This window comes from Rickettsia argasii T170-B, assembly GCF_000965185.1.
Taxonomy (GTDB): domain Bacteria; phylum Pseudomonadota; class Alphaproteobacteria; order Rickettsiales; family Rickettsiaceae; genus Rickettsia; species Rickettsia rickettsii.
The window spans coordinates 56,323-113,993 of record NZ_LAOQ01000002.1 but is presented as its reverse complement, the minus strand read 5'-3'; the positions used below and the strand labels follow the sequence as shown (position 1 = coordinate 113,993).

Below are 57,671 nucleotides of genomic sequence, written 5' to 3'. Positions count from 1 at the left end.
TATAGATATTTGCTTCTTCGGCCAAATTAATAATATTTTCAAGAATTTTATTAATCTCTGTTTTGTCCATCAATAAAATATTCTGCTCGACAAATTTATTTGCGGTTTTTAAAATCGGTAGCTCATATATTTTATCTATAACACCTTGCGTAAGCAAAGGCACTTTGGCATCATTATTCTTATAAACAAAAGATGTAGTACGCTGTAATAAATTACCTATTTTGTTTGACAACTCGCTATTAATACGGGTAATTAAATTACTACGAGCAAAATTGCCGTCCGCACCAAAAGTTACTTCACGCATCAGAAAATACCTAACTTGATCAACACCGAATTCATCAATTAACTTAATCGGATCAATGGTATTACCAAGAGATTTAGAGATTTTCTGCCCCTCATTCGTCCACCAGCCATGAGCCATAATTGTTTTCGGCAGTGGAACTTCTGAAGCCATTAAGAAAGCAGGCCAATAGACGGCATGAAAACGCAAGATATCTTTACCGACTACATGTAAATCAGCCGGCCAAAACTTACCGTAATTACTTTGTTCATCAAGATAACCGAGTGCTGAAATATAATTAGTCAGTGCATCAAGCCAAACATAAATTACATGTTTTTCATTATTTGGCACTTTTATTCCCCAATTAAAAGTAGTACGCGATACCGATAAATCTTTTAAACCCGATTTAACAAAGCTAATTACTTCGTTACGCCTTGATATAGGTCTGATAAAATCAGGGTTTGCTTCATAAAACTCAAGCAATTTATCCTGCCATTTTGAAAGATTAAAGAAATAGCTAGGCTCTTTAACCCATTCAACTGGAGCACCCGTCGGTGCTAAACCGTCCCTCGTAAGTTCCGACTCATCAAAAAAAGCCTCATCTCGCACTGCATACCACCCTTCATAAAAACCTTCATAAATAGTGCCGTTATCTAGTAATTTCTGCCAAAAAACAGCTACAACTTCTTTATGCCTGTGTTCCGTTGTTCTGATAAAATCATCATTGGAAATATGCATAGCAGTCATCAGATGACGAAAACTCTCTGATGTTTGATCGGTAAATTTTTGTGGGTCAATATTTTTATTAATAGCTGCTTTTTCTACTTTCTGCCCATGTTCGTCAGTACCTGTTAAAAACATTACATCGAAACCTCGAAGTCGCATGAAACGAGCGATTACGTCACTTGCAACGCTAGTATAAGCATGACCGATATGGGGAATATCGTTAACGTAATATATAGGGGTAGTAATGTAGTAAGTATTGTTCATAAATGCTTTTTTATTAACTCATGTATTTCAAGTGGACTTAAATCTGAAGCTTTAATTGTTTTTATTCTCTCAGGAAATCTATTACTTAATTCTTTAAAGCAATAATAGATTTTTTTATAAAAATCTATACCTCTTATGTCAAATTTATTGTTCATATTCCGTGAATTGACTCTCTTAATAGCAGTATCCGGCTCTACGTCAATAAAAAACGTAATATCCGGCATAAGAGAAGGCATTAAAGTTTTGTGCAGATTATAAACTAAATCTATGCCGTTTTCTAGCTCTAATCCTTGATAACATGCAGTTGAGTCAATAAACCTATCACATATTACAATATGTCCCTCTTGTAGAGCTGGTATAATTTTCCGTGCCATATGATCATAACGTGCTGCCATAGCTTGTAATAGCTCGGACATGGGTAGTAATTCTTCATGTACTAGAATTTCACGCATTGTTTCGGCTACAATAGTACCACCGACTTCACGAGTTAAAATAACGGGAGTATTTTGAGATTGTAAATATTCATAGAGCATTTGAGATTGAGTAGATTTGCCTATCCCTTCCCCTCCCTCAAATGTAATAAACTTTCCTTGTTTCAAATTATTCATTCATTACAATTACTTTAAGCTATAACTTTATAATCATATCTCTTAAAAAAATATTTACAAGGAAGATTACATACTTATATACTCCTACAAAACGAAGAGCTGTTATACGAAGATCAACTTGGGAAAGAGTAATCGGTCTGTAAGCCGAGGAGCGGAGCGTATATTAAACGTTCAGCATCCAAGGACTTACAAAGACATTGTCACCAATGTTCCAAATTCATCGAGTATAATCCATTATAAATTTTAAATTATTAATATATGAATAATTCATTAAGTAAAAGGGATTTTTCGATCCTAATCGGTAATGCGATGGATCATTTCGATACTGCACTTTATGGGTTTCTTGCTCCGCTACTTGCTGGTATTTTTTTTCCGAATCATGATAAAGGCATTGCTTTAATATTTACCTATAGTGTTCTTGCTGCGTCTTTATTTACACGTCCCATAGGCTCTTATTTTTTTGGTGTAATTGCTAAAAAATACGGCGGTGTTTTTGCTTTATCTTACTCTTTAATCGGCGTTGCTTTAACAACTAGCCTAATCGGTTTAATACCTTCACATGCTCAAATAGGCTGGCTTGCACCGCTATTATTAGTGTTGCTTAGAACAGTGCAAGGAGTATATTCCGAGGGTGAATGTGCCATTGCTAAATTATTTATTTTAGAGAATAAAGAAGAAAAAAAAGCGTTTAAAGCTTCTTACCTTTATCAAACATCTACTATGGTCGGTATTATTCTTGCTTCATTTATCAGTACTATAGTTTTAAATGTAGAGTATAATACATATTGGCGTTTATGTTTCATATTTGGCGGGCTTACAACACTGATAGGTTATTTTTTAAGAAAGCGCGAGGATATTGTAGTCAAGCCCTCATTGTCATCCCGCGGCTTGACCACGGGATCCAATAAAAAAGATAAAATTACTTTACGTAATTTTTGGATATTGTGGTCAAGCCACGGTATGACACCTGGGTCCTCTCCTCGCAATGACATAGTATCATCACTATTACAAGACTTAACTACAATTTGGAACTGTAAACTAAGTATCTTACGCATTAGTTTTGCCATAGGTTTCTCATATATGACTTATATAGTGCCTTTCGTCTTTATGAATAGTTTTATTCCGCTTATCACTGATATATCACTCGAAATAATGATGAAATTTAATACTGAATTTCTGATTTTTGATATGATTATGATTCCGATAATAGGGCATCTAACAAAAAAGCTACATTACCTTAAAATACTAAACGGTACTCTTATTTTAATGAGTTTAAGCATAATTCCTTTATGGCTCTGCTTGAATAATGCATCTATATGGTATGTTAATTTTGTACGTATTTGGATTATAATACTCGGTGTCGGGTTCTTGGCACCTTTGAACTGCTGGCTAAATGATTTATTTAAAACTGCCGATAAATATATGCTAGTCGGTATCGGCAGTAGTATAGGTGCTTCATTAATCGGACGTCTTACTCCGTCAATCTGCCTAATGCTATGGTATGTAACCGGTAACTCTTTATCAATTGCGGTTTATATAACCGCAATATCGATGGTCACTTTATGGGCTGTTAGAGGAGTTGTTGCACGGATCAATGTCATTCCTGCAAAAGCAAGAATCCAGTAAAACATATAAAAATTAAATTCTTATATGTTTTTTACTAGAAATGTAATACTTACAGCAATATTAATGTTATTTTATGGATTCCTGCTTTCGCAGGAATGACATCAAGAACATTATCTAATTCCTAATAGGAAAAGAATTTAATAAAACACCATACTCAAAACTAATCCGATATAATTATTAGCTCTGAATCTTGTCATACAATTGGCAGGATTTTCAATATCAAGAGTTGCTACTTGCAATATCAGTAAAATTAAAGCAGCTAAAATAGGTAAATAGTCGATATTATGATTAGCCATTTTTGTTGCTAGAATAAATAACAATATAAAACCTATATAACATATATAAAGCCAAAGCTTAGAATGCTTGTTCTCTAAATATATACTTAACGATTTCACTCCTATTTTCTTATCATCTTTTATATCCATATATCCGTAAATCGTATCATAACCGATGGCCCAAAAACAGCATGCTAAATACATAATAATCGCTGCTATATCAAGTGTATCCTGAACTGCCGCATAAGCTATTAAGGCCCCTAGCTTAAAGGTAAATCCCAAAAAGATTTGCGGGAAATACGTAATACGTTTCATTAACGGGTATAGGCTAATCATTATTACCGCAAAAAAACCTGTATATATGGCTGTTTTGTTTAAAAGTAGCAAAATACAAAGTGAGATAACGCTAAGCATAAAGAGTATCAAAATGGCATAAGAAACAGATAAAGCCTTGCTAGCTAAAGGTCGCTCTTTAGTCCTTGCAACATGTTTATCAAATTTTCTATCAAATATATCGTTAATAATACACCCGCTACTTCTAGCTGTTATACTACCTAAAATAAATAATGGTAATAAATGTATTAACTCCGTTCTTGAGGGGTTGGCAAGCAGTAACCCAAATAAAGCAGGAAAAAAAACCAGAAAATAAGCTACCAGCTTATCTGCACGCATTAATTTTAAAGTAAGCAAAAGTTTGTTCATGATGAGCATATTAAACTTTAAATTTAAATAAATATGGATATTATAGATAATTTAAGATAAAATACACCACGAAATAAAGCTACTAGATTTTTATGGTTAAAAAATTAAAACATGATTCATTAGTAAAAATAATAATGAACGACCCGGTAGCAGCACAAGAATTTTTGGAATATTATTTACTCAATGATTTTAAGAATTTAGTAGATTTATCAAAAATAACGGTAGAACAAGAAAGCTATATTGAGGAATCTTTAAATAAGAAATATAGTAATATAACATATAAAATTAGCACCAATAATAAAGAAGAAGCATTTGTTTATGTATTAGTAGAAGCCCAATCAACAATTGATTATTGGACGGCTTTGCGGTTATGGAAATATACACTATTATTATGTGAAAGACATAAGCAAGGAAAGGATAAATTACTGCTAGTTTATAATTTAGTTATTTACAACGGTAAAGAAATTTATAATGCTCCAAGAAATCTGTGGAGTTTATTTACTGATAGTGTGATGGCAGAGAAATGAATGGCGGGAGATTATCAATTAGTAGATTTGCAAGCTATGACAGATGATGAAATCGTCAAGAAAAAACATTTAGGTATGCTAGAATATATGATGCAGCATATCCATATGCAGGATATGATAAAACTATGGGAGAAGTTTTTAACAGAGTTTAAGCATATTATAATATTGGATAAAGAAAAAGGTTATATTTACCTAAGATCGTTCTTATGGTATACTAACACAAAATTATCAAAACAAAAACAACCGGAATTAGTAGAAGTATTGGATTACCGCAAGATAAGGATACTATTATGAAAACTATCGCTGATACATATAGAGATGCAGAAAAGGTGCAGGGTATTGAGATAGGCAAAGCTGAGGGCGAACATAATAAGGCAGTAATTATAGCGAAGGAAATGTTCAGTCAGGGCTTTAAAATTCCTGTTATTGCCAAAATTACAGGTCTTCAAGAAACTTTTGTTCGCTCAATTGTAAATAAGTCATTAATCATGCAAGCACCACTTGCACAAATTCTAAATATCCATATCCTCCCAAAGAAAAGCATCTATTGTCATAATCACATATAACCTTTATAATAATATTCTTGAATCAACTACAAAATCTATGAAAGAATTTCCAAAAAATTATAACTTTACCGAAAATGAAAAAAAGTGGCAGCAAATTTGGCAAGAGAAACAAATTTATGCTTATAATCCAAACGTTGCAAAAGAAGAAACCTATGTAATCGATACTCCGCCTCCGACAGTTTCAGGGCAGTTACATATCGGTCATGTTTATAGCTATACGCAAACCGACTTTATTGTACGTTTTCAGCGTATGATGGGTAAAAATATCTTTTATCCTATGGGTTTTGACGATAACGGGCTACCGACCGAGAGACTTGTTGAAAAGCAGAAACAGATCAAAGCTTATAATATGGATCGATCTGAATTTATAAAAATTTGCGAAGAGGTAGTAGAAAATGAAGAAGAAAAGTTTAGAAGTCTATTTAACCAAATAGCTTTATCGGTTGATTGGAGTTTAGAGTACCAAACTATTAGTCCGTTATCACGAAAAATATCACAAATGTCTTTTCTTGATTTAGTACAAAAAGAGGAAATTTATCGTGCTAATCAACCGATTTTATGGGATCCGGTAGATGGTACAGCTCTTGCCCAAGCCGATATTGAGGATAAGGAAAAAACCTCTTTCATGAATTATATTACGTTTAAAACCGAGCAAGAAGACCCGCTTACTATAGCTACTACCAGACCTGAGTTATTACCGGCTTGCGTAGCTGTATTTTATCACCCTGACGATGGACGTTATAAGCATCTAGCAGGTAAATCAGCTATAACCCCACTTTTTAATGAGCAAGTTCCACTGCTTGCTGACCCTTTAGTACAACAAGATAAAGGTACGGGACTGGTAATGTGCTGTACGTTTGGTGATCAAACGGATATTACTTGGTGGAAGACGCATAATCTACCTTTAAAAACTATTATCACTAAAAAAGGTACAATAGACTTCCAACATAAAACTTCTATAGATGGGTTGAAAATTAAAGAAGCTCGAACAAAAATAATAGATATTTTAAAAGAACAAGAGTTGCTTATTAAACAAGAAGACATCACTCATACCGTTAAATGTGCCGAAAGGTCAGGTGCTCCTCTTGAGATACTAACTGTACCGCAATGGTTCGTTAAAACTATATCACATAAAGAAGAATTGCTTAAAAGAGCGAATGAGTTAAATTGGCATCCTAAAAATATGAAGATTCGTTTAGAGAATTGGATTAATGCCATTAGTTGGGATTGGTGTATAAGTAGGCAGCGTTATTTTGGTGTGCCTTTCCCTGTTTGGTACTCTAAAAGAGTAGGTGAGGAAGGAAAAATCTTATATGCCGATGTTACGCAGCTGCCTATCGATCCGTTAAAAGATTTACCTATGGGTTATAGTAAAGAGGAAGTAGAACCTGATTATGACGTAATGGATACTTGGGCAACAAGTTCCGTTTCGCCTCAACTTTCTACTCATGGGATTTCTGACGATTTCGCTGTTAATAAAGATAGGCACAATAAATTATTTCCGATGGATTTAAGACCTCAAGCACATGAAATTATCAGAACTTGGGCGTTCTATACTATTTTAAAAGCTCACTTACACCAAAATACTTTGCCGTGGGAAAACATCATGATAAGCGGTTGGTGTTTAGCTGAAGATCGAAGTAAAATGTCAAAATCTAAGGGCAATGTTTTAGTTCCTGAAAAACTGCTAGAACAATATGGTTCCGACGTGATACGTTATTGGTCGGCAAATTCAAAGCTAGGTGCTGATACCGCCTATTCTGAAGACGTTATGAAAAATGGCAAAAGGCTTGTTAACAAGCTATGGAATGCCGCTAAATTTGTTTTTATACATTTTGATAAACTGAAAGGTGAAGATAAAAAAGCGAGTTTACTCGATATTAAAGAAAAAATCACTAACGAGTTTGATAAATGGATGGTTAATAAACTAGTGGAATTAGTTAAGCTAGCTACAAATGAGTTACAAAACTACGAATATGCAAATGCTATGCATCTGACGGAAAAATTCTTTTGGGTGGTATTTTGTGATAATTATTTAGAAATAAGCAAAACAAGAAGCTATGATGAGGAACACAAAAATCCACAAGGACAATATAGTAGCATATTAACTTTATATCATGTTATGCAAACGTTACTGAAACTATTTGCACCTTTCATGCCGCATATTACCGAAGAATTATACCAAATATTATATAGTGAAAATTCTATTCATGTTAAAGGTAGCTGGGTTAATTATAGTGACTTAAATTATGAAATCAATGCAAAAGGAGCAGAAGGGCTGCTTGAAATATTAGATATCGTCAGAAAATTCAAAGCTGAGAAGCATCTATCTATAAAAGCTCCAATAAAATTGCTTGAAGTTAGCGGTATAGTATTATCTGCAGAATTAGCAGAAGATTTAAAAAACGTCACATCGGCAGAAGAAATACAATTTGAGATGAAAGATGATAAAATTAAAGTCAATATTATCCTTTAAAAATATTATAGGTTTAATATTAATTATATTTGCCGGTATATTTTTTTATGCTTATATATTAGAACATGACTGGCGGTATGTAACCTTAAGTGATGAACAAGTGAAAAAATACAGGATTAGCAAGAAAAAAGCTATTGCCCTTTATCAGTTAATGAAAGACACTCATGAGCTACTTGGTAAGAATAATATTAATTATTGGATAGAAGGCGGCACTCTGCTTGGAGCCGTTAGACATCAAGGCATAATTCCTTTTGACGATGATTTAGATATCGGCATTATGCATGAAGACGAAATACGTTTGCAACAAATATTACCGCAATTTGAGCAACTCGGTTATACTGCTTCCTATGAGAGAGCTTATAATATATGCAAAAAAGCTTGTTTAGATATTTTCGTATTTCATAAAGAAAATGATAAATTTGTTCTTTTTAATCAAAGTATGCGTAATAAATATCCAAATGATTTTTTTTATGATTATGAGCTATATCCTTTAAAAAAATATAAATTTGGTAGTATAGAAGTATATGGGCCATTTGAATATAAAGAGAATTTGAATAGACAATATCTAGAATGGGATAAATATGCAATAATATACAGCCCTCATAGCTTACATTTACCTTTGTTATCGAATATCGAGAAAAAAACTAAATTTATATTAACTCCGGAATTGTTAAAACCTGCTCAGCCACTCGGACCACTAGAAGATAAAGTGAATATAGTCAATTCAGCTACATTTAGTGGTATGTGCGAGGATACAGCTTATAATTAAATGTCGAATTGGTAATGACTATTTCGATATAAGCAACGAAATAGTCATATGATTTACATTTGCCTAGATTACCTTTTTTGCAAAAATTCATATCAAACAAGTTGAGATAAGATAAGTAATAGCCGGTACTATCCATAAATCCGGTTTATCAAAGCAAGAGCCTGAAATAGCTTGTTTATTTTGAATTACTTGAAAACTAAACTCAGGGTTAAGTAATTCATGAAAATATTTTAAGCTTGAAGAAACGGTTGAGTCACTTACTTTTGCTTCCACTAAAATCCACGGTTGGTTATCTTTTGTTATTACTAAATCGACTTCACGTTTTTATTTATCACGCAGACAGTATAAACCAAAATCACCAAGCCCTGTTTCGTTCCAAAAATATACGGCTTTTAAAAGGTGAGAAGCTACAAGATTTTCAAATCTCGTTCCTATATCTTTTATTTGCGACCAATCCCAAAGGTAAATTTGTGGCTCTTTTATCAAACTTTTTACAACATTTTTAGACCAAGGTTTGATAGCAAAACAATAATAATGCTTTTCTAGCAAAGAGAGCCATCTTCTTATTGTTTGGTCTGAAACTCTAACTTTGTTAGCAAGGTTTGTATAGCTTATTAATGAGCCTGCTTGCTCATTTATAATGCTAGTAAGTAATGATAACGCATAAATATTGTTGATATCTTCAGTATTTCTTACATCTTCTCTAAATAATTGCTTGAATCTTTGATTACTCCATATTCTATGAAATTTAGCAGTTGCTTTTAAATAACTTTCTGCAAATCATCCAAAATTTATTAAAGCTTCAAATTCATCTATAGTGATATTTTGGGGGCTTTTTATATAATCAATGTCATTATCAATTAGCTATTTCAGATACCGGTAACGGATGCACGGTTAAACTTATATAACGTCCCATTAGGCTATCACCGCCTTTTTTATATATATTTAATTTGGCACTACCTGTTATAATAAATTCAATATTTTCTCCGAATTTATCATAAAATCCTTTTACAAGATTTTGCCAATCTTTATATTTATGAATTTCATCTAATATTAAGCACGGTTTCTTATCGGATATAGTAGAAAGTAGATTTTTAAAAAGTTCGGTGTGTTTGTTTAAGATTTTATTTCTATCTTCTAGATAATCCCAATTTAGGTAAATTGAATTAGGATTAGGTTTAATTACTTGTTTTGATATTGTAGTTTTCCCTACTTGCCTTGCTCCGCTTATAAATACAAGCTTACCGTAATTTGTTAGATATTCTTCAACTTGCTTTTTATATAACCTATCCATTATAATATTTCTATAAGTTTATAAAAATATTATAGGCTAATATCGAAATAGTCTTACTTGTAGTATTGAAATTGAGCATTGCCTAGAAAAAGTTTTTTTATAGTTTAGCCTTCCGATGTCATTCCCACGAAAGCGAGAATGCTTTGTTGCGTGGACCAGTTTCCTAATTGTCATCCCGCGACTTGATCGCGGGATCCAGTTTAAAACATTAAAATTTTAGTATTTTAAGTTGTGTTTTTGGATATCGTGGTCAAGCCACGGCATAACACCGAACGGGTTTTTCAGTCCACACAACAAGACCTGCACAGACATGACATAAAACGAGCCATGCAACAACACCTGCAGTAACTCGCAATGACTATATCAACCTTTTCTAGGCAATGCCAAAACAATTAGTGCAAATTATGCGGTACTTTAGTATTATTTAACATTAAACTTTGCTTCATTCTATGCCTTATTTATTACCAACTATTATAACTACGCTACTTATTTTATTAGCGCTAATAATTTGGTTTTATTTAAAAACTCAAACCTTAAGGACACAGCTACAATTTTTATCAGAGCAGAATCTAGAAATTAGCAATAATAACCAATTATTAAATCAAGAAAAGATAGGATATTTACAGAAAATTGAGCAATTGAAGTGTAAAATAGAATATCAAGCACAGACTATTAAGGATTCAGAAAAAATAAGAGAAGAGTCATTTTCATCGGCTAAAGCTGCGTTATTTGATTTAGGTCAAGATTTGTCTAAGCAATTAATAGCGATACATAAAATGGAAAACACGGCAGCAAGAGAGCTAGCCGAGAAAAATATCGCTACTGCTTCAGGAAAATTTAATAGTGAGTTTGAACGGTTAATTACAATGGTGGGAGCATTAAATAAAGATATAGAGCAATCAAAAGGTACGGTTGATTTGATAAAACAGTCTCTGCTTTCTCCGATCGGGGCTGGGCTACTTGCTGAGATTACCCTTGAGAATATCTTAAAATCTTCGGGCTTACGTCCTAATTTAGATTTCATTATGCAATACGGTCTAACTACCTCAGATAGCGGAAAGCTAAGACCTGATGCGCTCATTTTTCTTCCTTCCGGTAATTTAATGGTTATTGATTCTAAAGCTTCAAAGTTTCTTGTAGACGAGCAAGATAATAACATGAATCTTAATAAAACTATGAATTACCATTTAAAATCTTTGGCAAATAAAGACTATGCCGCAAATATTTTAACTAATCTAAACAAAAAGGATCAGAGCTTTAACAATGTTATTACTTTAATGTTTTTGCCGACTGAACAAGCGGTTGAGAAAGTTATTGCAGCCGACCCTGAATTTTTACAAAAAGCTTGGGGCTGTAATATCTTTCCGGTAGGACCTAGCGGACTTATGAATATGCTATCATTTGCAAAATTTCAAATTACCGATCATCGCCGTTCAGAAAATTATAAGGTAATCATTGAAGAAGTGAGAAAGCTATTAAGCTCCATAGGTACTATAGCAGATTATTCTCAAAAGATCGGTAATAACCTGCATAATATGGTTACTAATTACGATAAATTTGCTGCCTCGTTTAATCGTAATTTTATGTCAAGAGTAAAGAATATTCAAAAACTCGGTATTGATTCAGGGAATAAAGCCATGCCGGCTACCTTAGAGCGTTATCAAATCGTTTCCTCTAAATCTGAGATTATTGAAGTGGAAGCAGAAAATCCACCACAAATAGCAGAAAAATTATAAATAAATTTTTCTCGTAATAGGTAATTTAAATGTTAAAAAAAACTTTCCATAATTTGTATAGCCATATTATTACTATGTGTAAGCATATAAGATTAAAGCTCCTAAAACAGAAAACAAACATGCTATAAGAGTGAGCTTTATTAATATGTGGCTGGGCTTTACAATAGACGAGCTACCGATGATAAAAGAAATCATTGAAGCAAACGGACGAACAATTGTTATAGATCATAACAATTATGACCTTATTATTGATAGTGTTTTTGGTCAAAGAACTATTAGTAATAAAGATAGTATAAAGATATTTTTTACCGGTGAATCCGTTAGACCAAAGCTAGAAAATTATGATATATCTATAGGTTTTGATTATATAGATCATCCAAATTATATAAGAATACCTTTATATATGTATTGTACTAATGACGTCAGTACTGAATATAAACGCTCAAAATATAATCCGAATAAAACGTATTTTGCTTGTTTCTTAGTCTCTAACGGTATAGAAGATCCTGAGAACGACGGCTGCATAGCAAGAAATCGATTTTTTCATAAATTGTCGCTGTATAAAAAAGTAGTAAGCGACAGTAAATATTTAAATACTGAATCTACAATTATACCAAAAGAAAAAACTCGTGAATGATTATCTAAATGTAAATTTGTTATTGCTTTTGAAAATAAAACATATGAGAGGTATGTTACTGAAAAACCTTTTCAAGCTTATTTAGCAGGAGCAGTACCTATTTTATATATTATGCAGATAAAAGTTATATAAAAGATGTAAACCCTAATGCAGTAATATTTGCTAAAGATTATTCAGAAGAAGATTTATATAATTATATTATTTCTGTTGATAAAGATGATGAAAACTATTATAAGATATATAATAATAAGATTGTACCGACTTCAGAAAATAATTACATCGCAGTAAAAGAAAAATTAAGAAAAAAATTACCCTCATTAAATACAAATTAAAAACTATTTTTATAATATCAATTATAATTATTTGTTTATCATTGCTTTTTATATTTTTAAAAACTTATCAAATAGGTTCTACTCCACTTGAAGTAAAAGATATTAAAATTTTTATAGTAAACCTACGCAGCACTGATAGATATAACAATATTAGTAAACAATTCGACAATAATAATTTATTCTATGAAAGGTTTAGTGCAGTAGACGGTTATAATTTATCTATAACAGATGCAGGGGGAAAAAGATTTACCGGCTTAGATGTAAAAAATAAGCCTGCTCTTTTATCCCTTGATAACGGTTATACTGTACTTTGTTCTTCGGAAAATATAAATTATTATTCCGATAGCAAAATATTAAATCATACTTTAACGGCAAGTGAACTCGGTTGTTATTGTAGCCATAGAGAAATTTGGCTTAAAATGGTTAAAAACAATATACCTGATGCCCTAATAATAGAAGATGATGCTATACTAAATGATGATTTCCGTAATAAATTTTTAACAATGCTTAAGCATTTACCTACCGACTGAGATTTAATTTATTTGTCCTTGTCACATTCTAAAAACAAAATATTTTATAATATTTACAATAATCCGTATTTAAAGAAGATAGGTCATGGTGGTTACTTTAATACAACTACAGGTTATTTGATACACTTAAAAGCTGCTCAAAAACTTCTTGAATATAGCAAAAACTTTACTTTAGAGATTGATAATGTACCACGCTTTTATGCATAGCGAAGTGCAGTCCTATGTCACATCGCCTTTTTTAATACATGCAACACTTAATTCTGAAGATTCAATTATATTTGAAATGGAAAGAGCACATTAAATAACGTAAATTTTACAACCTTAATCGAGGTTTTGTGGACATTTCTAAAAAGATTTAATTTTGGCTATTTTTTGCTGCAAAATAGCAAATCAATTAGCAGTGTCCACAAAACCTCTAAGCATGGTACTTCTTCTGTAGGATCAATATCAATCACTGTATCATCGTTTGTGCCTGAGGTAACCTTATTAGCCAAATAAGGGTAGTAGCGGTTGTCTCGGCAATATTCTTGCCTGCACTACTAATTGCCTTGCCGACATTGAAATCCGATATAGCAGTTGTTAAAATATCTATTAAAGTTGCAAGACTTAAGAATTTTAAATCTTTAATAGACTCAAACATTATTAAAGGTACTATCGCTACGGTCAATCTTGCCGCATCATTATAGTAACACTTTTGCAAAAACACATCATTAGTTAATTTTTTGCTGGTGATATTTTCTATAACTTTATTGCCGTAATATGTTGATACTAATAAAGAAGCAAGACGCAACAGATATAATCCAAAATCAGTGTGGCTATTGCCGCACATATAGTAGTACTCTTCCATCCATGATAGATACTAATGTCTGATTCAATATTGTTAAAATCTATATCTTGATTGGTAAGTTTATTATATATTGCCTGAAGTTTTATTTGCGTATTCTTATCTGTTTTGGAATGTTTATATAGTAACTGAAAATATGGTTTAATTTCTTCAGCTGTAAATTTCTTATGCTCAATTAAAGCCGGTACAATTTTATCATGCAAAAATTTAATTAATTTATTTTGCATAAAATTTGTAACTTTACTTTGTTCTTCTAATACTCCTGCAACTGTATACCATCGTAAAGCCTGTAATACAATTATACGATTAATAGTATCATTATTTAATAAATCAATAGGCTACAACCCTACATTAGCAGCATATCTAAAACAAATCGCAGTTGTATTTACGGCATCATTAGCAAAACTTGGAGTGTGATCAAATAAAAATTTAACATCTTCAGCATTGTCATTGTTATTTTCTAATGCTTGAAACATATTATTATTCATCTCTTTAGTTTGTCTATTTGATAAGACCGTACACCGGGAAAGATAATAAAATTTGTAGCATCGCAAGTCTAGTGGTCGGTAAAGCACATAATTCATACCAAGGATCCTTTTCATCAATTACATATGAACGTAAAGCAATTACACCCACTATACGAGAAACATAAGTAATTGCTATTTTACCTGAATGATGATTACTAACTAAAGCTGATTTTTCGGTTAACCAAGAAGCAATTTTGTGATCTTCATTATACTTATCACTAGCTTTTTCTATTCTAGTAAGACTTTGCTCTAATGAATTAAGATAATTTGCAAAATTTAAATGAGCTTTTTTTACTATATTAAACTCGTTTTTATAAGAGGAAGGTGCATTTAAAGTATTTGTAAGTAATATTGCTTTAGTTATATAGCGATATAAAAAATATTCTCTCGTCAGAAGATATGCCATAGCATCGATTTCTTTGGCTGCTTTAATCAAGTGTTCAGATTGATCTAAATTATTTTTTAAAAACACTTGGATTTAGTAACTAGGGTACTAAACTCTAATGAATTTATACCCCCTATATCATCTAGCATAGCATCAATGATATTCTTGTTTTCTACTCCTATTAACTTCTATAGCTTTATACATTTCTGTAGCTTTATACATAAAAAATGATCTCGATTATTTAACTCTTCAAAACAACGGCTCCATTGAGAATGATCAATATTATTATCTTGATACTTTCCGGTAGCAGCTACTTTACTTAACATTGTTTCTAAATATTGAGTATAAATCAAACTTTGATCTAGTGTCGGTAGATCTTTAAAATTTTTATCACAGAACCATATTTTCCATACCTCACCTAAATTAAAACTAGCAAATGCTGTAGTAGTTTTCCATAATCTTACGCCTAAATTTGATATATCATTATAATATTGTATTATTACTTCTAGTTTATTACTCATAATTTCAATTAAATAAATATTAAAAATATGAACATCTCTTAATATTTATTCAAATCTTTTATATATAATCATTTATAATCTTTAATTATTTTATTATGAGATAACATTAAAGTCACACACGAGCAACCCCAGTTTATGATAAGAGAGAAGAGGATTGGGTTATAAAAGTTTTTAACCAAAAAAACAATAGTTGTGGACATAACATATCCTTTTTTATCTTCTATTGGCAACAGGATCTGATTAATGATATAAAAGTCAGTACCTGAATCGTTTATATTATAATGAGAATACTAGTAACAGGAGCTAACGGCTTTATTGGATCATATATTACAGCTGAATTATTAAAGAATAATTATAAAGTAATATGCTGTGTTCGAGATGTTGAATCGACCAGGAAAAATTCCCTACTGCAGAAGTGATATACTGTGATTTTAATATAGACCTAACACCACAAAGCTGGATAAATAGATTAAATAACATAGATATAGTTATTAATGTGTCAGGTGTGTTAACGTCTAGTCATGCAATAATATTGACAATGTTCATGTCAATGGTCCAAAGGCTCTATTTAAGGCTTGCACCCTTACTAACGTACAAAGAATTATTCATAATAGACTGGGTAATTTTACAACCGTCTCTTGTTTACGCAAGCGGTTGTTATGGTGGTACCTCGCTATTTAGGGCTCTTGCAACATTACCGTATTTTATTCCTTTAATAGGTGATTGTTTACAATAATTTCAACCTATTCATATTGATGATTTAACGAAAGTAATTATTCACTGTATAGAAAGGGAAGGAAAAATCCACACATTATTAAAAATAGTTGGACCAGACATAGTGACCATGAAGGATATCTTGCTTGGATTCAGAAGATGGCTTGGAGTCAATCCTGGAAGACTAATAAAAATTCCTTTAATATTCATTAAAATAGCGGCTAAATTAGGGGATTGTCTAAAAATAGGACCATTAATTCTACTGCGTATAATATGTTACTTCAACCTAATATTGCTGATAAAAAAGATTTTATCGATTTTACTTCTATAATCCCTAGAAACTTGCAACAAGGTTTTGCAACCAAACCTTTAACCGTACAATCCATATGGCACACTAGGCTTTATTTTTTAAAACCTATAATAAAAATTGTCTTAGGACTATTTTGGATAATGACAGGAATTATTGCAAGCATTTTTGTTTATGATGCTAGTATGCAAATTATAATATCACTAGGATTTGATAAACAAATAGCACCTTACATATTATATGGAAGCTGCTTTACAGATATTATTTTTGGCATTCTACTAATTATCAAAAATACAACAAATAGGATATGTAGTTTATAAATTTTATTAATACTAGCTTATACTCTACTATTAACATATCTTAAGCCAATATTGTGGCTAGATCCGTCCCCCTTGGTCCGATATTTAAAAATATTCCAGTAATATTACTTACTTTAGTATTCATGGCAATAGAACGAGATAAATAATGGATTATCTTTTTATAAAAACTATGCATATTATTAGCTCTACCATTTTATTTGGTACTGGAATTGGTACTGCTTTTTTTATGTGGTGGGCAAATAAAACCGGTGATTTGAATGCAACAGCATATGCAGCTCGCACTACAGTTATAGCTGATCTTCTTTTTACTACTCCAACTGTGATAATTCAACCGGTTAGCGGCATAATATTAGTAAATATGCTTGGCTATAATTATTCTGATTTATGGCTTACCTTAACTTATATCAGATACATAATCGCCGGTAGTTGTTGACCTCTGGTGGTATGGATTCAAATTCCACTACGAAATATGGCACTTGAAGCATTAAAACCGCAAATTCCCCTACCGGAAAAATATTATAAATTATTTAAATTATGATTCTACCTAGGCTGGCCGGCATTTATCAGTTTGAGTATTATTTTTTTCTTAATGGTATTTAAACCGCTATAATACTAGCTTAGGATAAATTTTATACTAAATTAGTATTGTCCCGTGGTCAAGCCGGCGTTGTTGTGTGGATACCCACCCATCATTGCGAACAGTCGTAGGTCTTGTTGCAGGCTTGTCTATGTCATTCCCGCGTAGGCGGGAATGACATAGACAAGAAATAATATTTACGCCGGTATATCTGCAATAATCGGTTGTTTTTTGTTTGATTTTGTAGAAATGAGAGAGGTCATTATCGGTTCGACTAAGCCGTTAACTACCTCTTTTGTAATAGTAACACGCTGTTTTTTTAGCTCGGCAACTTTATACATACTCTCAAGCAAAAGATGCTCAAGTATTGAACGAAGTCCTCTTGCTCCCGTCTTTTTAGCTAGAGCTTTTTCGGCAATAGCTTCTAAGGCTGAATCATCAATTACAAGCTCAGCATCATCAAGCTCAAATTGTTTCTGATATTGCTTTACTATGGCATTCTTAGGTTTAGTTAAAATTGTAATTAAAGCTTCTGTGTCTAACTCATCTAAAGTAGTAACGATGGGTAATCTACCGATAAATTCAGGAATTAAACCGAATTTAGTTAAATCCTCAATCTCTAGGGATTTAAGAATCTCACTATTATTTTTCTCTTTATCTATATTTACGTTAGCTGCAAAGCCTATAGAACTATTATTAGTTCTTGAGGTTATAATGCTATCAATCCCCATAAAAGCACCACCGCAAATAAATAAGATATTTGAAGTATCTAACTGTACGAAATCTTGTTGTGGGTGTTTCCTACCGCCTTGAGGAGGCACGGAAGCAACTGTTCCTTCCATAATTTTAAGTAATGCCTGCTGTACTCCTTCACCCGATACATCCCGTGTAATAGAAGGATTCTCCGATTTACGGGCAATTTTATCAACCTCGTCAATATAAATTATACCTTTTTGTGCTTTTGCTATATTAAACTCAGCTGCTATCAATAAACGTAGTAATATATTCTCAACATCTTCACCGACATACCCGGCTTCCGTTAAAGAAGTAGCATCCGCCATAGTAAAAGGTACGTCTAAAATTTTAGCAAGCGTTTGAGCAAGTAAAGTTTTTCCTGAACCAGTAGGACCGATCAGTAAGATATTCGACTTATTAAGCTCAACGTCATTATTGCCGGATTGTACATATTCAAGCCTCTTATAATGGTTATAAACCGCTACTGCTAAAATCTTTTTCGCTTGATCTTGCCCAACTACATAATCATTTAGAATTCCACATATTTTTTGCGGCGTTGGAATTGAAGAAGTAATTTGCTTTAAAGCAACTTTATTTTCTTCTTTCATAATATCTGTACATAAATCTATACATTCATCACAAATAAATACTGCAGGACCTGCTATCAGTTTTTTTACTTCATGTTGTTTTTTACTACAAAACGAACAAATCAATGCTTTTTTATCAGCTTCTACTACCATTAACTTTCTTTTTTATGTTTATTTTAACAATTCTTACTATAGTACTCTTGCGTACATATAATAATCTTTATGCTCATTTGCAACTATTTCATATTTTTTAAGAATTCCCTCCCTAGCAAAACCGCATCTCTCAAGAAGATTAATTGAACGAAAATTATCAGTAATTACTGTTGCTTGTACTCTTATAATACCAATATAATCAGCAAATTTTAAAATATTCTTTATAGATTTTAACATCATACCTTGACCCCAAAAATTAGGATCTAGATCATAACTTATTTCTGCTCTATGATGCTCTAGATTGATTATATTAAAACCGGCAGTACCTATTAATTTATTATCGTCTTTAATGGCAATTCCCCAATAAAAACTTCTATGATTTTTATATAAACTAGACCAATAACGTATTTCCTCTCCGGCTTCTTCTACGTCTTTAGGCCTATTGCTATCAGTTATATAAATGGCCATTTCCGGCTTACTCATATAATTAAAATAATCTTGTGCATCCTCCACGGCTAACTCTCGTAAAACTATATCGTTTAAATCAAGCACAGGAAAAGGGGCATATAAATGTCCTCTATTTATCATATATACTAACTATTTTTCTGTATAATATAAATATTGCATATTCATATTATACAGAAGATTTTTAAATAATGAGTATACAAGGTGAAAACGGTTTCCACCTTGTATACAAATTTACTTCATATTATTTTATTATTAATTATTTATGAGTATATATCTATAATTATACATACTTAATCGGGTCTTGTACATTATTCTTTTTAAAAGCATCAAGTCGTGCAATGCATGATAGACATTGACCACAAGATAAACCTTCTTCTGTTGGATCATAACATGATATTGTTTTACTATAATCTACTCCAAGCTCAAGCCCTTTTTGAATTATTTGCTCTTTGGTCATATTTATTAAAGGAGCATGGATAGTAATTTTTTCTCCATTTACTCCTACCCTAGTTGCTAAATTTGCCATTGCTTCAAAAGATTTTATATATTCAGGACGACAATCAGGATAGTTAGTATAATCATTAGTGTGTACCCCAATAAAAATATCTCTAGCTCCTACAACCTCAGCAACGCCTAGTGCGTAGCTTAAAAATATTGTATTACGTGCCGGTACATAAGTAACCGGTATGTCACTTGGTAATTGATCTGTGTTTTTAAATTTTGGTACATCTATATTATCATCAGTCAATGCAGAACCGATAAATGACTGCAAATCAATATTAATAACCCTATGTTGTTTTACATTATAATCTTTAATTAATCCTTGGATTTTTTGGACTTCCGGACTATTGCGTCTATGATAATTAAAACTTAGAGCATAAATTTCATAATCCATTTTGCTAACTATCTCAAGAACCGTAGTAGAATCAGGTCCACCGCTTAATAAAATAACTGATTTTTTTTTCATTGTTTTACCGATAAAGTTAATTTTTGAGATACTAAAGCATCTAAACTAATTTTTGCTCTAAGTGCTTCAAGTACTAAAGCTCGATGCACACGTTTATCTACTCTAACATTAAACTGTCCGCTATACTCTTTCCTAGACGGAGCTAAGGGGATAGATTGATTATGACTTATATAACTTTCTTTCATTAAAGTCCAAGCTTGTTGTAATTCTTGCAGTGCTTTTTCAGGCGAATGGCCAAAAGCTGATACATTCGGTAGCTCTTCAAACCTTGCTAGCCAATCTCCATCCGTATCTTTAAAAAGTTCTATAGTAAACCCATCAAATGTATCATTTGTTTTCATCTTCATTTCCTTTTGCAAAGTTTAAAAATGGTCGAACTTGATATTCTTTTGCCATATTCCCAAAAGTGTGAATAGATAACCTATTTCCTTTGGGCAAGTACCAAATCTGATGGCTACCTTTTTGCCTATCTTTAACCCAACCGCACTTAGTCATTAAAGTATGAATCAGAGAAACTTAATCCTTTAGGATTTTGTTTAGCTTTATTTATAAGTTTTATATACTGATTCATGTTGTAACTATATAGTTATAATATATAAGTCTAATAATATATGTTATATGTTAATACAATAAATATTCTTGACTAACTCCTTCTGATAATCTAAATTTATGGTGTTAATTTATGGCGGGTGTAGCTCAGTTGGTTAGAGCATCAGGTTGTGGTTCTGAGGGTCGCGGGTTCGAATCCCGTCACTCGCCCCATATTTTGGAATTGTTGTGTGGTTACCAAATCATCATTACGAAGAAAATTACAAAGTAATTGACGAAGTAATCCAGTAAAAAAATGCTAAAATTAGTACTTTTTTATTATTTTTCTGGATTGCCACGTCGCTTCGCTCCTTGCAATGACGATTTTTGACATCCATGAAACAACGCCTACAGTCGCTCGCAATGACATTTTTTTCTTATGGATATCAAACTTCTATATAGACTAGCTAAATATCTAAGGTTCTATAAAAAAGATTTGATCATCGTTATGATCTCTTTACTTAGCGTATCAGCTTCATTATTACTAATCGGTAGTGTTTTTAGAAATTTAGTTGATAAAGGCTTGAGCAAAGACCATATTTTATCGGTTGATAAATCTATATTATATATTTGTTTATTAATTATCATCTTAAGTATTGCCAGTTTTTTTCGTTCATATTTTATCAATAATGTTGCTGAAAAGGCAGTTACTCAAATAAGAAAAGAAGCTTATAGTAATTTAATTAATTATGAAATTGAAGAGTTTGAAGAACTAAAAATCGGCGATATAATTTCACGCCTAACAAATGATATAGATCAAATATCTACTCTCATTGTTAATTTCTTATCTTTTTTTATTCGCAATTCGGTGATGCTAATTGGCGGCATTACATTAATGTTTTTTGAAAGCTTTAAACTCGCTTCTATAGTAATTATTACCATTCCTATCTTATTAATTCCTTTAATTAAATTCGGCAAGCATGTTAAGGTTTTATCTAAAAAAGCTCTAGAATCTAAGTCACTTTTAGCATCGGATATTGATGAAACTTTTAATAATATTAGAGCTATTTATGCTTTTAACCATCAAATAAACAAAATTGCCGATTTTGACACTAAATTACAACACTATTTAATATACTGCAAAACCCGTTTAAAAATTCGTGCTTTATTCTTTGCGATTTCAATAGCCGTTATATTTCTTGCGATTACTTTAGTCGTTTGGATCGGAGCTTCAGATATAGTGAAAGGCCATTTATCTGCGGGACAAATTATCTCGTTTATTTATTATGCGATTATCGCCGGAGTTAGCTGTGGCGGTATTTTTGAGCTACTAAGCGAAATGCATTTACCTGTTACAGCCCTTGAGAGAATAATTACAATTATAGATAAGACACCTATAGCACATAATAATTATTTAGAATTAAATAATTCCGATCCAATCTCGATAGAATTCAAAAATGTTGATTTTACCTATCATTCAAGACCTAATTTAAGGATTATTAATAATATGTCTTTGAAGATAAATGCCAATAAGTTTCTTGGTATTGTAGGTAGATCAGGTGCAGGAAAAAGTACTGTACTACAGTTACTGCTGCGTTTTTACCGGCAAGAAAACGGCACTATCCTTATTAACAATCAAGATATAACTCTTTTGAATCCTGCTGAAATTCGTAAATTAATTGCCTATGTTCCTCAAGAGGCTAGCATTTTTTCCGGCACTATAAAATCAAATATTATATTCGGTAATAATGAAGCAAGCGACGACGAAATAAATGAGATAATAAAAATTACAGGAATAGAAGAATTTGCTGCTAAACTTCATGACGGTATAAATGCTAAAATCGGTGAAAGAGGGGTTAGATTATCAGGAGGACAGAAACAAAGAATAGCTATTGCTAGAGCATTACTACGCATGCCGCAAATTTTGCTTCTTGATGAGGCAATGAGTGCTTTAGATACGATGAGCGAACAGAAATTACTAGAGTCTATAAAAAAAATAATGAAAGGGAACATTATTATATCAATTGCCCATCGAATTAGTAGCATAGAATCAGCTGATTATATTTTAGTAATAGATAAAGGAGGAGTAGTCGCTGAAGGATCACATAATGATTTATCTAAAAACTCAGAAACTTATCGAAATATTTGTAGAGAGCAGTTAACAATATAAAGGGGTATGTCATTCCTGCGAAAGCAGGAATCCAGTCAACCTTAATGTCATACCACGACTTGAGCGTGGTATCTTAGGGCATAATCTGTGAAACAAGATCCTGTGGTCAAGCCACGGTATGATACTGAACGCTTTTTACTGGATTCCCGCTTTCGCGGGAATGACAATAAAGTATATAATTGATATATTTGTTACAATAAAAGTTCCTTAGTATAAAAATTTAAATGTTTAATATAATTTAGCTTGAAAGCTGCCGTGGCTTTGTTATAATCGCAACTACAAAACAAAAAAGGTTTACAAAATGAAAAATTTATTAAAAATTTTATTAATTCTAGCTTTCGCGAACTCAGTATTTGCTTCATCAATGCAAATGCCTGCCCCAGCTTCAGTGACAACAACCCAAATACAAGCTATGAGTACTGACGATCAACAAGCTTGGGTTGCTAGTTTAACAGCAGATCAGTATAATATGTTAAGTCCTGATGTCCAAAAGTGGGTAATGGAGAATACTACCGATACTCAAAAACAAGCTTTAGGAATTAATCAGTAATATTTTAATTAATTTTTAAAATTGATATGGGACTGTTAACAAAATAATTTTAATTGATAATTAAAAAGAATTTTTAGCAAAAATTAATAAGAGTTTTGAAGGAATAGTTAATCCTATTTCAAAAAAGCCTTATAATTTGCAGTAAAAATAAATTTAATTAGCTTTAAAATTTATGTTGTTAATAGTCCCACATGTTGGAAATTATTATTCTTAACATATATTACTAAAAGTTTCTGCTTGCACTTCCTTTCAGTCTTCCTGTTATCGTGTCATGTATATACTCCTGATAAATAAAAATTTCTAGACGAGCATAAATATTCATTTATTCTTTCTTTAGTAAAACAATACACTCATTATTGTAAGCTATAAGAATATAGAAAGCTAATTTGTTGTGTGGCTTTGCTGCCATTCCTGCGTCCTTATTTATGTCATTCCCGCAAAAATGTTGTTGCGTGGAATGAAGCAATCTTGGGAAGAATTCCTGAGATTACCATGCTCACTAACGTTCGCTCGCATCGGTTTTTCCATCATTGCGAGAAAATTTACAATAGTAAATTAATGACGACCTGGTATCTATGCAACAATGCATCGCAGGGATAACATCGCGTAGGCTTTCGTCTTCAATAATACTTTGCTAAAATAACCTAAAAATAACAATTACTTATGAAATTAATTATTACCGTAATCATCATGGAAATACTCGCTGGAGCGGAAATAGATTTATTCGTTCCAAGTTTTCCTGAAATACAAAATACATTCAACCTTTCAACTTTTATGACAGAGTTACTACTTGGTGTTAATCTAACTGCTTATTGTATTACTTCGCTTATAGTCGGTAATTTAGGAGATAGGTACGGACGCAGACCAATTATTATACTCGGTTTACTAATTTTTAATCTTGGTAGTTTATTTTGTGTATTTGCAAATAATTATGCAGCTATATTATTTGGAAGATTTTTGCAAGGATGCGGGATATCATCGGTTGCAGTGCTAGTATATGTTGTTCTTGCCGATATTTATTCGGTACAAGAACAGCAAAGATTCATGGGCATTTTAAACGGCACTATTGCCCTTGCTATGGCAATAGCACCGGTTATAGGTAGCTACGTCAATTTATTTTGGGGCTGGCGTGGCAATTTTGCTTTGTTGCTTATAGTAGGTTTGATCAGTCTAATTCTTGGTATATTATTTATTCCAAAAAGAGAAGTTAATAGAAAAATACGTATTTCTTTAAAAGAATATATACCTATCTTCAAATCGCCAAAAGCTATATATTATATACTTACAATGATATTTCTTGCACAAGGATATTGGATATTTATTGGGATTGCTCCTATTTTATATATGCAAGATTTAGGTGTAACTTTAGAATATTTCGGACTTTATCAAGGAGCAATGGCAGCTCTATTCTCAATTATGAGCTTTTCAAGCGGTTATTGCTTTAAAAAATTCGGTATTAAAAATTGCTTCTATTTTGGAGTTATATTTATAATACTATTTCTACTAGGAAATAGCATATTAGTTGTATATAATATTAATAATCCTTTAACCATAACAATAGTTACTTTATTATTATCTCTTGGCGTGGTATATCCGATTAACATATTATGGCCATTGCTTTTAGAAGCTATTCCGGACGGTAAAGCTCGTATGACGGCTATTTTCACTGTGGCTAGATTGATTTTAACGGCATTTGGGCTGCAATTAGTAGGATTTTTATATAACGGTACTTTTACTCCTCTTGGCATTACTATATCCAGTGTTACGCTATTTGGGTTAGTAACATTACCTAAATTATTTAAGTACGATAAAGTCTTTGAGATTTCTAGTAACGTGTAGATGTCTTTGTGTCATCAATTGTGTCGTCATTGCGAGGAAAAACTGTAAGTTTTGACGAAGCAATCTCAGAAATTTGTTATTATTTCATAAGATTGCCACGCAGCCTACGGCTGCTCACAATGACAAAAAGCTGATTCACACAGGAATAACCTAGAAACTGATGTAAGAAAAAATAAACAAATGATCAATAACAATTTTATCTTCAAGATAGCTTTCAGATATTTTAGAGCTAAGAAAAATGAAAAGTTTGTTTCTATTATTTCTGCCTTTTCTTTAGTGGGCGTAATGATCGGCGTTGCAGCATTGATAGTAGTCATGTCCGTTATGAACGGTTTTCATATAGAGCTTACTAAAAATATTATCGGCTTAAATGGGGATATAGTGATAAATCGGCAAGGTGGTAGTATTGATAACTATGAAGAGATTAAAGCCAAACTCCTAAAACAAGATTATGTAAAGCATGTAACATTCATTGCTCACGGTCAAGCTTTGGCTCTTGGTAAAAGTAATAATAGCGGTGTGCTTGTTAAAGGTATGAAATTAAAGGATCTAAGTGTAAGAAATGAAATTTTTAAAAATGTAAATTTTGGTAGTTTTGATAATTTTCATGGCAAAAACGTAATAGCACTCGGAGAACAATTAGCAAGCAATTTAGGCGTAACCGTTGGGGATAAGATTAGATTAATTTCACCGAATTCAGTTTCTACAACCTTTGGCAGTATGCCAAGATCAAAAGAATTTAAAGTTATAGCAATTTTCAATAGCGGTATGTATGATTATGATTTGACAACGATATTAATGCCGCTTACCGCAGCACAAAATTTCTTATCTCTCGGCAACGATATTAATTTAATCGAAATTAATAGTCTAGATCCCGATAAAGCTCTCACATATTCATATAAAATACAATCACTATTAGGTCCAACCCTATATGTATTTAATTGGCAAACCTTAAATTCACAATTTTTAAGTGCTCTTGCTGTTGAGCGTACGGCTATGTTTACTATTCTATCTTTAATTATTACGGTTGCCGCATTTAATATTATTTCAAGCTTATTTATGCTTGTTAAAGATAAAACTTCAGATATTGCAATTCTTAGAACTATGGGAGCAAGCATAAGCAAATAATGCTTATTTTTATCTATAACGGAATGTTTATAGGATTACTTGGCACAACACTAGGTGTAATCCTTGGTGCTACCTTTTCTTACAATATTCAAACTATCAAGAATTATTTGGAGCGTATAACCGGTACTAAAATTTTCGAGGCAGCTATTTATTTTCTTTATAGTTTACCTTCAAAAGTAAGAGCTGAGGATATTATTTTAATTACCTCTTTATCTATAATATTGTGTTTTCTTGCAACAATTTATCCTTCTTATAGAGCCTCAAAATTAAATCCCGTGGATGCCCTAAGATATGAATAATACAGTCCTCATTTTAAAAAATATCTCAAAACATTACAGCCAAGGCAAAACTATTGTTAGAGTACTAGATGATCTTAATCTAACGGTTAATGAAGGTGAATTAATCTCTATAATAGGTTCTTCAGGTAGCGGCAAATCAACTTTACTACATATTGCCGGCTTGCTTGATAAACCTACAAACGGTCAAGTCATCATACCAAATAGCAAGTATCAAAAATATCATCTCATTCGTCTGCATTATTTAGGTTTTATCTATCAACAACATCACTTACTTAAAGATTTTACCGCTCTTGAAAATGTTATTATGCCAAGGTTTATTAGTGGTCTTGATCAAAAAGAAGCAATAGAAGATGCAACAAAGATATTAGATGATTTAGGGCTTGGGAAAAAACTCTATAATATGCCCGGAGAATTATCGGGAGGAGAACAACAACGGGTCGCTATAGCTCGGAGCTTAATTAATAAGCCGAAAATTATTTTAGCAGATGAACCGACAGGTAATTTAGATCCCAAAACTACAAATGAAGTATTTAATTTATTTTTAAAAGTAGCAAGAGAACAAAATACCGCAATTATTATGGTAACACATAACCATGAATTAGCACATAAAATGGATAAATTATATAAGCTAAATCACAGATTATTAAATATAGCTTGATTTAAAGCTCAAAAATTCTAATATTATATGTACTGTGAAGATTTCTAAAAAGATTTAATTTTGGCTCTTTTTTGCTGCAAATTACAAGATTTTTTTGAAATATGAATAACTATTCCTTCAAAAACCTTATTAATTTTTGCTAAAAAATATCTTAAAATAGCAAATCAATTAGAAATTTTCACAGAACCTAATATTCTTTTAATAAAGGTTAGTAATGGCTGAGCCTATTATATTTACTCTTTTACTTGGAGATGCAGATCGGATATTAGAGCAAATAAACAAGCAGGAAACTCAAAATACACTGCCTATTATCCGGCTAGAAGTTAATAAAGCATCACATATACCCGATAAAGAACGTATTTTTTCAGAGATCTTACAAAAATCCCACAAAAAGGGCAAAATACCGATTTTTAATATTCAACTTAATAACAATAACATACAACCTATTTTTAAGGTACAAGATTTAATTAATTTACAAAATTTAAATATAAAAACTACTATTACTTTTGATCAATATAATTCATTACCCAAAAATTCTGAACTAGCAGCTTATTGGAAGCAAATTATGAAAAAAGTTGATCATGTTTTTTTTACAAATGAAGCAGATCAAAATTTATCTATAGCCGATGGTATAGTACCAAAAGATAAAGCCACTACAATTACGGATATAAGTTTAGTAACATCTGTTTTTAACAATCTTGTATATGATCGTAAAATTGATCAATTACTTTCCGGTACAATACCTGATAAAGAAAAGCTAGATAAAATAATAAAAAACGCTAAAAATCAAGGCGGTAGAGTGATTATAGAAACTTGGCCTCTTTCTGCAGACGAAGCAACAAATCTTATCACTGCTAAATTCGGTATTACCTCTGAAGATCAAATTTACGGATTGAAACTCGAAATTAATGAAATCTTAAAAGATTCAAATAATGCTGCTGGAAACTTAAAAAAATATGTATCACAAATATCTAGGCAATTTCAAAAAGATTTAGGTAAAACTGAGGTAAATCCTATTGACTTTAATTTTAATACAAAGAAAGTGATGAATGATAGACCTAAGGATATACAAGTAGAACAAACAACATCATATGAACCTCCAAAAGCAAACCAACCACAACCGCAAGTTTTTTTTAAAAGAATTTTTAACTATTTTAAAGATATAATAACTAGTTTTAAAGAAGCAATATTCGGCAAAAAAGAAGAACCTAAAACTCACGAATCAACAACTCCAACTACGGAAGCAAAGCCGACAATAACAGAAGAACCACTAACCACTGTTGCATCTTCTATAAATCCACCGCAACAGCAAGCTCCCGCTAATAATCAAAAACCATGGGAAAAATTAGGAATTCCACAGGAAATGTATAAGGAATCTCTAAAAGCAGAACAACAATTAGCCAAACCAGTAATAGAGCCAAAACAGCAGATACCTGAAAAAAAATCATCACTGGTTATAAATACTGAAGATCAAGTTGGTGTTTATAATACAGGAAATATAAAACAACCTACTTATTTATACACTGAAGATGATATAAAAAATATATTGGAAGCAAATATAGATAAGAATATGTGCTCTATATTTCATCATGCCTCTTTAGAAGAGCCGGAAATACTAAAAGATACTCTTCGTGTTACAGTAGAGGATTTAATACTAGATAATAAGCCTGCAATTATACCACTAAATACAGGACATAACCATTGGTTACTCTTAATGGCTAGTAAAGATGATAAAGGTAATATAAACTTTATGTATAATGATCCCTATGGTGAGCCATTGGAATCTCGACCAAAAGTAACAGAATATATTACCGAAATTTATCCCGATGCAAAAATAACAGACCTAAATACCAAACAACAAGAAAATGTATATGATTGCGGAGTTTTCGTATGCGATAGTGCAATAAAACTCTCTAAAGGGCAAAAAATTCTAACTACTGAAGAATCTAAAGACCAAGGTATAAATTTAAGGAAAACTCAAGCTAATACATTATTAATACAGCAACAAGCAATAGCGATTGGACACAAATCACGCAATACATCATCTACAAATAACAAAATTCACAATCTTATTAACAGCCGAAAAACAAAAGATACTGAAAGGAGTCGTTGATAACAAAAAAACATTAGGCAAAATCTATAATTACTAATATAATTATTTATAGTTAATTTATATTTTAACAAGGAATGACTACCATACTTGTGATCGTTATTATAATAATGATCGCCTTATCTGCTTTATTTGCCGCTACCGAAACTGCTATTACCGCTTCTTCCCCAGGGAAGATTCATAAACTTAAAATCGCCGGTAATAAGCGTGCTAAAACAGTTTTAGAGGTTCTTAAGAAAAAAGAAAAGGTCATAGGAACTTTATTAATAGGTAATAGTTTAATCAATACTGTTTGTACCACTATTGCTACTACTCTCTTTATTAGCTTTCTTGGAGATAATGGACCCATTGTTGCTTCCGGCGTTATGGCTTTTATAATTATTGTTTTTGCCGAAGTAGTACCGAAAGCAATAGCCGTTGCTAAACCTGAACAATTAGCATTAAAAATGGCTTCAACTATCGTAATATTTTTAAAGCTTTTCAAACCTATTAATATTGCTCTTGATTACATTACAAAAATATTTTGCTTCATATTTCGTATTAATTTACATCCTCAAATATCAGGAACGGAAGAAGTAAGAGGCGTGATTGAGCATTACCATCAAGAAGGCGGAGTTTATAAATCTGATCGTAATATGCTCGGCGGGATATTAGATATACGTAATATGACGGTATCGGAAATTATGACTCACAGAAGTAGTATTATAGCCCTTAATATCGACCTACCTCATGAAGTGATAATTAAAACTTTATTATCGGGTGCTCATACACGTATACCTTTATGGCAAGATAATAGAGATAATATAATAGGAATTCTCAATCTAAAAGATTTGCTTAAAGCATTATACGAAAATAATAATGATGCAAAAAAAGTGGATATTAATAAACTTCTAACCCCACCTTGGTTTATCCCTGAGAATGCACTTGTAGTAGACCAGCTACATGCATTTAGAGAACGTAATAATCATTTTGCTTGTGTTGTAGATGAGTATGGTACTCTACTAGGTATTATTACTCTTGAAGATGTTATAGAAGAAATAGTAGGACCCATTACTGATGAACATGATAGACTTAATAATGAAATTATCAAGAAGTCTAATACCGAGTTCATTATAAAAGGAACTACGACTATTAGAGATATTAACCGAGAACTTGATTGGAATTTATCGGATGAAGATGCAAACACTATAGCAGGATTAATAATCCATAAAATTGCTAGAATTCCAAATCAAGGGGAAATAATTGAAATATTTAATTTAAAGGTAATTATTTTAAAGAAAATTGCCAATAAGATTGATAGCGTAAAAATTACCGTATTACCTACTACCGAGGAAACAATAAGCAGTGAGTGAAATCGGTAATTTTTTACTGCTAACAACGATGTGCTTGTCGGTTATCGGTTTGTCTTTTGTCTTTTATGTCATTCCTGCGAAAGCGGGAATCCATAAAAAATCTCTGTTTTATAGACTTGATTCCCGCTTTCGCGGGAATGACAACTACCTCATTACTTGTCCCTTCTACATAGCTGCCTCATGTACTATACTTGCCTTTTTTACCCTAGTCTATGCTTTTATTATCTCTGACTTTTCACTACAAAATGTTTTCTTAAATTCCAGTACTTTAAAACCTTTAATATATAAAATAGCCGGTAGTTGGTCGAGCCACGAAGGCTCAATGTTATTATGGTTTTGTTTATTACAAATCGTTAGTTGCTGTTATATATTTTTACTTGAAGATAACCGTCTTAAATTTTTATCTATTATTATTCTATCAGCCATACAATTATTTTTTAGCAGCTTTATTTACTTTACCTCCAATCCTTTTAATGTGTTTTCTTTCGTTCCTAAAGAAGGGTTAGGCTTAAACCCGATGCTACAAGATATTGCTTTGAGCATCCATCCTCCTCTACTTTATTTAGGCTATGTTAGCTATGTAGTACCGTTTACTATTGTTTGTGCCTCTATGTCATTCTCATACCCACTTACGTCATTCCCGCGGAAGCGGGAATCCATTAATGACAGAAGACTTCTCAAAACATTTTCCAATATCGGTATCTTATTTACTACCATAGGAATTAGCCTTGGTTCTTGGTGGGCATATAGAGAACTCGGCTGGGGCGGATTTTGGTTTTTTGATCCGGTAGAAAATATTTCACTATTTCCTTGGTTATCCGGAATTATGCTCCATCATTCTATAATTGTAACAACAAAAACCGGACGTATGCAAAACTGGACAGTAATTTTATCCATCATTACTTTTTTATTAGTAATATTTAGTGCTTTTTTAGTACGTTCCGGTTTTATTACCTCAATTCACTCTTTTGCATTCTCACCTGAGAGAGGAATATACTTGCTTGGAATATTTTTGATTATGGGGATTGGTAGTATTGGGTTGTATACTATCACATCATTGCGAGGAAATGCATTAGCATTGACGAAGCAATCTCAGGAAACTAACCGAGATTGCCACAGCCACTTTCGTGGCTTCGCAATGACGAATTGTGGAAACTCCATACTTCTCGGTAATATATTCCTCCTTCTTAGCCTTATTGTGCTAATAGCTGCCACACTTTATCCGCCAATTTACTCTTTATTCGACGATAAATCTATTATTATTAGTGAAACATTTTTTGTTAATAATTTTATTATATTCGTTATCCCTATTCTTGGTACCATAGGATTATTTACTACCAGAAGCTCTATTAAAAAACATATTATAATTCTAATATTATCTCTAATAATTACTTATTTAATATCATTAAAAGTAACATTTAGTGTTATATCGATTTTAACTATAATCGCATCTATATTTCTTATGCTTCATAATATTCATTATCTTTTGGTTAAAACTAATTATTGTAGAAATAGACTTAAAGCAAGTAACGCTAGTATGATCCTTGGGCATTTTGGTTTTGCACTAATTAGTTTTAGTATTACTATGAATACATTATTACAAAGTGAAATGGATTTTACCGGCAGAGTAGGAATAAGTAAAACATTTAACGAATTTAAAGTAACATTGCAAAATATTAAGTTTGCTCAAGGTAAAAATTATTATAGACAAATTGCTGAATTTTGGCTTGAGGATAATAGCCGTAATATAACTATATTAAAGCCGGAAAATAGGCTTTATATAGTTGAAAAGAGTTTATCGCAAGAAAGTGATATATACTCTTACTTATCATATGATCTTTACGCAGTTTTAAGTAATATAGACGGCGATATAATCCATGCTAAAATATATTACAAGCCAACGATGAGCTTTATTTGGCTTGGAATTATTCTTACCGCTTCCGGTTTTTTTATTGCACTAATCAGAAAAAATTCTAGCTAATTTGAACCATCACATTTAAGGTTTAAAATTTTTATACTATTCGGATGATCAGCTCCGAATTGTTCTATCTGATTATTACGGAATTTTTCATACCAAAATTTCTTAGGTAAAGTACAACTAGCTTTAGCAGCTGCAAAATACATATTACTTATTTCATACACATTTTCCATATTTTCTTTATAGTTATTCCAATATATATTTTCAGCAGTAGCATAAGTATCTACCGCCTCCTCATTTTGATTAAGTAACACTAGTGCATCCCCTTCAGCAACAAACGTTTTTGCCAACTCTATATCCGGTGATATAATAATCTCTTTGTTAGGTCTAGTTGGATCATTAAGAAAAATTGCTTTAGCTTTTTTATTCTAGAGCTTCGGTAACATCACCTAAACCTAGTTTTGCTCTTGATTTTTGGGTAAAAATTCGTCCAAATACTTGATTTTCCTCTTTTTTACTTGACTTATTCATATCATATACTTCTTCTAATAAAGAAAGAGCTTCCTGATGTTTCTTAAGATTATTTAATACATCTAATTTAATGAGATATGAACCGGTAAGAAATAAATCTTGAGGTTTCATCCCGTTTTCGGTACAAGCATTTATAGTATCGTCAATTCTTCTTAATGCTTCATAATTTTTACCTTAGATATTAAATAATTTAGCTTTTGCATAATATATAGTTGCTATGTCAGTTTGATCTACTAGATTTTGATTGAACATATCTTCCATCATTTGGATATTTTTTTCTGCTTCTTCTAGATTTCCTAGCTGAATATTGGATATAGCCGAACCGAAAACTACATTACATTTTATGGAATCATATCCTTTCACTTCATCAAATACCTGCTTAGCTTTCGTATCATATTCAATTGCTTTTTTAGGATCTGACCAAGTTCTATAATACCACCCTATACGTCCTAAATATGCAGCATAAGCAAATTTTTCTTCATTATTCATTGTCCATAATTTAAATTTACCTTTTTGATCGTTTTTATCAAACCAATTTACTAATTTTTTTTCGGAAGAATTAGCATATTGTATTAATAAATTTATAACTCTAAAATTTTATATATCGATATATCGTATTTTTCTGCATTTTTTGTAATTAATCCGGTATAGTTTTAGCATTTCTAAAAATACGCCCCTTTACTAAACTTTTAGGTATAGAATTTAAAAGATTAGTAACACTCGTTTAAGATATTCTTTATTTTCTTTATCTCCATTTATTTGTAATATTTTTTTAGCTATAACATCATGCATTTTAAATATCAGATTAACTTCATTAGGTTCAATATTAGAGATCAAAGCAAATTTAGAAAACTGATAAATATCATCATCTAGACTATGCTTATCTTCAGTAATAGAATTTAATAATTCTTTTGAAAAACTTTGATTATTAAACAATGCTATCCCATCTAGTAATCTCTTGGCACTAGGCTTTAATTCATTACTAACAAGTTTTATATTTAGCTCAATTTTATCCTTAGAGGCTTTTACCTTTTTCTTGTATTGCTTTAAGTTTAAACCTTGTATTTGATTTAATATTTGTGCTCCTTGAACTATGAGAATCGGATAAGCTCCAAATGCTTGAGTCAAAAAATTTATTAATTCCGGATTTTTATTTTCCAATATATTTTTTTGCAAGTAATACAGCTTCCGGCTTAGTGAAAGCGTTTGCTTTGATTATGTTAGATAATAATTCATTATCTTGGGAACAAAATATAATATTACCGTTATACTCCCAATTAATAAAATCCTCTATTTTCTTATTCTCGCCTATTTTTAAATTATCAAACACCAATAACCATTTATCTTTACTTGCTAGATAAACCATTAAATCTTTCTTCATCACTGCCATATCTTCTGAAATCACCGGTAGATTTTACCTTTATCTTGCTTTTTTCTGGATCCCTGCCTACGCGGGGATGACATATAGTAGGTTTTGAGCCATGCAACAAGGCATGTAGGCGGGAAGAAAGAACAAACAAAGCCCCCTTTTTTCAAAGAGGGCTTTTTTCTTGAGGAACTTATAAACGTGCTAATCGGGAGCGATTAGAAGTTTACACGGACTTTTAGAGTACCTTGATGTGCAGTATATTTACTTGCAATCTGAGCATCGTAACCGATTCCGTACTCCATCTTAGCATCAGATCTTATGCTTGCACTTAAACCTAAATTATAAGATGTTTTAGCGGTTCTGTCAGGCTGGCTGATACACGGAGTAACTTGTCCGTCTAATACAGACTGAGTTTTAGATAATCTACCGGTTACTTTGTGAACCACAAAAGCATGAACTTCCGGATATACCGCAAAATCAGTTATGTTCATAGTACCGCCGGCTACTTTAGCACCTACTATTAAATCGGTTCTATCGCTAAACTTGCTGTTAACTTGCTTGTTTGCAACTGTTGTACCGGTTTCTTTGTAGTTTTCGTCAGAAGACTTTAAGTAGCTAAGTCCTGCCATTGGAGTTACTAACACACCTTGCATTGCATTGTAATCATAACCGACTGTTAAGTTACCACCGAATGTCATGTTATCGTAATTACCGGCAGCAATTTGCTTGCTCATATTACCGTTAGCATCGAAGAAGTAACGCTGACTTTTGTTCTTCACTTGGTTTAAGCTAAATATTGCACTACCTTGAGCAAAGAAGTTCTCAACAAGCTGCTGGGCACCATATAGAGAGAATGAGAAACCGTTAACGTCGGTTTTATCACCTTTCTTATAATCTTGGTGTTTTATATCAGTTTTAGTGATACCAATAGCAGCACCGATCATTAAGTTATTGTTAGCTAGCGTATCTAAACCGATTACAATACCGGTGGTTTTAGCTTTATAACCAGCTAAGCCACCTTTCTTACTTTGATGTGCATCAGTATAGAAAGGTTTTGCCCATATACCGTAAGCTACATTATCAACAGCCTCGTCACCTGCAGCAACCGCAGCCGGTATTGCTCCCGCTTCAGATCCAACCATTTCAGGAGTACCTAAATATCTAAGAGCACCTAATCTGTTACCAAGTTGAGCTTGGATATCTTTAGCTACATCTAATTGTGCATTAGTTATGGCCGTACTTGTATCGGTAACGATAGTTCCGACAAAATTAGCAGAATCAGCACTATTTTTAGCTAAAAGAAGATTATTATATGCTGCAGTATTAGTTGCATTTACAAATGTTGTAACGTTCTGACCTATACCCGGTGCACCTCCAAACGGACTATTTGTGATATCATTAGTAACTACGTTTTCTGCATTGTTAGTACGCGTTATTACATAATCTTGGTTAGCAGCACGTATTAAACCGTAATTTACGAAACGATTACTTCCGGTTACAGTAAAGTTAGGACCTCCTAAAGTACCGTTAAATCTAGCACCACCTTGGATTAAAGTATAAGTTTGTGTACCACTGAAATTTGCATTGGCATTATCTTGTACGTTAATGGTTGTAGTTCCTGTAGTTGTTGCATTAACTTGCGCACCTTCCGCGATAACGATGTGACCTATATTACCGTTTGCTAATGTTAAAGTAGTTTCAATAGAAGTATTATTTCCCCATGTTGAAGTACCACCTGCAAATGTTAAAGTATTTGTAAGAAGATCGATTTTACCGTTAATAGCAGTAGTACTGCCGCCTAAAATTACATTAGAATTTACAATACCTAAGTTATAAGTACCAAAGTCTATGACTTGTGAATAAATATTTCCTTTTAATCCTGCACCATTATTACTACCTGTAAATCTAACAGAAGCTACAGGAGTATCTGAATCACCTATACTACCGACTAATGCATTACCTAAATAAGTTACAGTACCGTTATTAGCTTTAGTAGTAACAATCATACTTGTAGAATTAGAAAATATACCGTCAGCAAATCTTACATTAGCGTTACCGTTAACACTTCCAAGAGTAATTTTACCGTCAAAATCTGTTCCGGCTATACCGCCTGTAGTAACAGTTACACCGTCATTAATTGTTGTGTTAGTTGCAATAATATTACCTAAGTTGTTATAGTCTGTAGTAAACGTTACTTGCTTGAACTGTGAAGCGCCAATACCTGTGCCTAAGCCATAAACTGTACCAGGGGTATTAGGAACACCACCGCTAAGTGTGACAGTACCTTGATTATTGTTTATAGTACCGATACCTGCATATAATGTAGTAGCATTAACAATTATGCCGTTATCGCTTCCAAGACCTAGACCTACGATATTATTTTGATCACCGATTACTTGACCGTCAGCGATGACACTATCAACACCTGAAACAATCACGCTAGGAACATTAAAACCTTCAGCTGTTTCATTACCTACGGTACTTTTAATTGTTAAAGGAATTATGTTGCCTGCATCATTGAATGGAATACCGCTAGGTAAGAATAAAACTGCACCTAAACTTGAATTTTCAAAAGCAATTGTATCAGTCATGGCACCATGATAATTACCTGCATTACCTATCTCATTAACCACTACGTTACCGGGACCAGAAACCGTTATTTGTTTTAAAGCATTAACAGGTACAGCTTGTTTGTTTAATGTTACGTTAATAGGACCGGTATTAACGAATTCTACTATACCGGTACCATCAGCAGATGCAATAAAGTCTGCAGTATAGTTACCACTAATTTGTAAGGTAGAATTAGCTGCAATTGTAGTGTTACCGTTAAATGTTGCATTACCTAAGAACTTAACAGTAGTACCGTTATCTAATGCTACAGTATTAAACTTATTACCTTGCTGTCCACCGACTGTACCGCTTACTATATTTTTTCCACCGGCATTAAAGACAAAAGAACCTACGTTAGCATCGGTAGTAGTAATATTAGTAGCATATAAATTTACACCTTCACCAACATTTAATACAGTATCAGCATGAACCCCTTTAGATCCAAAATTAATTTCTGCAAGTGGATTTGCAGCACTACCTAAATTTGTACCGGCTGCAAGAGTTGTATTATTATTTACAACAGGATTAAATATTATTTTACCTTGACCGGCAGCATTTGTAGTTCTTGTTATTAAATAACTATTATGAGCGAATTGTACTGAACCGTTATTTCCAATAACTAACTCGTTAATAGCAACATTACCGCCATTTAAAGCTGTTTTACTTGAGCCAATATTAAATTGTTCAAGAGTTTTATTATTAGCTCCAATAGTACCGATTGTACCGCTAATAGTTAAAGTTTGAGCATTTGTTAGGCTACTCGCATCAACAACGCCTGTTTGATCAGTAGCTATAGCTAAATCACAATCAACTACAATATTATTTTGCGTGCTTGTTAATTTAATAGTACCACCGTTAGCTTGGAAATTAATCGTTCCACCGTTAGCACCGATAATATTTGCTCCACCAAGTGTTAATGTTTTTGTAGCATCGTTAGCTAAAGTAATGCCTTGTAACTCAGCACCGCCGCCACCGTTCCCTATATCGCCGGTAATTGTAGCACTACCGTCCAAGGTAATAGCACCGGCTGCAAGCACACCGCCGACAAGAGCAGTTTGGTTAACTTTACCGTTTATAACTGTACCATCAGCAAGTTTAAAGACAGAACCGGCATTTCCTAAACGTAACTCGGCAGTATGTGTTCCTGATAATTGGACAACTCCGACACCTGATGCTTCAATTGCTGTAATATTATTTGTCACCGCAACATTTGCATCTGCACTAGCACTTGCTAAAGTACCGTTAGCATCAAAAGTTATCACACCTGCAGTGTTACCGGGATCGTTAGCATCACCTGTAAAATTACCGGTAAGGGTCATAGTATCAGGAACTGTAATCTGTGCTGCAAGATTACCGAAATCAGTAGTACCAAAGTTTGAGTTTTGGGTTATTGCAACTTTAGAAGCTGCTGTTTTAAAGGCAGTAGTACCATCTATACCAACGTCAACTATGTGTCTAAAATTTACTTGTCCATTTGCATTAGCACTTTGTATAACCATGTCTTTAGCATAAACTTGTCCATCGATTGTTGCTGCCTTACCATTATCTACGCTAACAACAAATCCTGCAGCTCTACCTGCGCCATTATTAGTACCTATTACTGCATTAGCAGGGCCGGCATTAGCTATAAGTTGACCGTTTATTGCAACAGTGTTCAATTCGATAATACCTTTTAGATTACCGCCTAAACTTCCTGTAACGTTAAAGTCGGTAGCAGCACCATTCTTACTTAATAATACTAATCTACCCGTACCGTCTGTTCCATTAAAATTAATAGTAGTACCACCTGCTTGTAAATTTAAAGCATTAGCATTAGTAGCATCAGTATTGAACATGAAACCTTGACCGTCACCGATATTAATTGCCTTAACAGTAGCAAAACTTTTATCTGAAACTTGAATAAATCCATTAGTAACATTTAATGTACCATTAGCACCATTAACAGCATTACCTGCAAGTATAAGAGGAGCTTTTTGAGTTGTAGGATTTGCTAAATCAAATACTAATGTAGAAGCCGCACCGAAGTCTATTGTTCCTAAACCGCTAAGGTCATTATTGGCAATAGCAGCACCACCATTAAATTGTGCAACAATATTTTGAGCATTGTGTGTAGCAGCAGCTTGTACATTAGTAATACCTTGACCTGTTATAGTAAGAGTTTTACCGGCACCAAGCGTAAGGTTAAAGCGGTTAGCATTATTAGCAACATTATTGATGAACCCTAAGGTAGTATCTTCACTCACTGTCACTGCTAAATTGTTTGCATTACTTAAAAACAAACCGTTAAAACTACCGGCTGGAGTATTTAAATTAATACCATTATTAGCATTAGCAGTAATAACTGCATTTGGAGCAACTGCAACATTTACAAGACCGGCAGTTTGGTCAAATCCCACACCATCAACAGTTGTAGCAACTCCGTTTGTTGTTCTATTCTGCTGTATAGCAGCACCCATAGCTGAACCTGCAAAACTGGCTACTATGGTAGCTGTAGAAGCAGTTACCAACCCTGCGGAAATTAATTTTTTTAGAAAATTTGGTTTTTGAGCCATAATTTTTGTCCTATATTTAAGTTAAAATTTAGTACCTAGTATTAAAACAAAGTTATCAAACTTGAGTCAAGATATCCCACATTTGATAAGGAAATAACCTAATATTTTGTTTCAATAGTCTCTAAACTACGAGCTGAGCATACTATATATTGTATATAATTACAAGCATCGCTATAGTTTTTTTATAAAGTTTTAATAAATGTTATATTTTTACCACATTGGCGTTATTCCTTATCAGGGTCATCCTGTGGCTTGACCGCGGGATCCAAAAAAAATAACTTAATAAGTATACATTTTTGATTTTTTTATATGGATACCGCTACAAACTTGCAGTATGACACCAAGAATTGGATCCCGTGGTCAAGTCACGGGATGACATATTTTCGTCTCACGGGATGACGAACTAATGATCCCCCTAATCTTTGTTAAATATTAGCACTTCAGCAGCATTTGCCCATTTTAGCATTTCATCGTATTTAGTATGCCAAATACGCATAATTTCTTTTTCATATTCTACAATTTGCTCTTCTAATCCTTCAAATTGTTTCACCATTTGACGTGCTTTAGAAAATATCGTGTCATTAGTAACGTCAAAAACTTTTTTCAAATGACGGTCTTGTTCTTCTTTATAATTTAAATGAGCTGCTCTACCAAGCTCGGCATCTTTATGCATATTTTCACTTCTTATCTGTATTTCAAAATTACGTTTAGAGTGTAAAAGCTACATTATATTATGAAGAGACTGATAGCCGTTGCTTTTTGGTCTATTGATATAATCTTTGGTGTATAACCAATCTAAATGTGGAGAACTCTTAACTACGTCCAAAGCATTATAGCATAGAGCTTTAGATTTAACTATAATCCTACATGCAATTAAGTCTTTCAATGCATCAATCGGCACTTCTTTCCTTGTCATCTTTTTTAAAACAGAATAAGGTTCTTTAAGACGCATATATATCTCATTTTCTATATCTGCTTTATTTAAATCTTCTTTAAGCAGATTAATAATATCACAAATCAAATCTCCTCCTGCTACCTAAAATTCTCTATATCTCTATTCTTAGTAAATATTACCTATAGCTTTTAGAACTTAAATCCACAAGACTGTTCATAACACTATTCAAGTAATTTATAAAATTAATTCTTTAACTAAAAATTAAAAAACAGATTAATAGTAAAAATAAATTTTTTCAATATAATTGTTTAATTAATTTTAACTTAGATTAATTGGATCAGTTCCTTAATAGCCATTTTACGGCTAAATACCTGCCGTTGTGCAGTTCCGTTGTCATCCCGTGGCTTTATGACCACGGGATCTTACATTACAGACTGTGTCCTAAGATACCGCGGTCAAACCGCGTTATGACATTAAATGAATAATAGCATTAAGCAATAAACAAGTCAGAAAATTTATCTATAGAACTTTCCGAAACACTACATAGAACTTCAGACATTTTGTTAAATTCTCCGGTACATTCAAGCACTATATCTACACCTGCATCTAAAACTTCTTTGGTCATACCTGCCATACTACCGCTTAAAGCTTTCATATCTATTGCATCGGAAATAATAAGCCCTTTAAAGCCGATATTATTTTTAATATAGTCTATCACTTTTTTTGATAGGGTGGCAGGATTCTCAGGATCAAGAGCTTTATAAATTATATGTGCCGTCATAGCAAGTTTAATATTATCGTGCTTCGCGAGCTCCTTAAATACTTTAAAGTCTGTTTTTGCTAACTCTTCTATATCAGCATCGACAATAGGTAATTTTTTATGGCTATCCACCGTAGCTCTACCATGGCCCGGAATATGTTTTATACAAGCCCCAACTTTCTCTTCTTGTAATCCGTCTATAGCAGCTAAACATAAAGGCACGACTACTTCCGGCTCCCCGCCGAAACTTCTATCGCCGACTATCTTGTCTGCTCCTTCGTGGATCAAATCCGCTACCGGTGCAAAATCTAGATTAATTCCTACTTCTCTCAGCTCTTTCGCAATATCACTATAATTTTGTTTACATGCTTGGGGATCAGTAAAAGTTTGAGCAGCTGGAGCGTCATAAAAAGTCGGTGCTATGAGCCTTTGTACCCTACCGCCTTCTTGATCTATAGAGATGATAGTATTTTCCCCTAATACTTCTTTTATATCTGCAATAAGCTTAATAAGGGCTTCTTTAGCCTGCGCACCGTTATCATTCTTTCTAATATTACGACGGAATAAAATTACACCTAAAGGATTATGCTCTTCAAATAATTCTCTTTCGGCATCGGTTAATTCAGGACCAGATATACCTATAATTACTGGCTTTACCATTTGTCTTATTGTCATAATATGTTTCTTTCTTTTCTTTAAAACGTAATATGACAAGTACTATACGCACGTCATCGAGGAATCGGCAAGAATTTTTTTTATTTGAAGAGACAAATTATGGAAATTGGTAAGTAATATATCGATTCTAGAGGTAGAAAGAGATGTAATATCTTTATTTAAAGATTTTTGGAGTAGATCAATATCATTAGCAGTATAATATTTTCTATTATTTATTTTATAATTAGATAAATCAGGGCTTTTTGTCTCTAGATATCTTAATTGATGTAAAGCAATATTTAAATGCTTAATCACTTCACTAGCAGAATAATATTTTTTTGTTAGCTTATTGTTTGTCATATACTCCAAATACAGATTTTGTTGCATGGCTCGTTTTATGTCATTCCCGCGTAGGCGGGAGTCCCCAAAAATAACCTTAATTGATACACATTATTGACAAAATAAACCTAAAAAAACAAGTTTTTTATAGGTTTTACTGGATTCCCGCTTTCGCGGGAATGACATAAAAAGCATTTTCCGATACATGCAACAAGCCAACAAATTATAACGAAGTTCATCGAGTAGATTCATTAATTAAAGCTTTTAATTTAGAAGAAGGGACAAAACGTAAATTCTTTTTTGATTCTATAATTACCGGTGCTTTGGTATGAAAATTTATTCCGGGACGTGGATTTTTTTGTTTAACCTCAAAGCTACCAAAATTCTTTAAAGTTAATTTTTGCTCTTTTGCTATTTCTAAAATATTAGAAAAAACCGTATGAACTATTTCCTCGCATAAATTATTTGAAAAACCCAATTTAGAGCTTAACATAGCTGCAATTTTTTCTTTGGTAATAGTCATAAATAATACCGGTTTTTAATGGTATATTGTCCGCAGTCATTGCGAGGAGAAACTATAAGTTTCGACGAAGTAATCTCAGGAGTTGATCCTACTTTATGAGATTGCCGCGTCGATGCTACGCATCTCCTCGCAATGACGTTAAAAAATTACGACTTTGCTTTTTCTTTATCGTTATTATATTCGTTAATATTTTTATTTAGCTCTTCTAATTTATCCACTAGGTGCTGACGTATTTTTTCTTGCTTCTTGCTGCCTGCTTTTTTATAATCTTCCATTTTTGCTTTTACAGCATCTATAGATTTTTGCAGTTCTTCACCTTTTTTATCTTTCTGATCTTTCACATTCTTTTTTATCTCTGCAACGCTTTGGGCGATCTGATAATAAGTATTGCTTAAGGTCTGATTAAATTTATCGGCTTCCATTTGTGCTAGGTTTGTTAGATTGTCTTTTAATTCCTGTAAGTTTTCGGTAATTGTTTTTGTACTGCTTGTAGCTACTTCTTCAATTTGCACTTCATTTGCTTTTGTGTCATCCTTGGTAGGCAAATCTGCAAAAATACTAGGTATTAATAATAAAGTAGCGGTAGCACCTAATGTTATTAAAATTTTTTTCATTATATTCTCCAATTATTTATGTTTATTATTATTGTTCAACTTTCTTACTTAAATCATCAAGTTTTTTTACAAGAGTTTGTCTATATTCTTCCACTTTATCATCTTTAATTTTCTGATAATCCTGTAACTCTTTCGTTAAATTTTTATATTGCGCTTTTATAGTTTCTAAAGAATGGTCTTTACTATCCTTAGCATATTCCTCTAAATCATTAATTTTGACGGATAATTTATCCTCTACTTCATGACATTTTTTATTAAAATCGACAGTAATAATTTTAGCAGAGTCCTTAAGATTTTTATGTAATTCTTCAAGTGCTGCACTTATAGTTCTTATAAAACCTCTTTATTGAAATAGTTAATAAAAATTAAACTTAAGTATTATATACCGGTATCATAAATAATATAATTATAAAAAGCAATTTTAAAAAGTACATATTGAATATATAGTTATTGTATCAAATAAATTTGAGGGTGTTATGACATTAGAACTAGGAAAAAAAGTTCCTGATTTATCTTTACACATAGGTCAAGATAACGTAATTAAACTATCGGATTTAAAAGGAAAATTCGTAATATTATATTTTTATCCGAAAGACGATACACCTGGATGTACTATTGAAGCACAAGATTTTAACAAGCTAAAACCGGAATTCGATAAACTTAATACGGTAATTATCGGAGTATCCAAAGATAAGCTTGACTCTCATGATAAATTTAAAGAAAAATATAGTTTAGGATTTGATTTAGCCTCTGATGCAAATTCAAATTTATGCGAACAATTAGGGGTATGGATAGAAAAATCAATGTTCGGTAAAAAATATATGGGTATTGATAGAGCTACGTTTTTACTTGATAAAGAAGGCATAGTTAAACATATTTGGCGGTCGGTAAATGCTAAAAATCACGCTCAAGAAGTACTTGAGAAATTACGGACTATGCTTTCTTAAAATGTCATACCGTGGCTCATTTTTTTGTCATTGCGAGGAAATTGCATAACAATTGACGAAGCAATCTCAGGATATTTGACGAGATTGCCACGCAGCCTACGGCTGCTCGCAATGACGTTTCATTTCTTCCATCTATTGTGAAACCAAAACCATTGAGAAGGATTTTGCTTAACCCATTCTCCTAGCATTTGATTAATATTAAGCATAATATTATAGCAATCGGCTTTATTATCGCCGGTTTGCTCAAACTTTAATTGCGGGTGAACTATTACTTTAAAATAACTGCCTTTAGTTCTAATGATTTGGCAAGGTATAATTGGATATTTATACTGCAAAGCAATTTTAGCGATGGCGCTTGCAGTCATAGCAGGATGCCCTAAAAAAGGCACTTCAATTCCATCGTTCATTTTTTGATCAACAAGCATAACAATAGATTCACTCTCCTTGATAGCCCTGACTAAAGCTCTGCTACCTTCAGGACCTTTCGGTATAAGTCTTAATTTATCACCGGCACGACTTTCATTAACCAACTTGTTAACATACGGGTTATTTGCTTTACGATAAATTACGGCAACTTTCGGATAAAATTTATGAAGAATCTTAATACTAATATCCCAATTGGCAAAGTGACCGCTAAATAATAAAAAAGGTTGTCCTTCAAGTTTTTTAATATTTTCTATGCCGATTATTGCGATTCTACGCTCTAACTCAGCTTCATCCATCTTGCTAACATATGTAAATTCACCGATAAACCTACCGAAATTATCCCAAGTTTGATCTATGATTTTTTCAACATCACACATATCGCCGAATACTACTTTAATATTTCGTCTAGCAATTTTATTAACAGCAAATAATATACCGACTTTTCTTGCTATAAAACTACAAATATCCGCTGCTTTATCTACACCGAATATTCCTATTACTTTCAGGAATATAACAACGATAAAATACTCAATTAAATATCTAAGCTTTTTTAAAAATTTTTTCATTTAATAAATCAGGATGGTTTATAGATAATTCTACATCTAGACAGACAATATTATTATTTAAATCATTAAACTTAACATGATCTTTTCTTGTAGTAACTAAGGTAGCATTATGCTCTTTAGCTAATGAATATAAATTTTCTAAATCTGCTTGTAAATAATTATAATGATCAGGAAAAATTTTGTAACCAGTTATATTTAATCCGTAATTTTTTAAAGTCGCAAAGAAACGCTCAGGATTACCGATACCGCTAAAAGCAAAATAATTTTTAGTTTTATCTATATTATTTGAAGGAACTATTTGAGCATTTATTAACTTATTGACATAAGGAGTTAAAATATTCGGTATTTTATCTTGGTGGCTACTGACTAAAAAAATTAAATCAGCTGCATCAAGGGCTTTATTTGGATATTGTCTTAAAGGACCGGCAGGAATTAGAAAACCGTTGCCGAAAAGCCTTTGGCTATCTACTGAGACTATAGTAAAGTCTTTATGAACATAAGGATTTTGTAGGAAATCATCAACTATTATTATATCAGGTTTAAGCTCGTTAATTAACGGCACAATCTCTTTAATATTTTTAGTAGCAATAACTGCTCCGTACTTTGCAAGTATTACCCCCTCATCTCCTACCTCTAATGCTGTATGTCCTTGATGTATGGTAGTTGCACTTTTAAGGTTACTACCATAAGCCTTAGTTACTATTACAAAACTTACATTTCTAGCTTTTAGTAATTTGGCTAGATACATTACTATCTGCGTCTTACCCGTACCTCCTACGCTACAATTACCGACACAAATAACTTTAGCAGGCAACATAATAGGACGTGCTAAACTAGCTCGTAAATAGCCTAAAAATTGATATATCAAGCTTATAGGCAAAAGCAAATAAGCTATAATATTTCGCTTCTGCCAAAATTCAGGATATAAAAGTTTGATCATAGTTTAACATTTACTGTAGTTAAAAATAAAGTCAAACGGATTGATTGCTTTATTATCTAACAGAATTTCAAAATGCAAATGTTCACCCGTTGCATTACCAGTGCTTCCTTGTATACCGATAAATTGACCACGCTTAATTTTATTTCCTTCCTTGACTGACATTTCTTTTAAATGAGCATATTTCGTAACAAATTTGCGTTCATGTTTAATCTCAACAAAATTCCCGTAATCAGGTGCTCTAGAGGCTTTTATAACAATTCCGCTTGCTGCTGCATATATCGGTGCTGCTTTTTTAGCTTGTAAATCAATACCGCTATGGAAACATTTCTTTTTTCTTTTCTTTTTATGAGGACTTGTCCTAGTTCCGTAATGGCTAGTAATTTTCGGCTCATATTCCGGCATCATCAGCGGTATTGTACTAATTATTTTATCAAGCTTGGTTAATTCTGAGATATTATTCCTATGAGTTTGTTTTTTTGCAAAATAGCTAACTTCAGGTTTAGAGAGAAACTTATATTTTGAATTTAGTTTTGTTACAACTGCCTTTATATCAGCTATTTTTATTTCGGCTGCTTTATTAAATTCTGCCGGGTTTTTATTATGTAATTTGTGTAAAAAAATCTTATTTTGTTTAGGGTTATTAATTATTAGACCTAAGTTTTTTGCATATATACATTTGCTATTTTTGTTTATTAAATCATACTGTACTACTAAATCCGCATGGCTGATTTTATATTTTTGCTTTAATTGAGATGAAGTAGTAGCAAGTAACGTAGTATCACTAGATTTTTTAATACTGCTACAACCTTGAACAAGAAAAACTATAAACAGTAAAAAGATATGTTTTTTAAAAGACATTAAAGATAAATGTATGTAAATTTCAAATTAAAAGTACCACTTAAATATTCTGTTAATTTCTCTATTCTCCTCTAATATTTGGAGGGTTAATTAACATTAACCCACACTTTACCATATTTTTATCACTATTTAAAAGCTCATATTCAATAATCATAATTTCTTTAAATCCGATATTTTTGTAATTATGGTAAAAATCACGGACTAAAGATAAATCTTTTATAGGATACCAAATTAAGACAGTATTATTAAGAACTCGTAGCTTAATTTTTTTAAGTGCTTCAAGTAATTTTTGAAACTCATTGTTTACTTCAAAAGGCGGATCAAGAAAAATTAATCCTCTATTCTCTTTAAATGGTAGCAAAGCTTTAATAGCATTATAAGCATCTATATTATGCGTATCATTTGGTAATAGTTTTTTTAAACTTAAATAATCGCTTGGATGAAGTTCGCATGCAATTAAGCGATCATTTGGTCTTAATAATTGTTTAATTATAAAAGGTGAACCTGGGTAGTGACTTTTGCCTGCTATATTTATTATATTTAAAAAAGTTTGTAAGAGCTGAGGAATAGGATCGGTAGCTTGCAGTAATTTATTAATTCCCGTATCGCTTTCTAGAGTTTTAGAAGCCGCCTCCAAGTTTAAATCGTAAAAACCTAGACCAGCAAAAGCAGCTAAAACCGCAAAAGGTTTTTCTTTTTTCTTGAGCTGTTCTAAAATATTAATTAGGACTAAATATTTGACTATATCGGCAAAATTGCCTGCATGATAAATATGACGATAGTTCATTTTAAATTAATCATAAATTTCACTTCTATGACTAACTCGCGCACATGGCTCTATGTCATTCCCGCGAAAGCGGGAATGACATAGAGCATATACTTTATAAATCATATTTCTTTTTTAAGAATTCCGTTGCTTCTGCTGAAGTAAGTAATTTATTATTATTGCTTCTTGCTAAAGCAGTTTCTGCATCTTCTCTATCTTCTTTCAGTTCACGTAAATAATTTTAATGGCTTCTCGTATTAGTTTAGATTTAGGCATCTCGTCTAATTTAACTACAGTAATTATGCATTATATCATAGTATAATTTACTGTGCAATCTTTCGTAAAAGCAGTGTAGATTAATACTATAGCCTTTAATTAGATATTCTTTAAGTAAGTTAGTAACCCATTTTCTGAAAGCGATACCTCTCTTAGAATTTACCCTATATCCTACTGATATTATCATATCTAAATTATAGTATTCTACTTGGTATGTTTTACCATCAGCGGCAGTATGTGCAAATTTTGCACATACTATATTGTCTAGTTTTCTTTCTTTTAGAATTTTATTAATATGTTTTTTAATAACTGTTCTATCTTTGTCAAAAAGTTTAGCATTGCCTAGAAAAAGTTGTTTTATAGTGTAGTTTAGCTTTCCTATGTCATTGCCGCGAAAGCGGGAATGACATCGAGTTTTTTATTTACTATCATTTAGTTAGCAATGCCTTGCTTTAAACATTTTTTATAAGCGTAAGCCATTCTTCTTCATCAATAATTTTAATATTAAGCTCTTTAGCTTTTTTAAGTTTACTGCCTGCATCAACGCCGGCTATAACTAAATCCGTGTTCGATGATACGCCAACTGCAACTTTAGCCCCAAGCTTCTCAGCCGTTGCTTTAGCTTCCGCTCTAGATATCGTCGGTAAACTACCGGTAAATACGACTATCTTGTCCGTTAAACTACTCTGTTCTCTAGTCTCTTTATAATCTTCAATATTTAATATTTCACCAAGTTTTTTGATAAGCTCAATATTTTCTTTAACATCAAAAAAATCAATAATATCTACTAAAATCTTATCACCGATTCCTTCTAAATTGTTTAGTTTTTGATAAATATCAGGCTCATTTGTTCTAAGCAATTCCATTTGAGCTATAAAATTATTATAGCTGCCAAATTCTCTAGCAAGTAATTTAGCATTTTGTTCACCGATATGCCTTATGCCTAATGCATATATAAATCTTGGCAAACTAACGTTTTTTGATTTTTCTATATTTTTAAAAAGATTTTCTACTGATTTTTTACCCCATCCATCCATATTTTCAAGTTTTGCTAAGCTAGAGTCATTTTTTTCTTTTAAAAAGAAAATATCTAAAGGATTATTAATCAATCCCTTATCTATTAAAAACTCAACTTGCTTACGCCCAAGCCCCTCAATATCCATAGCATTTTTCGATACAAAATGACGGATACGCTCATAATTCTGAGCAGGGCAGTTAAGGCCATTATCACAGCGTATAATAATATCTTCAGGCGTATAATGCAACCTAGAATTGCATGATAGACAAAATAAAGGAGTATCAAACGTTGCTGTATCATTAGGACGTTTATCAAAATCAACTCCCATGATTTTAGGAATAACGTCACCAGCACGTTGCAGGAATACATAATCCTTAATCCGCAAATCTTTTCGTGCAATTTCCTGGAAATTATGTAATGTTGCTCTGCTAACAGTTACCCCACCTATTTCTATGGGTTCAAGTTCGGCTACCGGCGTTAACGTACCAGTTCTACCGACCTGTACAGTAATAGAAAGTAACTTTGTTTGTCCTATTATTGCAGGAAATTTATGAGCGGTAGCAAAGCGTGGACTTCGTGCAATAAAGCCCATTCTATTTTGCAGTGCAAAATTATTTAGCTTATATACTACTCCATCAATTTCATAAGGTAAATTTTCTCTGTTTGTTTTGAGATATTCGTAAAAGGCGAAAATTTCTTCTTCAGAACTCGCAAGTTTAGATATTTCATTAATGTTAAAGCCGCATTCTTTTAATTTTGTAAGTAATTGATCTTGTGAAGAAGCGATATTCTGTTCAGTTACCACTCCTGAATATACAAAATATTTGAGTGGTCTTTTAGCCGTAATAGAAGCATCAAGCTGACGAAGTGATCCGGCAGCAGCATTACGAGGATTGGCAAATTTATCCTTGCCCTGCTCTTCTTGTTCTTTATTTAGATTTAAAAAATCTTGTTTTTCAATATAAATTTCCCCTCGTACTTCTAAAAACTCCGGAACATTATCTATTTTATGAGGAAAATTTTTGATTGTTTTAATATTTGCTGTTATATCTTCACCGACATATCCGTCACCTCTTGTAGCTCCCGTTGTAAACACCCCGTTTTTATAAACAGCAGAAAAAGACAAACCATCTATTTTAGGTTCACAAAAGATAGGAGCAAACTCATTAAGGCGTAAGAAATTTTTTATACGGTCTACAAAATCTCTCACATCTTGCTCATCAAAAACATTACTGAGAGATAGCATAGGCACTTGATGCGTAACTTTAGCAAATTTATTTGCTATTTTAGCCCCTACTTTTTTGCTAGGACTATTTTCTAAAATTAAATGAGGAAATTTTTGTTCTAACTTGAGATTGGTATTAAATAGCTGATCATACTCGCTATCAGAAACTAAAGGATTATCTTCTATATAATAAGCATGGTTATACGCTGCTATTTTATCAGCGAGTTCTTCTAGTAATTTTTGTGCTTCCTCTTCAGATATTAAATCAATATTTTGCATTAGTAGTTCATACTTTTATTTTAATTTACAATCAAATCCAATTCCTAAAATTTTTATTTTCTTCAAAATCGCTAATTGCTCGTTTTAGTCTTTCAGCATTTTTAGGACTTTTTAACAAGTATAGTTTCCTCCATAGCATTATGATCTTCAAGCGACATAATAACCACAGGTTTTTGTTTTTGTCTAGTTACAATCACTGAAATGTGATCTGCACAAACTTTTTTCATAACATAACCTACTTAAGTACGTTTACATGTAATAAGGCATGTTTTATAACTAGTCACTTTAAGAATCAAAATCAAAATCTTTACCTAGTTTAATATATGCTCTAATACGGCTCATGAGATTTTGGAAATATGTTAAATTATGCCATGTCATTAGCATAGAGCCAAGTATTTCACCGATTCTAACTAAATGATGTAGATAAGCTTTACTATAGTTTCTACAAGCAGGACATAGGCAATCATGTTCTAGCGGCTTGTTATCATCGGCATATTTGCTATTGTGGATATTTACCGTACCGTATTTCGTAAAAGCCTGACCGTTGCGACCTGAGCGTGTCGGGATTACGCAGTCAAACATATCTATACCCCTGCTAACCGCACCTATAATATCAGCAGGCTTACCGACTCCCATTAAATAACGCGGTTTATTTTGCGGCAGAAAATCAGGAACATAATCAAGTACTTTAAACATAAGCTCCTGCCCCTCACCTACTGCAAGTCCACCTATAGCATAACCCTCAAAATCAAGTTCTACTAGATCCTTAGCCGATTGCTCACGTAATTCTTCGTAAACGCTACCTTGAATAATACCGAATTGTGCATAGCCTTCCCGCTTCACAAAAGCATTACGTGATCTATTCGCCCATCTAGTCGTAAGCTGCATAGAAATTTTAGCTTCTTCAAAGGTTGCAGGGTAAGGCGTACATTCATCAAAAGCCATAGTGATTGTGCTACCGAGCAGATATTGTATTTCGGTAGAACGCTCAGGAGTTAACATATATTTATCGCCGTTAATATGAGAGCTGAAACTTACTCCCTCTTCGGTTATCTTGCGTAACTTCGATAGCGACATTACCTGAAAACCGCCAGAATCGGTTAATATCGGCTTATCCCAATTCATGAATTTATGTAAGCCACCAAGCTGTACTATACGTTCGGCAGTCGGCTGAAGCATTAAGTGGTAAGTATTGCCAAGCAATATATCAGCCCCCGTTTCTGCTACCGATTCAGGTAGCATTGCCTTAACCGTTCCTCTAGTTCCAACTGGCATAAAAGCGGGAGTACGCATCTCACCGTGTGCGGTTACGATAATACCGCTTCTAGCTTTTTTATGCTGATGATGAATATTAAAAGAAAATTTTGACACTGATAATCACTTATTTTTAAAAGCAATATCTTAGCATACTATAGTTTATCCTGGAATATAAAAATTAAGATTAAAAGCAGGTATCACCTAAAACAGATATCACCCAAAAGCAGTTGTTTTATGCTGTAATTTAGCCTTCCGATGTCATTCCCGCGTAATGATAATCTTTTCAACTCTAAATAATTATTGACTTATTTTAATTACTTCTATAGATTACTTTTCTTAAATGATAATTAAACTCTGTCCTTCATAATATAATCTAATTTATAAGAGTTAAAATATGGAAAATAAAGAAGAAGAAACTTTCACCTCTGCGTTAGATGAAGAGGAGGAAAAGCTTTGAAAAGCTCAAAATGCAAGGAAAGAGCTTAAGTTAATATTAATAACATTTGCTATTATTCTCACTAGTTTTTTAACTTTTTGTTATTTCTTTTTTAACTATATAGAAGAAAAAACAGCAGGGTATAAATTACAGCAAGAACAAGAAGCAAAAATAAATAATAACACAAAATGAAATTGTTTAAATACAATGTAACCAAAAGCTATTAAGCTATTTAAAGTTAAAAAATTATTTGTTATTACAATTTTTAAACCTTTGTTTTAATTGTAATCAACTATTATTAATATAAATAAAATAACTTTTATGGACGCTATAAACTCCTGGAAAGAAAAGTTTGAAATTTGTGTTTATGCTAAAAAGCTACTTGATAAACTCGAATATTTAAACACTAAAGTAAAAAATCCTGTTGATATAGAGGAAGTTAAAACAGGTATCTACTACGCTTGTAAATATCATGGTTCACAAATGCGTCAGTCAGGCGATCCGTATTATTCGCACCCGATCGAAGTAGCGATTATGCTTGCAGAATTTGTAGCAGACGAAGCGCCTAAGCTTTTTACTTCTAATATGATAAATGCTGCTCTACTTCACTATACTATTGAGGATACAGAACTTACTGAAAAGATGATCATCAAAATTTTTGGTAAAGAAATAGCAAAACATGTAGAAGGTTTAACTAGAATTAAACCGCACGGACAAATCAGTGTCGAGGAAAGCTTAAACCTATTAATTAAGCAAAAAAGATATGATACCGCACTTATAAAATTATTTGATCGTATTCATAATGTACAAACATTAGCAGCTAAATCACCTGAAAAAGCGAAGCAGATCATTGTGGAAACATTTAAGAAGTTTCTAGTTGTTGCTATAAATTTAGAGTGTTATGAAATTGAAGAAAAGTTTAATGAAATTTGCTATAGGTTTTTATACAAAGATAAATTTTTTTCAACAAAAATAAATATCATTATTCACTATGAATAACCTACTTCTTTTTCCAACTTTTGAAAATGATTTAGACCAAACATACAAATTATAAGTAATGGAACCATCACAACAAACAAACCATATTGACCCCAATATTTGGTTAAATATATAAAAATTCCAAACTAAGTGATTATACACATTAAGGCTCTAGAAACAGCATATATTTTATACTACTGTAAAGCGTTTAAAAACCGGAAAATGCTTAAAAAAGATTGAAACAGCAGGAACAGTATCAAATGAACATATTATCAAACCTATTTGAATTAAAAGAAGCGGGAAAGGTGTAGTTGTACTTTTTAAAAGGTATGGTGCAAATAGAATAAATATAAAGAGTAAAGCTAATTTTACTCTAAGAATTTTTAAAGGATCTATTTTATAACTTAGAAAACATATTAAAGACATACTAGCTAGGTGGAACATTGAAATAATAAAATTATGATGAATAACCTGAGCTGCACTATATCCAAATGCATTTTTTAAAACTTCACCACAAGTAATATAAGTATAGTAGAAAATATGGGCCAAGCACAACTCATTATGAAAAAATATATAGTTGTCTTCTTATTAGGTTTTTGGTAAAAAATCTCATCGTTTTTTAATTCTTTTTTGTCAATATTTGCTTTTTCATATTTTCGTAAAAGTCTAGCACTTGCATCTACAAAATCAGGCTTTTCTCTAAGATGAGCTCTAGCGTAGCCTCTCACAACTGCAATAATTGCACCTATCCAAATGGCAAGACGCCAATTAAATCCTTGAGTAGTAACTAAAGATACTATAGCTAAAGCTACAGTTGTCCCAATTACTGATGCTACGGCGATAAAAGAAACTACGGGATATTGTATAGGTGATTTTGCAGTTAAATAAAGTTCTGCTACTACTATTTCACCTACAGACGCTATACCTTGAATTGCACGGCAAATTGTGATTAATACAGCAGCAAAATAACCTACTTGTTCATAAGTAGGAGCATTTGCCATAATTATACAGGATAAAGCCATTAAGGTAGATAATAACAGTAGATTTTCGCCCTAATTTGTAATCACCTATTCGACCAAAAACATATGCTCCTAGTGGTCTCAATATAAAGGTAGAACAAAAGGTAAAGGCAGAGAGAAGAGAAGCTGCACTCGAATCATATTTAGGAAAGAACAATTCATTTAACAATACTGCTAAATGGACGTACAACATTAAATCAAAATACTCAAGAAAAGTAGCTGTAGATAAAATTCCCGTGGCTTCTTTTTGGTCGCTTGTTAAACTTCTCTGTTCTTTTTCATAGCCTAGCATAAATTCTTTACAAACAATTAAATTGTAAAGAAATTTATACTGTTTTATATAAAAGTCAATAGAAAATCTCGCTTTACACGATAAATAAAAAAAGGAAGTGCAACTTAATATATTTCGTGAATTGATAGAGAAAAGCTATAATATATTGCGATGTTTTTTATAGTTATAATTATATAGATTTAACTGTATTCCCCAGTAAATAGTAACGTTAAAAGCAAGAAACAAACTAACAATTAGTACTTTAAATTTACTTTATTTTATTAGCATGATAGATATGTGATATAATTGAAAGAAAAAATAAATAATATACAGCAATGGTTCATTTTTAGATTGAAAAACAAAATACTGTACTATCATTGGTAGTTATAATTAAATATATTCAAAATATGCTTTTTCAATCACTAAATTTATACTCTATCTTAGTTGCAGGTCTTACAGCTACTGTTATCGTGTTTATGCGTCAATTATATTATTACAAACAGCAAATTATTAATAAGGATTTAAAAATAATACCTGCATATTTTGATAAAAAAATGTTATATAAAATTCTTAATAATAACTGCGATAGATATTCTGCTCTTGAAATGATTAAATCATATTTTAAGTTGAAAACCGCAAGATCGTTATCATATGAAGAACTTGAAAATGATAAGCAATTAAGCGAATTATTTAGAGATTATTTAAACTATTTTATTGATGATTTTATATCAAAATCCGATAAATCAGTTACAGTAAATAAAGTGTTTAGTATACAAGATGAACATAACAATACTCATAAATCATATGCATTTTTAGAGAAAAATAAAATATCGGACAAAACACATCAAATGCTTATATATGTCAAAGTGCCTTATATAATGACCCAAGATGACCAAGAAAGCTTAAACACTTTCATACACTTGGCTAAGATAATGTAGATTGCCCAAAAACAAAATCAGACACTCAAATGACAAATTTAAGATTGAGCTTAACGAGGTCGTATAAGCGAATCTTACAAAATTCGGCATCAAGAGCTTAATATAGAAATTATTCTAGAAATTATTCCGCTTTGCATAAGAAAATAAAATTCCAGACTATCCGAACAATCACAATAATTAGCAATAATTATTAAAACTAAACCTAGAATATTAAAAAAATAGACAAATGGTTTGCCATAAGATTTCTCTTCTTGTTTAATGCTACTTTTTAATAATTCATATATTAGATATTTTAACATTGAATTACCTATTTCATAAGAATAGCGAGCAATACACCTACACAAAAAGCGTAAGCGAGATTCCGCAAAGGGTGGTCACGTGTCGACTCACATCAATCCGCTACATTAGCTTTACCTTTATCCATTACTTTATCTTTATAATGTTCCATAACAGAATGATAAATTATCTAACTGCTCATCTAGAATATCTCCGGATTTACCTTTTAAATTACGTAATCTTGACACTAAGCTTTCAATATCTTTTTTGATACCTTCGACATCTGCTGTAGCAGAGTTTGAATTTGATTCTTTTATAATTTACTCCTTTATTAGTTTACATTTTGTTAAGCAAATTATTTTGCCTACAAAACTTATACGATGCTCCTCTTATAAGAACTTTACAATAGCTTAAATAATAAAAAAACCGAATCTAAACTAGATTCGACTAAATTTAATGATTTTTTATTTCGTATTACTTCTACTTACTACCGAATGAAGAAACAATTTTATTAATTAATGATTCAATATTAATTGCTGATTGAGTATATTTTATCTCTTCATTAGCCGCTAAATTTTCATCGTCATTACCTGGTACAATTGAAATATATTTACCTCCAAGTAACCCGCTGGTGACTACTTGGGCTTTAGAATCTTTAGGTATTTTAACATCATCATTAATATTTAGATATACACTTGCATCAAAGCTATTTGGATCTAAAGTAATTTGCTTTACACTACCGATTTTTATACCTGAAATCATTACGTCGCTTCCAACTGCTATCCCTTCCGCACTTTGGAAATGAGCAGTTACCTGATAGCCTTTTGAGCTAGTTATAGAACTACCTGTTTTGTAGGCAAAAATCAAAAATAGCAAAGCAATAATTAATACTACAAAGCCTATAATTGTTTCAATAATGTTCTGTTGCATTGTTTTTTATATTTTATTAATTAATTACGGTTGCCATCTATTATATTTAAGATTTGATGTTTTAGGCAGCTTTTTAACTATTTTATTATTCTTTTGCCATGGAAAAAGCTGAATATTTTTTGGTATCTCATTTACTAAATGATGTAACCAAGCGTGCCAACTTGGCGGAATTTTTGTAGGTTCATTTACATTTTTATAAATAACAAACCTCCTTGGACGCCCTAAACAATCAATATTACGGCTTTCATAATATTGATTCAAAAACTCATCTTCTCCTACTTTTTTGTGAAAAAAAGTAATAAAAAACTTATCTATCCACGACATTTTAAAATTTCTATAGCAGTTTCTCTTCCTTGCACTGCAAGTTTATCGGCAGCAATATTACCGCTATTATTTGCATGACCTTTTACCCA

60 protein-coding genes, 1 tRNA gene and 8 pseudogenes (2 of these 69 only partly in view) are annotated in these 57,671 nt (G+C 32.1%); 27 read left to right on the top strand and 42 right to left on the bottom strand.

Going from position 1 to position 57,671, the window contains the following annotated elements:
* Together metG and tmk are read right to left on the bottom strand one after the other, a co-directional pair.
* Positions 1-1,270: the 5' portion of a methionine--tRNA ligase gene (gene metG, locus RAT170B_RS02945; RefSeq protein ID WP_045805583.1), read on the bottom strand. Its footprint begins 257 nt before the window's first position; 1,270 of the gene's 1,527 nt are visible here — the first part of the coding sequence; its start codon is at positions 1,268-1,270; the stop codon falls past the left edge of the window.
* Positions 1,267-1,878 (bottom strand): dTMP kinase, encoded by a 612-nt coding sequence (gene tmk, locus RAT170B_RS02940; protein WP_014014676.1) that lies wholly within the window; start codon positions 1,876-1,878, stop codon positions 1,267-1,269. Before tmk ends, metG begins: the two co-directional genes overlap by 4 nt.
* 258 nt (positions 1,879-2,136) lie before the next feature.
* On the opposite strand from tmk, the gene RAT170B_RS11270 reads away from it, so the two are divergent.
* Complete coding sequence (locus RAT170B_RS11270) at positions 2,137-3,504, top strand: MFS transporter (protein WP_045805582.1); 1,368 nt, start codon at positions 2,137-2,139, stop codon at positions 3,502-3,504.
* 137 nt (positions 3,505-3,641) lie between these two features.
* Here the strand turns inward: RAT170B_RS11270 and ubiA are convergent, their stop codons facing one another.
* A complete protein-coding gene (gene ubiA, locus RAT170B_RS02930) occupies positions 3,642-4,490 on the bottom strand; it encodes a 4-hydroxybenzoate octaprenyltransferase (protein ID WP_045805581.1) in 849 nt (282 codons plus the stop codon).
* An 83-nt stretch (positions 4,491-4,573) separates the two neighbouring features.
* Here ubiA and RAT170B_RS02925 point away from each other — a divergent pair.
* The 3 genes and pseudogenes from RAT170B_RS02925 to RAT170B_RS02915 all read left to right on the top strand — a co-directional run bounded on the left by RAT170B_RS02925 (position 4,574) and on the right by RAT170B_RS02915 (position 8,819).
* A pseudogene (locus RAT170B_RS02925) lies at positions 4,574-5,574 on the top strand (Rpn family recombination-promoting nuclease/putative transposase).
* A 37-nt stretch (positions 5,575-5,611) separates the two neighbouring features.
* On the top strand, positions 5,612-8,050 hold the full coding sequence (locus tag RAT170B_RS02920) for a valine--tRNA ligase (protein ID WP_045805580.1): 2,439 nt from the start codon (positions 5,612-5,614) through the stop codon (positions 8,048-8,050).
* Positions 8,019-8,819 (top strand): LicD family protein, encoded by an 801-nt coding sequence (locus tag RAT170B_RS02915; RefSeq protein WP_045805579.1) that lies wholly within the window; start codon positions 8,019-8,021, stop codon positions 8,817-8,819. Before RAT170B_RS02920 ends, RAT170B_RS02915 begins: the two co-directional genes overlap by 32 nt.
* An 87-nt stretch (positions 8,820-8,906) precedes the next feature.
* Here RAT170B_RS02915 and RAT170B_RS11265 read toward each other — a convergent pair whose 3' ends face one another.
* The 3 genes from RAT170B_RS11265 to RAT170B_RS11255 form a co-directional block, all read right to left on the bottom strand.
* Entirely contained in the window at positions 8,907-9,092 is a 186-nt protein-coding gene (locus tag RAT170B_RS11265; RefSeq protein WP_045805578.1) for a hypothetical protein, read from the bottom strand.
* Between the two features lie 51 nt (positions 9,093-9,143).
* On the bottom strand, positions 9,144-9,461 hold the full coding sequence (locus RAT170B_RS11260) for a DUF4143 domain-containing protein (protein ID WP_409994151.1): 318 nt from the start codon (positions 9,459-9,461) through the stop codon (positions 9,144-9,146).
* 214 nt (positions 9,462-9,675) lie between these two features.
* Positions 9,676-10,113: an ATP-binding protein gene (locus RAT170B_RS11255; RefSeq protein ID WP_261368666.1), complete on the bottom strand. Its 438-nt coding sequence runs from the start codon at positions 10,111-10,113 to the stop codon at positions 9,676-9,678.
* Positions 10,114-10,562: 449 nt separating this feature from the next.
* Between RAT170B_RS11255 and RAT170B_RS02900 the strand changes: the two genes are divergently transcribed.
* The 5 genes from RAT170B_RS02900 to RAT170B_RS12365 all read left to right on the top strand — a co-directional run bounded on the left by RAT170B_RS02900 (position 10,563) and on the right by RAT170B_RS12365 (position 13,555).
* A complete protein-coding gene (locus RAT170B_RS02900; RefSeq protein ID WP_014014682.1) occupies positions 10,563-11,849 on the top strand; it encodes a DNA recombination protein RmuC in 1,287 nt (428 codons plus the stop codon).
* Positions 11,850-11,979: 130 nt separating this feature from the next.
* Positions 11,980-12,486, top strand: a complete 507-nt coding sequence (locus RAT170B_RS10350; RefSeq protein ID WP_261368665.1) for an alpha-1,3-fucosyltransferase — start codon at positions 11,980-11,982, stop codon at positions 12,484-12,486.
* A gap of 21 nt (positions 12,487-12,507) precedes the next feature.
* Complete coding sequence (locus tag RAT170B_RS12370) at positions 12,508-12,618, top strand: glycosyltransferase family 10 domain-containing protein (protein ID WP_158309291.1); 111 nt, start codon at positions 12,508-12,510, stop codon at positions 12,616-12,618.
* Positions 12,619-12,859: 241 nt separating this feature from the next.
* Positions 12,860-13,348 (top strand): glycosyltransferase family 25 protein, encoded by a 489-nt coding sequence (locus tag RAT170B_RS11250; protein WP_261368664.1) that lies wholly within the window; start codon positions 12,860-12,862, stop codon positions 13,346-13,348.
* A 12-nt stretch (positions 13,349-13,360) separates the two neighbouring features.
* Complete coding sequence (locus RAT170B_RS12365) at positions 13,361-13,555, top strand: glycosyltransferase family 25 protein (protein WP_158306288.1); 195 nt, start codon at positions 13,361-13,363, stop codon at positions 13,553-13,555.
* A gap of 158 nt (positions 13,556-13,713) precedes the next feature.
* Here the strand turns inward: RAT170B_RS12365 and RAT170B_RS12100 are convergent.
* The 5 genes and pseudogenes from RAT170B_RS12100 to RAT170B_RS02870 all read right to left on the bottom strand — a co-directional run bounded on the left by RAT170B_RS12100 (position 13,714) and on the right by RAT170B_RS02870 (position 15,625).
* Positions 13,714-13,988: pseudogene (locus tag RAT170B_RS12100) on the bottom strand (hypothetical protein).
* Positions 13,989-14,116: 128 nt separating this feature from the next.
* Positions 14,117-14,419, bottom strand: coding sequence for a hypothetical protein (locus RAT170B_RS02880; RefSeq protein WP_024704339.1), 303 nt, complete (start codon positions 14,417-14,419; stop codon positions 14,117-14,119).
* Positions 14,420-14,530: 111 nt separating this feature from the next.
* Entirely contained in the window at positions 14,531-14,668 is a 138-nt protein-coding gene (locus tag RAT170B_RS10340; RefSeq protein WP_162146315.1) for a hypothetical protein, read from the bottom strand.
* A 25-nt stretch (positions 14,669-14,693) separates the two neighbouring features.
* Positions 14,694-15,191 (bottom strand): hypothetical protein, encoded by a 498-nt coding sequence (locus tag RAT170B_RS02875; protein ID WP_261368662.1) that lies wholly within the window; start codon positions 15,189-15,191, stop codon positions 14,694-14,696.
* A 101-nt stretch (positions 15,192-15,292) separates the two neighbouring features.
* Positions 15,293-15,625 carry a hypothetical protein gene (locus RAT170B_RS02870; RefSeq protein WP_045805576.1) on the bottom strand — a complete coding sequence of 111 codons (333 nt, stop codon included), beginning with the start codon at positions 15,623-15,625 and terminating at the stop codon, positions 15,293-15,295.
* 281 nt (positions 15,626-15,906) lie between these two features.
* Between RAT170B_RS02870 and RAT170B_RS11235 the strand changes: the two genes are divergently transcribed.
* From RAT170B_RS11235 to RAT170B_RS02860, 4 genes are all read left to right on the top strand, one after another.
* A complete protein-coding gene (locus RAT170B_RS11235; RefSeq protein ID WP_014273722.1) occupies positions 15,907-16,044 on the top strand; it encodes an NAD-dependent epimerase/dehydratase family protein in 138 nt (45 codons plus the stop codon).
* Positions 16,041-16,361, top strand: coding sequence for a hypothetical protein (locus RAT170B_RS08440; protein WP_225981257.1), 321 nt, complete (start codon positions 16,041-16,043; stop codon positions 16,359-16,361). The genes RAT170B_RS11235 and RAT170B_RS08440 overlap by 4 nt, the downstream gene beginning before the upstream one ends.
* A 212-nt stretch (positions 16,362-16,573) precedes the next feature.
* Positions 16,574-16,966, top strand: a complete 393-nt coding sequence (locus RAT170B_RS02865; RefSeq protein WP_261368661.1) for a DoxX-like family protein — start codon at positions 16,574-16,576, stop codon at positions 16,964-16,966.
* Positions 16,967-17,111: 145 nt separating this feature from the next.
* Complete coding sequence (locus RAT170B_RS02860) at positions 17,112-17,399, top strand: DUF2269 family protein (RefSeq protein ID WP_014014687.1); 288 nt, start codon at positions 17,112-17,114, stop codon at positions 17,397-17,399.
* A gap of 341 nt (positions 17,400-17,740) precedes the next feature.
* Here the strand turns inward: RAT170B_RS02860 and clpX are convergent, their stop codons facing one another.
* The 5 genes from clpX to RAT170B_RS08435 all read right to left on the bottom strand — a co-directional run bounded on the left by clpX (position 17,741) and on the right by RAT170B_RS08435 (position 20,948).
* Positions 17,741-19,018: an ATP-dependent Clp protease ATP-binding subunit ClpX gene (clpX, locus tag RAT170B_RS02855; protein ID WP_014014688.1), complete on the bottom strand. Its 1,278-nt coding sequence runs from the start codon at positions 19,016-19,018 to the stop codon at positions 17,741-17,743.
* Positions 19,019-19,054: 36 nt separating this feature from the next.
* Positions 19,055-19,606, bottom strand: a complete 552-nt coding sequence (locus RAT170B_RS02850; protein ID WP_014121026.1) for a GNAT family N-acetyltransferase — start codon at positions 19,604-19,606, stop codon at positions 19,055-19,057.
* A 160-nt stretch (positions 19,607-19,766) separates the two neighbouring features.
* The gene (gene queC, locus RAT170B_RS02845) at positions 19,767-20,453 is read right to left on the bottom strand and encodes a 7-cyano-7-deazaguanine synthase QueC (protein WP_045805575.1); all 687 of its coding nucleotides are present in this window, start codon (positions 20,451-20,453) and stop codon (positions 19,767-19,769) included.
* Positions 20,450-20,794, bottom strand: coding sequence for a toxin-antitoxin system HicB family antitoxin (locus RAT170B_RS02840; protein WP_045805574.1), 345 nt, complete (start codon positions 20,792-20,794; stop codon positions 20,450-20,452). The genes queC and RAT170B_RS02840 overlap by 4 nt, the downstream gene beginning before the upstream one ends.
* Entirely contained in the window at positions 20,781-20,948 is a 168-nt protein-coding gene (locus tag RAT170B_RS08435; protein WP_016917381.1) for a type II toxin-antitoxin system HicA family toxin, read from the bottom strand. Before RAT170B_RS08435 ends, RAT170B_RS02840 begins: the two co-directional genes overlap by 14 nt.
* Positions 20,949-21,138: 190 nt before the next feature.
* Here RAT170B_RS08435 and RAT170B_RS02835 point away from each other — a divergent pair.
* The 9 genes and pseudogenes from RAT170B_RS02835 (at position 21,139) to RAT170B_RS02795 (ending at position 33,068) form a co-directional block, all read left to right on the top strand.
* A tRNA-His gene (locus tag RAT170B_RS02835) sits at positions 21,139-21,215 on the top strand.
* Between the two features lie 205 nt (positions 21,216-21,420).
* Positions 21,421-23,151, top strand: a complete 1,731-nt coding sequence (locus RAT170B_RS02830; RefSeq protein ID WP_045805573.1) for an ABC transporter ATP-binding protein — start codon at positions 21,421-21,423, stop codon at positions 23,149-23,151.
* A 301-nt stretch (positions 23,152-23,452) separates the two neighbouring features.
* Positions 23,453-23,701 (top strand): DUF2673 domain-containing protein, encoded by a 249-nt coding sequence (locus RAT170B_RS02825; RefSeq protein WP_014014694.1) that lies wholly within the window; start codon positions 23,453-23,455, stop codon positions 23,699-23,701.
* Positions 23,702-24,364: 663 nt separating this feature from the next.
* Positions 24,365-25,540 carry a multidrug effflux MFS transporter gene (locus tag RAT170B_RS02820; protein ID WP_045805572.1) on the top strand — a complete coding sequence of 392 codons (1,176 nt, stop codon included), beginning with the start codon at positions 24,365-24,367 and terminating at the stop codon, positions 25,538-25,540.
* A 180-nt stretch (positions 25,541-25,720) separates the two neighbouring features.
* Positions 25,721-26,967: pseudogene (locus tag RAT170B_RS02815) on the top strand (lipoprotein-releasing ABC transporter permease subunit).
* A complete protein-coding gene (locus RAT170B_RS02810; RefSeq protein WP_045805571.1) occupies positions 26,960-27,625 on the top strand; it encodes an ABC transporter ATP-binding protein in 666 nt (221 codons plus the stop codon). Before RAT170B_RS02815 ends, RAT170B_RS02810 begins: the two are co-directional and overlap by 8 nt.
* A gap of 214 nt (positions 27,626-27,839) precedes the next feature.
* On the top strand, positions 27,840-29,738 hold the full coding sequence (locus RAT170B_RS02805; RefSeq protein ID WP_045805570.1) for a Ulp1 family isopeptidase: 1,899 nt from the start codon (positions 27,840-27,842) through the stop codon (positions 29,736-29,738).
* 74 nt (positions 29,739-29,812) lie between these two features.
* Positions 29,813-31,087, top strand: a complete 1,275-nt coding sequence (locus RAT170B_RS02800; protein ID WP_045805569.1) for an HlyC/CorC family transporter — start codon at positions 29,813-29,815, stop codon at positions 31,085-31,087.
* A complete protein-coding gene (locus RAT170B_RS02795) occupies positions 31,080-33,068 on the top strand; it encodes a heme lyase CcmF/NrfE family subunit (protein WP_082068643.1) in 1,989 nt (662 codons plus the stop codon). The genes RAT170B_RS02800 and RAT170B_RS02795 overlap by 8 nt, the downstream gene beginning before the upstream one ends.
* Here the strand turns inward: RAT170B_RS02795 and RAT170B_RS02790 are convergent.
* The 11 genes and pseudogenes from RAT170B_RS02790 to RAT170B_RS02745 all read right to left on the bottom strand — a co-directional run bounded on the left by RAT170B_RS02790 (position 33,065) and on the right by RAT170B_RS02745 (position 43,852).
* Positions 33,065-33,355, bottom strand: coding sequence for a hypothetical protein (locus tag RAT170B_RS02790; protein ID WP_045805567.1), 291 nt, complete (start codon positions 33,353-33,355; stop codon positions 33,065-33,067). The two genes, RAT170B_RS02795 and RAT170B_RS02790, sit on opposite strands and share 4 nt — an antisense overlap.
* Positions 33,356-33,428: 73 nt before the next feature.
* The gene (locus RAT170B_RS02785; protein ID WP_045805566.1) at positions 33,429-33,647 is read right to left on the bottom strand and encodes a hypothetical protein; all 219 of its coding nucleotides are present in this window, start codon (positions 33,645-33,647) and stop codon (positions 33,429-33,431) included.
* 63 nt (positions 33,648-33,710) lie between these two features.
* Positions 33,711-34,025 carry a hypothetical protein gene (locus tag RAT170B_RS02780; RefSeq protein ID WP_225981260.1) on the bottom strand — a complete coding sequence of 105 codons (315 nt, stop codon included), beginning with the start codon at positions 34,023-34,025 and terminating at the stop codon, positions 33,711-33,713.
* 213 nt (positions 34,026-34,238) lie between these two features.
* Entirely contained in the window at positions 34,239-34,697 is a 459-nt protein-coding gene (locus tag RAT170B_RS07800) for a hypothetical protein (RefSeq protein WP_261368660.1), read from the bottom strand.
* Positions 34,687-34,941 (bottom strand): hypothetical protein, encoded by a 255-nt coding sequence (locus RAT170B_RS10335; RefSeq protein ID WP_186786277.1) that lies wholly within the window; start codon positions 34,939-34,941, stop codon positions 34,687-34,689. Before RAT170B_RS10335 ends, RAT170B_RS07800 begins: the two co-directional genes overlap by 11 nt.
* Positions 34,942-35,120: 179 nt before the next feature.
* On the bottom strand, positions 35,121-40,067 hold the full coding sequence (ompB, locus tag RAT170B_RS02770; RefSeq protein ID WP_045805565.1) for an outer membrane protein OmpB: 4,947 nt from the start codon (positions 40,065-40,067) through the stop codon (positions 35,121-35,123).
* A gap of 415 nt (positions 40,068-40,482) precedes the next feature.
* A pseudogene (locus RAT170B_RS02765) lies at positions 40,483-41,088 on the bottom strand (bifunctional (p)ppGpp synthetase/guanosine-3',5'-bis(diphosphate) 3'-pyrophosphohydrolase).
* A gap of 364 nt (positions 41,089-41,452) precedes the next feature.
* Positions 41,453-42,397, bottom strand: coding sequence for a beta-N-acetylhexosaminidase (gene nagZ, locus RAT170B_RS02760; protein WP_045805564.1), 945 nt, complete (start codon positions 42,395-42,397; stop codon positions 41,453-41,455).
* Positions 42,398-42,439: 42 nt separating this feature from the next.
* Positions 42,440-42,736 (bottom strand): MerR family transcriptional regulator, encoded by a 297-nt coding sequence (locus tag RAT170B_RS02755; protein WP_024704344.1) that lies wholly within the window; start codon positions 42,734-42,736, stop codon positions 42,440-42,442.
* A 214-nt stretch (positions 42,737-42,950) separates the two neighbouring features.
* Positions 42,951-43,238 (bottom strand): HU family DNA-binding protein, encoded by a 288-nt coding sequence (locus RAT170B_RS02750; protein WP_014014705.1) that lies wholly within the window; start codon positions 43,236-43,238, stop codon positions 42,951-42,953.
* 146 nt (positions 43,239-43,384) lie between these two features.
* Complete coding sequence (locus tag RAT170B_RS02745) at positions 43,385-43,852, bottom strand: hypothetical protein (RefSeq protein ID WP_045805563.1); 468 nt, start codon at positions 43,850-43,852, stop codon at positions 43,385-43,387.
* Between the two features lie 476 nt (positions 43,853-44,328).
* Here RAT170B_RS02745 and bcp point away from each other — a divergent pair, with 476 nt between their 5' ends.
* Entirely contained in the window at positions 44,329-44,799 is a 471-nt protein-coding gene (gene bcp / locus RAT170B_RS02740; RefSeq protein WP_014014707.1) for a thioredoxin-dependent thiol peroxidase, read from the top strand.
* A gap of 119 nt (positions 44,800-44,918) precedes the next feature.
* Here bcp and RAT170B_RS02735 read toward each other — a convergent pair whose 3' ends face one another.
* The 4 genes and pseudogenes from RAT170B_RS02735 to rlmJ form a co-directional block, all read right to left on the bottom strand.
* Entirely contained in the window at positions 44,919-45,791 is an 873-nt protein-coding gene (locus tag RAT170B_RS02735) for a lipid A biosynthesis lauroyl acyltransferase (RefSeq protein WP_014014708.1), read from the bottom strand.
* The gene (lpxK, locus tag RAT170B_RS02730; RefSeq protein ID WP_045805562.1) at positions 45,766-46,731 is read right to left on the bottom strand and encodes a tetraacyldisaccharide 4'-kinase; all 966 of its coding nucleotides are present in this window, start codon (positions 46,729-46,731) and stop codon (positions 45,766-45,768) included. The genes RAT170B_RS02735 and lpxK overlap by 26 nt, the downstream gene beginning before the upstream one ends.
* Positions 46,732-46,734: 3 nt before the next feature.
* A complete protein-coding gene (locus tag RAT170B_RS02725) occupies positions 46,735-47,589 on the bottom strand; it encodes a M23 family metallopeptidase (RefSeq protein WP_045805561.1) in 855 nt (284 codons plus the stop codon).
* Positions 47,589-48,376: pseudogene (rlmJ, locus tag RAT170B_RS02720) on the bottom strand (23S rRNA (adenine(2030)-N(6))-methyltransferase RlmJ). Before rlmJ ends, RAT170B_RS02725 begins: the two are co-directional and overlap by 1 nt.
* Before the next feature lie 44 nt (positions 48,377-48,420).
* Between rlmJ and RAT170B_RS10330 the strand changes: the two are divergent.
* Positions 48,421-48,594, top strand: a complete 174-nt coding sequence (locus RAT170B_RS10330) for a hypothetical protein (RefSeq protein ID WP_172413266.1) — start codon at positions 48,421-48,423, stop codon at positions 48,592-48,594.
* Between the two features lie 47 nt (positions 48,595-48,641).
* On the opposite strand, the gene rhuM is transcribed toward RAT170B_RS10330, so the two are convergent.
* From rhuM to tgt, 4 genes are all read right to left on the bottom strand, one after another.
* Positions 48,642-48,890, bottom strand: a complete 249-nt coding sequence (gene rhuM, locus RAT170B_RS08415; RefSeq protein WP_082068642.1) for a RhuM family protein — start codon at positions 48,888-48,890, stop codon at positions 48,642-48,644.
* A gap of 193 nt (positions 48,891-49,083) precedes the next feature.
* Complete coding sequence (gene ligA, locus RAT170B_RS02715) at positions 49,084-51,153, bottom strand: NAD-dependent DNA ligase LigA (protein ID WP_045805560.1); 2,070 nt, start codon at positions 51,151-51,153, stop codon at positions 49,084-49,086.
* A gap of 101 nt (positions 51,154-51,254) precedes the next feature.
* Positions 51,255-51,380 carry a type II toxin-antitoxin system Phd/YefM family antitoxin gene (locus RAT170B_RS11230; protein ID WP_014014713.1) on the bottom strand — a complete coding sequence of 42 codons (126 nt, stop codon included), beginning with the start codon at positions 51,378-51,380 and terminating at the stop codon, positions 51,255-51,257.
* A 58-nt stretch (positions 51,381-51,438) separates the two neighbouring features.
* Entirely contained in the window at positions 51,439-52,524 is a 1,086-nt protein-coding gene (gene tgt / locus RAT170B_RS02710; protein WP_045805559.1) for a tRNA guanosine(34) transglycosylase Tgt, read from the bottom strand.
* Between the two features lie 280 nt (positions 52,525-52,804).
* On the opposite strand from tgt, the pseudogene RAT170B_RS11225 reads away from it, so the two are divergent.
* Both RAT170B_RS11225 and RAT170B_RS02705 read left to right on the top strand, forming a co-directional pair.
* Positions 52,805-53,038 (top strand): annotated as a pseudogene (locus RAT170B_RS11225) (hypothetical protein).
* A gap of 129 nt (positions 53,039-53,167) precedes the next feature.
* Positions 53,168-53,845 carry an HD domain-containing protein gene (locus RAT170B_RS02705; protein ID WP_045805558.1) on the top strand — a complete coding sequence of 226 codons (678 nt, stop codon included), beginning with the start codon at positions 53,168-53,170 and terminating at the stop codon, positions 53,843-53,845.
* Between the two features lie 479 nt (positions 53,846-54,324).
* Here RAT170B_RS02705 and RAT170B_RS11220 read toward each other — a convergent pair whose 3' ends face one another.
* Positions 54,325-54,825 (bottom strand): MFS transporter, encoded by a 501-nt coding sequence (locus tag RAT170B_RS11220; RefSeq protein ID WP_261368659.1) that lies wholly within the window; start codon positions 54,823-54,825, stop codon positions 54,325-54,327.
* The gene (locus tag RAT170B_RS10325) at positions 54,803-55,135 is read right to left on the bottom strand and encodes a hypothetical protein (RefSeq protein ID WP_155980690.1); all 333 of its coding nucleotides are present in this window, start codon (positions 55,133-55,135) and stop codon (positions 54,803-54,805) included. The genes RAT170B_RS11220 and RAT170B_RS10325 overlap by 23 nt, the downstream gene beginning before the upstream one ends.
* 356 nt (positions 55,136-55,491) lie before the next feature.
* Between RAT170B_RS10325 and RAT170B_RS02695 the strand changes: the two genes are divergently transcribed.
* Positions 55,492-56,052, top strand: coding sequence for a hypothetical protein (locus RAT170B_RS02695; RefSeq protein ID WP_045805557.1), 561 nt, complete (start codon positions 55,492-55,494; stop codon positions 56,050-56,052).
* Between the two features lie 98 nt (positions 56,053-56,150).
* Here the strand turns inward: RAT170B_RS02695 and RAT170B_RS02690 are convergent.
* From RAT170B_RS02690 to rnhA, 5 genes and pseudogenes are all read right to left on the bottom strand, one after another.
* A pseudogene (locus tag RAT170B_RS02690) lies at positions 56,151-56,351 on the bottom strand (hypothetical protein); the annotation flags it as partial.
* Between the two features lie 8 nt (positions 56,352-56,359).
* Positions 56,360-56,645 (bottom strand): annotated as a pseudogene (locus RAT170B_RS12095) (hypothetical protein).
* Positions 56,646-56,808: 163 nt separating this feature from the next.
* Entirely contained in the window at positions 56,809-57,258 is a 450-nt protein-coding gene (mlaD, locus tag RAT170B_RS02685; protein WP_004997581.1) for an outer membrane lipid asymmetry maintenance protein MlaD, read from the bottom strand.
* Positions 57,259-57,282: 24 nt separating this feature from the next.
* Positions 57,283-57,582: an NADH-ubiquinone oxidoreductase subunit NDUFA12 family protein gene (locus RAT170B_RS02680; RefSeq protein ID WP_014014720.1), complete on the bottom strand. Its 300-nt coding sequence runs from the start codon at positions 57,580-57,582 to the stop codon at positions 57,283-57,285.
* A protein-coding gene (gene rnhA / locus RAT170B_RS02675) for a ribonuclease HI (protein ID WP_004997577.1) crosses the window boundary here: on the bottom strand, positions 57,570-57,671 show its final stretch. 366 nt of this gene lie beyond the right edge of the window; 102 of the gene's 468 nt are visible here — the last part of the coding sequence; its start codon lies beyond the right edge, outside the window — the gene reads right to left on this strand; the stop codon is at positions 57,570-57,572. Before rnhA ends, RAT170B_RS02680 begins: the two co-directional genes overlap by 13 nt.

Bases quoted from the DNA above. Each gene is read 5' to 3' on its own strand.
- RAT170B_RS02900 (WP_014014682.1), top strand. From the start codon at position 10,563: ATGCCTTATTTATTACCAACTATTATAACTACGCTACTTATTTTATTA.
- RAT170B_RS02860 (WP_014014687.1), top strand. From the start codon at position 17,112: ATGGATTATCTTTTTATAAAAACTATGCATATTATTAGCTCTACCATT.
- RAT170B_RS02805 (WP_045805570.1), top strand. From the start codon at position 27,840: ATGGCTGAGCCTATTATATTTACTCTTTTACTTGGAGATGCAGATCGG.
- ubiA (WP_045805581.1), bottom strand. From the start codon at position 4,490: ATGCTCATCATGAACAAACTTTTGCTTACTTTAAAATTAATGCGTGCA.
- RAT170B_RS02830 (WP_045805573.1), top strand. From the start codon at position 21,421: ATGGATATCAAACTTCTATATAGACTAGCTAAATATCTAAGGTTCTAT.
- RAT170B_RS02870 (WP_045805576.1), bottom strand. From the start codon at position 15,625: ATGAGTAATAAACTAGAAGTAATAATACAATATTATAATGATATATCA.
- RAT170B_RS02725 (WP_045805561.1), bottom strand. From the start codon at position 47,589: ATGTCTTTTAAAAAACATATCTTTTTACTGTTTATAGTTTTTCTTGTT.
- RAT170B_RS10325 (WP_155980690.1), bottom strand. From the start codon at position 55,135: ATGCTAGGCTATGAAAAAGAACAGAGAAGTTTAACAAGCGACCAAAAA.
- RAT170B_RS02745 (WP_045805563.1), bottom strand. From the start codon at position 43,852: ATGAAAAAAATTTTAATAACATTAGGTGCTACCGCTACTTTATTATTA.
- RAT170B_RS10330 (WP_172413266.1), top strand. From the start codon at position 48,421: ATGGCTCTATGTCATTCCCGCGAAAGCGGGAATGACATAGAGCATATA.
- queC (WP_045805575.1), bottom strand. From the start codon at position 20,453: ATGAAAAAAAAATCAGTTATTTTATTAAGCGGTGGACCTGATTCTACT.
- RAT170B_RS02705 (WP_045805558.1), top strand. From the start codon at position 53,168: ATGGACGCTATAAACTCCTGGAAAGAAAAGTTTGAAATTTGTGTTTAT.
- RAT170B_RS02680 (WP_014014720.1), bottom strand. From the start codon at position 57,582: ATGTCGTGGATAGATAAGTTTTTTATTACTTTTTTTCACAAAAAAGTA.
- RAT170B_RS02880 (WP_024704339.1), bottom strand. From the start codon at position 14,419: ATGCAAAATAAATTAATTAAATTTTTGCATGATAAAATTGTACCGGCT.
- RAT170B_RS02785 (WP_045805566.1), bottom strand. From the start codon at position 33,647: ATGAAACCTCAAGATTTATTTCTTACCGGTTCATATCTCATTAAATTA.
- RAT170B_RS11255 (WP_261368666.1), bottom strand. From the start codon at position 10,113: ATGGATAGGTTATATAAAAAGCAAGTTGAAGAATATCTAACAAATTAC.
- bcp (WP_014014707.1), top strand. From the start codon at position 44,329: ATGACATTAGAACTAGGAAAAAAAGTTCCTGATTTATCTTTACACATA.
- nagZ (WP_045805564.1), bottom strand. From the start codon at position 42,397: ATGACAATAAGACAAATGGTAAAGCCAGTAATTATAGGTATATCTGGT.
- RAT170B_RS02800 (WP_045805569.1), top strand. From the start codon at position 29,813: ATGACTACCATACTTGTGATCGTTATTATAATAATGATCGCCTTATCT.
- ligA (WP_045805560.1), bottom strand. From the start codon at position 51,153: ATGCAAAATATTGATTTAATATCTGAAGAGGAAGCACAAAAATTACTA.
- RAT170B_RS02735 (WP_014014708.1), bottom strand. From the start codon at position 45,791: ATGAAAAAATTTTTAAAAAAGCTTAGATATTTAATTGAGTATTTTATC.
- RAT170B_RS02750 (WP_014014705.1), bottom strand. From the start codon at position 43,238: ATGACTATTACCAAAGAAAAAATTGCAGCTATGTTAAGCTCTAAATTG.
- RAT170B_RS02810 (WP_045805571.1), top strand. From the start codon at position 26,960: ATGAATAATACAGTCCTCATTTTAAAAAATATCTCAAAACATTACAGC.
- RAT170B_RS02915 (WP_045805579.1), top strand. From the start codon at position 8,019: ATGATAAAATTAAAGTCAATATTATCCTTTAAAAATATTATAGGTTTA.
- lpxK (WP_045805562.1), bottom strand. From the start codon at position 46,731: ATGATCAAACTTTTATATCCTGAATTTTGGCAGAAGCGAAATATTATA.
- tmk (WP_014014676.1), bottom strand. From the start codon at position 1,878: ATGAATAATTTGAAACAAGGAAAGTTTATTACATTTGAGGGAGGGGAA.
- RAT170B_RS11220 (WP_261368659.1), bottom strand. From the start codon at position 54,825: ATGGCAAATGCTCCTACTTATGAACAAGTAGGTTATTTTGCTGCTGTA.
- RAT170B_RS11270 (WP_045805582.1), top strand. From the start codon at position 2,137: ATGAATAATTCATTAAGTAAAAGGGATTTTTCGATCCTAATCGGTAAT.
- RAT170B_RS02920 (WP_045805580.1), top strand. From the start codon at position 5,612: ATGAAAGAATTTCCAAAAAATTATAACTTTACCGAAAATGAAAAAAAG.
- RAT170B_RS02820 (WP_045805572.1), top strand. From the start codon at position 24,365: ATGAAATTAATTATTACCGTAATCATCATGGAAATACTCGCTGGAGCG.
- RAT170B_RS11235 (WP_014273722.1), top strand. From the start codon at position 15,907: ATGAGAATACTAGTAACAGGAGCTAACGGCTTTATTGGATCATATATT.
- RAT170B_RS02825 (WP_014014694.1), top strand. From the start codon at position 23,453: ATGAAAAATTTATTAAAAATTTTATTAATTCTAGCTTTCGCGAACTCA.
- RAT170B_RS08435 (WP_016917381.1), bottom strand. From the start codon at position 20,948: ATGACTAAGTGCGGTTGGGTTAAAGATAGGCAAAAAGGTAGCCATCAG.
- RAT170B_RS02755 (WP_024704344.1), bottom strand. From the start codon at position 42,736: ATGACAAACAATAAGCTAACAAAAAAATATTATTCTGCTAGTGAAGTG.
- mlaD (WP_004997581.1), bottom strand. From the start codon at position 57,258: ATGCAACAGAACATTATTGAAACAATTATAGGCTTTGTAGTATTAATT.
- RAT170B_RS11230 (WP_014014713.1), bottom strand. From the start codon at position 51,380: ATGAAAAAAGTTTGTGCAGATCACATTTCAGTGATTGTAACTAGACAA.
- RAT170B_RS02840 (WP_045805574.1), bottom strand. From the start codon at position 20,794: ATGAAAACAAATGATACATTTGATGGGTTTACTATAGAACTTTTTAAA.
- ompB (WP_045805565.1), bottom strand. From the start codon at position 40,067: ATGGCTCAAAAACCAAATTTTCTAAAAAAATTAATTTCCGCAGGGTTG.
- RAT170B_RS02850 (WP_014121026.1), bottom strand. From the start codon at position 19,606: ATGATAAATAGAGGACATTTATATGCCCCTTTTCCTGTGCTTGATTTA.
- RAT170B_RS02780 (WP_225981260.1), bottom strand. From the start codon at position 34,025: ATGAATAATGAAGAAAAATTTGCTTATGCTGCATATTTAGGACGTATA.
- RAT170B_RS10340 (WP_162146315.1), bottom strand. From the start codon at position 14,668: ATGTTTCAAGCATTAGAAAATAACAATGACAATGCTGAAGATGTTAAA.
- clpX (WP_014014688.1), bottom strand. From the start codon at position 19,018: ATGGTAGTAGAAGCTGATAAAAAAGCATTGATTTGTTCGTTTTGTAGT.